The organism is Roseibium sp. (genome assembly GCF_048261595.1).
In the GTDB taxonomy this organism is placed as follows: Bacteria; Pseudomonadota; Alphaproteobacteria; order Rhizobiales; family Stappiaceae; genus Roseibium.
In genome coordinates, this window is record NZ_JBLXFW010000001.1 from 473,457 (window position 1) to 529,784 (window position 56,328).

At 60.3% G+C, this 56,328-nt stretch carries 53 protein-coding genes and 1 pseudogene (2 of these 54 running past the window's edge); 22 read left to right on the forward strand and 32 right to left on the reverse strand.

The annotated features are described in order from the left end of the window. On the forward strand, positions 1-74 hold the 3' end of the coding sequence (locus tag ACN0SY_RS02060; protein ID WP_417684096.1) for an SDR family NAD(P)-dependent oxidoreductase. 658 nt of this gene lie to the left of the window's left edge; 74 of the gene's 732 nt are visible here — the last part of the coding sequence; its start codon lies off the left edge, out of view; it ends in the stop codon at positions 72-74. Between the two features lie 88 nt (positions 75-162). Here ACN0SY_RS02060 and ACN0SY_RS02065 read toward each other — a convergent pair whose 3' ends face one another. From ACN0SY_RS02065 to ACN0SY_RS02085, 5 genes are all read right to left on the reverse strand, one after another. Further along, positions 163-954 carry an inositol monophosphatase family protein gene (locus ACN0SY_RS02065; protein ID WP_417684097.1) on the reverse strand — a complete coding sequence of 264 codons (792 nt, stop codon included), beginning with the start codon at positions 952-954 and terminating at the stop codon, positions 163-165. A gap of 74 nt (positions 955-1,028) precedes the next feature. Further along, positions 1,029-2,477 carry a ribosome biogenesis GTPase Der gene (gene der / locus ACN0SY_RS02070; protein WP_417684098.1) on the reverse strand — a complete coding sequence of 483 codons (1,449 nt, stop codon included), beginning with the start codon at positions 2,475-2,477 and terminating at the stop codon, positions 1,029-1,031. A 41-nt stretch (positions 2,478-2,518) separates the two neighbouring features. Further along, on the reverse strand, positions 2,519-3,862 hold the full coding sequence (locus ACN0SY_RS02075) for a PQQ-binding-like beta-propeller repeat protein (protein ID WP_417685847.1): 1,344 nt from the start codon (positions 3,860-3,862) through the stop codon (positions 2,519-2,521). 5 nt (positions 3,863-3,867) lie between these two features. After that, positions 3,868-4,542: a tetratricopeptide repeat protein gene (locus ACN0SY_RS02080; RefSeq protein WP_417684099.1), complete on the reverse strand. Its 675-nt coding sequence runs from the start codon at positions 4,540-4,542 to the stop codon at positions 3,868-3,870. Between the two features lie 201 nt (positions 4,543-4,743). After that, complete coding sequence (locus ACN0SY_RS02085) at positions 4,744-5,325, reverse strand: NnrU family protein (protein WP_417684100.1); 582 nt, start codon at positions 5,323-5,325, stop codon at positions 4,744-4,746. A 315-nt stretch (positions 5,326-5,640) separates the two neighbouring features. Between ACN0SY_RS02085 and ACN0SY_RS02090 the strand changes: the two genes are divergently transcribed. Next, a complete protein-coding gene (locus ACN0SY_RS02090; RefSeq protein ID WP_417684101.1) occupies positions 5,641-5,940 on the forward strand; it encodes a PilZ domain-containing protein in 300 nt (99 codons plus the stop codon). A gap of 73 nt (positions 5,941-6,013) precedes the next feature. Here ACN0SY_RS02090 and ACN0SY_RS02095 read toward each other — a convergent pair whose 3' ends face one another. The 8 genes from ACN0SY_RS02095 to ACN0SY_RS02130 all read right to left on the reverse strand — a co-directional run bounded on the left by ACN0SY_RS02095 (position 6,014) and on the right by ACN0SY_RS02130 (position 15,052). Further along, on the reverse strand, positions 6,014-7,147 hold the full coding sequence (locus tag ACN0SY_RS02095; protein ID WP_417684102.1) for a Gfo/Idh/MocA family protein: 1,134 nt from the start codon (positions 7,145-7,147) through the stop codon (positions 6,014-6,016). A gap of 12 nt (positions 7,148-7,159) precedes the next feature. After that, positions 7,160-7,906, reverse strand: coding sequence for a sugar phosphate isomerase/epimerase family protein (locus ACN0SY_RS02100; RefSeq protein ID WP_417684103.1), 747 nt, complete (start codon positions 7,904-7,906; stop codon positions 7,160-7,162). A 45-nt stretch (positions 7,907-7,951) separates the two neighbouring features. Continuing rightward, positions 7,952-10,423, reverse strand: coding sequence for a beta-mannosidase (locus ACN0SY_RS02105; protein ID WP_417684104.1), 2,472 nt, complete (start codon positions 10,421-10,423; stop codon positions 7,952-7,954). Then, the gene (locus tag ACN0SY_RS02110; protein ID WP_417684105.1) at positions 10,420-10,542 is read right to left on the reverse strand and encodes a hypothetical protein; all 123 of its coding nucleotides are present in this window, start codon (positions 10,540-10,542) and stop codon (positions 10,420-10,422) included. Before ACN0SY_RS02110 ends, ACN0SY_RS02105 begins: the two co-directional genes overlap by 4 nt. Positions 10,543-10,690: 148 nt before the next feature. Next, the gene (locus ACN0SY_RS02115; protein WP_417684106.1) at positions 10,691-11,779 is read right to left on the reverse strand and encodes an ABC transporter ATP-binding protein; all 1,089 of its coding nucleotides are present in this window, start codon (positions 11,777-11,779) and stop codon (positions 10,691-10,693) included. A 5-nt stretch (positions 11,780-11,784) separates the two neighbouring features. Continuing rightward, positions 11,785-12,789: a carbohydrate ABC transporter permease gene (locus ACN0SY_RS02120; protein WP_417684107.1), complete on the reverse strand. Its 1,005-nt coding sequence runs from the start codon at positions 12,787-12,789 to the stop codon at positions 11,785-11,787. Then, a complete protein-coding gene (locus tag ACN0SY_RS02125; RefSeq protein ID WP_417684108.1) occupies positions 12,782-13,699 on the reverse strand; it encodes a carbohydrate ABC transporter permease in 918 nt (305 codons plus the stop codon). Before ACN0SY_RS02125 ends, ACN0SY_RS02120 begins: the two co-directional genes overlap by 8 nt. 114 nt (positions 13,700-13,813) lie before the next feature. Next, positions 13,814-15,052 (reverse strand): ABC transporter substrate-binding protein, encoded by a 1,239-nt coding sequence (locus tag ACN0SY_RS02130; RefSeq protein ID WP_417684109.1) that lies wholly within the window; start codon positions 15,050-15,052, stop codon positions 13,814-13,816. A gap of 509 nt (positions 15,053-15,561) precedes the next feature. Here ACN0SY_RS02130 and ACN0SY_RS02135 point away from each other — a divergent pair. The 5 genes from ACN0SY_RS02135 (at position 15,562) to ACN0SY_RS02155 (ending at position 20,048) form a co-directional block, all read left to right on the forward strand. After that, the gene (locus tag ACN0SY_RS02135) at positions 15,562-16,617 is read left to right on the forward strand and encodes a LacI family transcriptional regulator (RefSeq protein ID WP_417684110.1); all 1,056 of its coding nucleotides are present in this window, start codon (positions 15,562-15,564) and stop codon (positions 16,615-16,617) included. Between the two features lie 47 nt (positions 16,618-16,664). Then, positions 16,665-17,720 carry a sugar phosphate isomerase/epimerase family protein gene (locus tag ACN0SY_RS02140; protein ID WP_417684111.1) on the forward strand — a complete coding sequence of 352 codons (1,056 nt, stop codon included), beginning with the start codon at positions 16,665-16,667 and terminating at the stop codon, positions 17,718-17,720. Positions 17,721-17,734: 14 nt separating this feature from the next. Beyond that, positions 17,735-18,889 (forward strand): Gfo/Idh/MocA family protein, encoded by a 1,155-nt coding sequence (locus ACN0SY_RS02145; protein WP_417684112.1) that lies wholly within the window; start codon positions 17,735-17,737, stop codon positions 18,887-18,889. 96 nt (positions 18,890-18,985) lie between these two features. Then, positions 18,986-19,606 (forward strand): glutathione peroxidase, encoded by a 621-nt coding sequence (locus ACN0SY_RS02150; protein WP_417684113.1) that lies wholly within the window; start codon positions 18,986-18,988, stop codon positions 19,604-19,606. Continuing rightward, the gene (locus ACN0SY_RS02155; RefSeq protein ID WP_417684114.1) at positions 19,596-20,048 is read left to right on the forward strand and encodes a DUF3429 domain-containing protein; all 453 of its coding nucleotides are present in this window, start codon (positions 19,596-19,598) and stop codon (positions 20,046-20,048) included. Before ACN0SY_RS02150 ends, ACN0SY_RS02155 begins: the two co-directional genes overlap by 11 nt. A gap of 7 nt (positions 20,049-20,055) precedes the next feature. On the opposite strand, the gene ACN0SY_RS02160 is transcribed toward ACN0SY_RS02155, so the two are convergent. The 10 genes from ACN0SY_RS02160 to pcaQ form a co-directional block, all read right to left on the reverse strand. Beyond that, the gene (locus ACN0SY_RS02160) at positions 20,056-20,475 is read right to left on the reverse strand and encodes a Fur family transcriptional regulator (protein ID WP_417684115.1); all 420 of its coding nucleotides are present in this window, start codon (positions 20,473-20,475) and stop codon (positions 20,056-20,058) included. Continuing rightward, a complete protein-coding gene (locus ACN0SY_RS02165; RefSeq protein WP_417684116.1) occupies positions 20,472-21,296 on the reverse strand; it encodes a metal ABC transporter permease in 825 nt (274 codons plus the stop codon). The genes ACN0SY_RS02160 and ACN0SY_RS02165 overlap by 4 nt, the downstream gene beginning before the upstream one ends. Next, positions 21,289-22,218 (reverse strand): ATP-binding cassette domain-containing protein, encoded by a 930-nt coding sequence (locus ACN0SY_RS02170; RefSeq protein WP_417684117.1) that lies wholly within the window; start codon positions 22,216-22,218, stop codon positions 21,289-21,291. Before ACN0SY_RS02170 ends, ACN0SY_RS02165 begins: the two co-directional genes overlap by 8 nt. Before the next feature lie 163 nt (positions 22,219-22,381). Beyond that, positions 22,382-24,331, reverse strand: a complete 1,950-nt coding sequence (cysN, locus tag ACN0SY_RS02175; protein WP_417684118.1) for a sulfate adenylyltransferase subunit CysN — start codon at positions 24,329-24,331, stop codon at positions 22,382-22,384. Then, entirely contained in the window at positions 24,331-25,260 is a 930-nt protein-coding gene (gene cysD, locus ACN0SY_RS02180; protein ID WP_417684119.1) for a sulfate adenylyltransferase subunit CysD, read from the reverse strand. Before cysD ends, cysN begins: the two co-directional genes overlap by 1 nt. Positions 25,261-25,371: 111 nt before the next feature. Continuing rightward, positions 25,372-26,265 carry a 3'(2'),5'-bisphosphate nucleotidase CysQ gene (gene cysQ / locus ACN0SY_RS02185; RefSeq protein WP_417684120.1) on the reverse strand — a complete coding sequence of 298 codons (894 nt, stop codon included), beginning with the start codon at positions 26,263-26,265 and terminating at the stop codon, positions 25,372-25,374. A gap of 243 nt (positions 26,266-26,508) precedes the next feature. Continuing rightward, complete coding sequence (locus tag ACN0SY_RS02190; RefSeq protein WP_417684121.1) at positions 26,509-27,897, reverse strand: TRAP transporter large permease; 1,389 nt, start codon at positions 27,895-27,897, stop codon at positions 26,509-26,511. Then, a complete protein-coding gene (locus tag ACN0SY_RS02195) occupies positions 27,890-28,387 on the reverse strand; it encodes a TRAP transporter small permease (protein WP_417684122.1) in 498 nt (165 codons plus the stop codon). Before ACN0SY_RS02195 ends, ACN0SY_RS02190 begins: the two co-directional genes overlap by 8 nt. Positions 28,388-28,460: 73 nt before the next feature. Beyond that, the gene (locus ACN0SY_RS02200; protein ID WP_417684123.1) at positions 28,461-29,489 is read right to left on the reverse strand and encodes a TRAP transporter substrate-binding protein; all 1,029 of its coding nucleotides are present in this window, start codon (positions 29,487-29,489) and stop codon (positions 28,461-28,463) included. Between the two features lie 199 nt (positions 29,490-29,688). Further along, the gene (gene pcaQ / locus ACN0SY_RS02205) at positions 29,689-30,615 is read right to left on the reverse strand and encodes a pca operon transcription factor PcaQ (protein WP_417684124.1); all 927 of its coding nucleotides are present in this window, start codon (positions 30,613-30,615) and stop codon (positions 29,689-29,691) included. 149 nt (positions 30,616-30,764) lie between these two features. On the opposite strand from pcaQ, the gene pcaD reads away from it, so the two are divergent. The 9 genes from pcaD (at position 30,765) to pobA (ending at position 39,307) form a co-directional block, all read left to right on the forward strand. Continuing rightward, positions 30,765-31,559 (forward strand): 3-oxoadipate enol-lactonase, encoded by a 795-nt coding sequence (gene pcaD / locus ACN0SY_RS02210; protein WP_417684125.1) that lies wholly within the window; start codon positions 30,765-30,767, stop codon positions 31,557-31,559. Beyond that, the gene (gene pcaC, locus ACN0SY_RS02215; RefSeq protein WP_417684126.1) at positions 31,552-31,941 is read left to right on the forward strand and encodes a 4-carboxymuconolactone decarboxylase; all 390 of its coding nucleotides are present in this window, start codon (positions 31,552-31,554) and stop codon (positions 31,939-31,941) included. Before pcaD ends, pcaC begins: the two co-directional genes overlap by 8 nt. A gap of 67 nt (positions 31,942-32,008) precedes the next feature. Then, the gene (gene pcaH, locus ACN0SY_RS02220) at positions 32,009-32,767 is read left to right on the forward strand and encodes a protocatechuate 3,4-dioxygenase subunit beta (RefSeq protein ID WP_417684127.1); all 759 of its coding nucleotides are present in this window, start codon (positions 32,009-32,011) and stop codon (positions 32,765-32,767) included. A 4-nt stretch (positions 32,768-32,771) separates the two neighbouring features. After that, complete coding sequence (gene pcaG / locus ACN0SY_RS02225) at positions 32,772-33,398, forward strand: protocatechuate 3,4-dioxygenase subunit alpha (protein WP_417684128.1); 627 nt, start codon at positions 32,772-32,774, stop codon at positions 33,396-33,398. A 79-nt stretch (positions 33,399-33,477) separates the two neighbouring features. Beyond that, positions 33,478-34,335: a CoA transferase subunit A gene (locus tag ACN0SY_RS02230; RefSeq protein WP_417684129.1), complete on the forward strand. Its 858-nt coding sequence runs from the start codon at positions 33,478-33,480 to the stop codon at positions 34,333-34,335. An 11-nt stretch (positions 34,336-34,346) separates the two neighbouring features. After that, on the forward strand, positions 34,347-35,117 hold the full coding sequence (locus tag ACN0SY_RS02235; protein WP_417684130.1) for a CoA-transferase subunit beta: 771 nt from the start codon (positions 34,347-34,349) through the stop codon (positions 35,115-35,117). A gap of 9 nt (positions 35,118-35,126) precedes the next feature. After that, complete coding sequence (gene pcaF / locus ACN0SY_RS02240; protein WP_417684131.1) at positions 35,127-36,332, forward strand: 3-oxoadipyl-CoA thiolase; 1,206 nt, start codon at positions 35,127-35,129, stop codon at positions 36,330-36,332. A gap of 264 nt (positions 36,333-36,596) precedes the next feature. Beyond that, on the forward strand, positions 36,597-37,937 hold the full coding sequence (gene pcaB / locus ACN0SY_RS02245) for a 3-carboxy-cis,cis-muconate cycloisomerase (RefSeq protein ID WP_417684132.1): 1,341 nt from the start codon (positions 36,597-36,599) through the stop codon (positions 37,935-37,937). Positions 37,938-38,134: 197 nt separating this feature from the next. Then, positions 38,135-39,307, forward strand: coding sequence for a 4-hydroxybenzoate 3-monooxygenase (gene pobA / locus ACN0SY_RS02250; RefSeq protein WP_417684133.1), 1,173 nt, complete (start codon positions 38,135-38,137; stop codon positions 39,305-39,307). A gap of 105 nt (positions 39,308-39,412) precedes the next feature. Here pobA and ACN0SY_RS02255 read toward each other — a convergent pair whose 3' ends face one another. The 3 genes and pseudogenes from ACN0SY_RS02255 to puuE form a co-directional block, all read right to left on the reverse strand. Beyond that, positions 39,413-39,697 (reverse strand): hypothetical protein, encoded by a 285-nt coding sequence (locus ACN0SY_RS02255; RefSeq protein ID WP_417684134.1) that lies wholly within the window; start codon positions 39,695-39,697, stop codon positions 39,413-39,415. A 173-nt stretch (positions 39,698-39,870) separates the two neighbouring features. Further along, entirely contained in the window at positions 39,871-40,746 is an 876-nt protein-coding gene (locus tag ACN0SY_RS02260) for a helix-turn-helix domain-containing protein (protein WP_417684135.1), read from the reverse strand. A gap of 256 nt (positions 40,747-41,002) precedes the next feature. Next, a pseudogene (puuE, locus tag ACN0SY_RS02265) lies at positions 41,003-41,902 on the reverse strand (allantoinase PuuE); the annotation flags it as partial. A gap of 229 nt (positions 41,903-42,131) precedes the next feature. On the opposite strand from puuE, the gene ACN0SY_RS02270 reads away from it, so the two are divergent. After that, positions 42,132-42,257 (forward strand): hypothetical protein, encoded by a 126-nt coding sequence (locus ACN0SY_RS02270; RefSeq protein ID WP_417684136.1) that lies wholly within the window; start codon positions 42,132-42,134, stop codon positions 42,255-42,257. On the opposite strand, the gene ACN0SY_RS02275 is transcribed toward ACN0SY_RS02270, so the two are convergent. Next, on the reverse strand, positions 42,247-42,645 hold the full coding sequence (locus tag ACN0SY_RS02275) for a hypothetical protein (RefSeq protein ID WP_417684137.1): 399 nt from the start codon (positions 42,643-42,645) through the stop codon (positions 42,247-42,249). The two genes, ACN0SY_RS02270 and ACN0SY_RS02275, sit on opposite strands and share 11 nt — an antisense overlap. A gap of 360 nt (positions 42,646-43,005) precedes the next feature. Between ACN0SY_RS02275 and ACN0SY_RS02280 the strand changes: the two genes are divergently transcribed. The 4 genes from ACN0SY_RS02280 (at position 43,006) to ACN0SY_RS02295 (ending at position 49,318) form a co-directional block, all read left to right on the forward strand. Continuing rightward, positions 43,006-43,566 carry a helix-turn-helix transcriptional regulator gene (locus ACN0SY_RS02280; protein ID WP_417684138.1) on the forward strand — a complete coding sequence of 187 codons (561 nt, stop codon included), beginning with the start codon at positions 43,006-43,008 and terminating at the stop codon, positions 43,564-43,566. A 25-nt stretch (positions 43,567-43,591) separates the two neighbouring features. After that, entirely contained in the window at positions 43,592-44,695 is a 1,104-nt protein-coding gene (locus ACN0SY_RS02285) for an efflux RND transporter periplasmic adaptor subunit (protein WP_417684139.1), read from the forward strand. Continuing rightward, positions 44,692-48,216 (forward strand): efflux RND transporter permease subunit, encoded by a 3,525-nt coding sequence (locus ACN0SY_RS02290; protein ID WP_417684140.1) that lies wholly within the window; start codon positions 44,692-44,694, stop codon positions 48,214-48,216. The genes ACN0SY_RS02285 and ACN0SY_RS02290 overlap by 4 nt, the downstream gene beginning before the upstream one ends. Before the next feature lie 115 nt (positions 48,217-48,331). Next, positions 48,332-49,318 (forward strand): helix-turn-helix domain-containing GNAT family N-acetyltransferase, encoded by a 987-nt coding sequence (locus ACN0SY_RS02295; RefSeq protein WP_417684141.1) that lies wholly within the window; start codon positions 48,332-48,334, stop codon positions 49,316-49,318. A gap of 6 nt (positions 49,319-49,324) precedes the next feature. On the opposite strand, the gene ACN0SY_RS02300 is transcribed toward ACN0SY_RS02295, so the two are convergent. From ACN0SY_RS02300 to ACN0SY_RS02320, 5 genes are all read right to left on the reverse strand, one after another. Then, complete coding sequence (locus ACN0SY_RS02300; protein WP_417685849.1) at positions 49,325-50,131, reverse strand: CDP-alcohol phosphatidyltransferase family protein; 807 nt, start codon at positions 50,129-50,131, stop codon at positions 49,325-49,327. Between the two features lie 98 nt (positions 50,132-50,229). Next, complete coding sequence (locus ACN0SY_RS02305; protein WP_417684142.1) at positions 50,230-50,976, reverse strand: phosphatidylserine decarboxylase; 747 nt, start codon at positions 50,974-50,976, stop codon at positions 50,230-50,232. 179 nt (positions 50,977-51,155) lie between these two features. Then, positions 51,156-53,102: an ABCB family ABC transporter ATP-binding protein/permease gene (locus ACN0SY_RS02310; protein ID WP_417684143.1), complete on the reverse strand. Its 1,947-nt coding sequence runs from the start codon at positions 53,100-53,102 to the stop codon at positions 51,156-51,158. Beyond that, the gene (locus ACN0SY_RS02315) at positions 53,099-53,539 is read right to left on the reverse strand and encodes an ArsR/SmtB family transcription factor (RefSeq protein ID WP_417684144.1); all 441 of its coding nucleotides are present in this window, start codon (positions 53,537-53,539) and stop codon (positions 53,099-53,101) included. The genes ACN0SY_RS02310 and ACN0SY_RS02315 overlap by 4 nt, the downstream gene beginning before the upstream one ends. 209 nt (positions 53,540-53,748) lie before the next feature. Further along, complete coding sequence (locus tag ACN0SY_RS02320; RefSeq protein ID WP_417684145.1) at positions 53,749-55,500, reverse strand: LysM peptidoglycan-binding domain-containing protein; 1,752 nt, start codon at positions 55,498-55,500, stop codon at positions 53,749-53,751. 240 nt (positions 55,501-55,740) lie between these two features. Between ACN0SY_RS02320 and ACN0SY_RS02325 the strand changes: the two genes are divergently transcribed. Further along, positions 55,741-56,328, forward strand: the 5' portion of a protein-coding gene (locus ACN0SY_RS02325; RefSeq protein WP_417684146.1) for a TIGR00730 family Rossman fold protein. Its footprint extends 24 nt past the window's final position; 588 of the gene's 612 nt are visible here — the first part of the coding sequence; it begins with the start codon at positions 55,741-55,743; the stop codon falls past the right edge of the window.

Sequence of the window (56,328 nt, forward strand, 5' to 3'; positions counted from 1 at the left end):
AGCTGCTCGGCGCCGATGTGACGGAAACCGGCAAGCTTTATGACCGGAGCTCAGGGAGCTTCATCGCTCTGTGACGGTCAGCGTAACAGGCTCAGCAAAAAAGCGCGAACCGCAAGGTCCGCGCTTTTTTAATGCCTTCATACTGAACCTGATCCAGGTCGGTCAGCTCAGCGGTGAAAATGAGCGTTCCGTGATCTCAAGAATCTCGTCGAATATATCCGGACCACTGACAATCACTCTTGCACCGTTGTCGAGTGCTGCGACTGCGTCATAGGCTGCGACCCGTCCGCCGGCTTCCGCGGCAATCAGCATGCCCGCCAGACAATCCCAGGCATTCATGTGCGCCTCGACATAGCCGAGCAGACGGCCGGACGCGGCATAAGCCAGCATCAATCCACCGGAAGCATTCCGGAAGAAGACGCCGCCCCTTGCGACCAGCGCCTCGATGCAATTGACCGCGTCAGAAGTTGCCGTCCGGCCATTGAAGCCGACGCCAAGAGAACCCTCTGACAGGCTGGTGCTGTCACTGACCTTGATCGGGCGGTCGTTGACGAAAGCACCCCTTCCCTTGCCGGCGCGGAACGTTTCGTCGGCATTCGGGTCGTGAATGACGCCAAGGACGGTCTCGCTCTCATGGACGCAAGCGAGGATGACGCACCACTGGGGAATACCGGAAACGAAATTCGCGGTCCCGTCGATCGGGTCGATGACCCAGGTGAACCCGGAGGTTCCTTCGACACGGCCATGCTCTTCGCCAACAATGCCGTCACTGGGAAACGTTGCCGCAATCTCATCGCGGACAAGGGTCTCGACGTCCCGGTCCGCCTCGGAGACGAGATCCTGATGCCCTTTCTTGGAGACGGTGAGTTCATCGAGGCGCCGGAAGTAGTCCATGCCCAGTTTTCCAGCCTTGCGGGAAAGGGCAACGGCGAAATCTAGCCGGTCAGGCGTCATCGAAAACCTCCAATACAAGAAAGGCCGGGATGCCCGGACGGGCATCCCGCTATCAAAATGCTAGGGAGCGAAGATTATTGAATCTTTCGCTTCTTTTTCACTGCGTAGGGATTGTCGCCCTTGCGGTAGGAGAACCGGATTGGCGTACCCTGAATATCAAAAGTTGCCCGCAAATTATTGACAAGATAGCGGGTATAGCTTTCCGGCAACTGCTCTGGCCGGGAGGCAAAGGCAACAAAGTGCGGCGGGCGTGTCTTGGCCTGCGTCATGTAGCGCAGTCGAACGCGGCGTCCGGCTACCGCGGGGGGCGGATGGTTGGCCAGGACCTTCTCGAGCCAGCGGTTGAGCCTTGACGTCGATACGCGAGCGTTCCAGGCGTCGTAGGCGGTGAAGACGCTCTCGATCAGGCGATCGATGCCCTGGCCCTGGATGCCGGAAAGCGTCACGATCTGAACGCCGCGGATCTGGTTGAAGTAGCGATCGTTCGCATCGCGGATCTTCTTCCAGGCTTCCTCGCGATCCTCGACCAGGTCCCACTTGTTGATCGCGATGACCAGCGCACGTCCTTCGCGCGCCACCAGATCGATGATCTGCAGGTCCTGCTTTTCGAATGAGATCGTGGCATCGAGGGTCACGACAACGACTTCGGCGAACTTGATCGCGCGCAACGCATCAGCGACGGAAAGCTTCTCGAGCTTCTCCTGAACGCGCGCCTTGCGGCGAATGCCTGCAGTGTCGAACAGCTTGATATGGCGGTCGCGCCAGGTCCAGTCGACGGAAATGGAATCGCGCGTGATGCCGGCTTCCGGGCCGGTGAGCATGCGGTCTTCGCCGAGCATCGTGTTGATCAGCGTCGACTTGCCGGCATTCGGGCGCCCGACGATCGCAACCCGCAGAGGACGCTCGACGGTTCCAACCGGTTCGTCCTCCTCGATCATCTCGCCGTCTTCATCGACGTCGAAATCGGTGCGGGCCACTTCAGCGGCCTGCGCGTCGTCGGCAGCCCGGGCCTCCTCCTCTTCCTCGACCCGGTCCACATGGGGCTTCAGGGCGTCATAGAGATCGGCTAGGCCTTCGCCATGCTCCGCGGAAATGGCAATCGGCTCGCCAAGGCCAAGCGAATAGCTCTCGTAAAGGCCGTCCGCCCCTGCCCGTCCCTCGGCCTTGTTCGCCAGAAGGATCACCGGCCGGGTGGTCTTGCGCGCCACATCTGCGAAATGCGCGTCGAGAGGCGTCACGCCCGCGCGCGCGTCAATGACAAACAGGACCGCGTCCGCCTCGCTGATGGCTTCCTCTGTCTGACGCCGCATGCGACCCTCGAGGGTCGCATTGTCGGCTTCCTCGAGGCCCGCCGTATCGATGATGGTGAACCGCAGGTCGCCAAGACGCGCGTCGCCGGGACGACGATCGCGGGTCACGCCCGGAGTGTCGTCAACCAGCGCCAGCCGCTTGCCGACCAGTCGATTGAACAAGGTGGACTTGCCGACATTCGGCCGTCCGATAATGGCGACTTTTGCGCCCACTTCATTTACTCCTGATAAGCCGCGCTGACCCGGCGTCCGGGTCAGTTGAATGCGGCGACGGCGTCATCGCCGTCCAACACGATCATGCGCCCACCGGCGATGATCGGGGTCACGTAGACCTTGGTCTTCACGTCATAAGTGGCCATGATCTTGCCCGATGCGGCATCGACCATTGCCATGCGTCCGTCGCTGGATACAGCCACTAGGGCTCCATTAGCAAGCACCGGGCCTGCCCAATTGCGTCTTTGCTTCTTTTTTTCCGGACGCGGCAGGGCTGTCGACCAGAGCGTTTCGCCGCTCTTGCGGTCCAGCGCGACCATCCGGTCATCAAGATCGACCATGAACAACGCGCTGCCGGAGACGACCGGAGTGTGAACGGAACCGAGATCCTGTTCCCACTGACGCGTTCCCGTCTTCAGGGATGACGCGATCGTACGGCCTGCCACACCCGTGGTGTAGACGGTATCGCCGGAAACGATCGGGCTGGCCGATACATCGGACAGGCCAGACACTGCAAGTGTGCGGAAACCGCGCGCCACGCCGTCGATCCAGGCCGGTTCGCCGGTCTTCATGTCGAGGGCCATGATTTCACCGGACGAGAACGGAACGATGACCCTGTTGCCGGAAATCGCTGGGCTTGCCGAGGACAGCACGCCAGCCGTTTCCTCGATGCCGACGTAGTTCCAGGCCTCGGTCCCATCGGACTGGTTGAGGGCGTAGACCTCGTTTGACTGGCTGACCACGACCACGAGGCCATTGCCTGCAACAGGTGCACCGCGGGCCGGCGTCGCCAGTTCGGCGGTCCAAAGGAGCTGCCCGGAACCCGCATCGAGTGCCGAAAGCGAACGATAGCCTGTAGCGGCGTAGACAACGTTGCCGGAAACGGCAACGCCACCACCCGGCGCAACGTCCTTTTCACCTTCGGGCCGCAGCGAACGCGTCCACACACGAGCGCCGCCTGTCGTCAGCGCAACGACTTCGCCGTTGGGCTTGTAGACATAGACACGGCCACCTGCGCTGACCGGACGTGCGGAGGCACGCAGTGCGTCGGAAGTCAGGCTGCCGCCGGCCGACCCGATCTGGGCCCTCCAGGCGCGATTGCCGGAAATACTGACGGCGACATTGCCCGGGTCGTTGGTAAGGCCGCCACCGGCTGTGGGCCAGTCTTGCCCGCCGGTTGCGTTGCCGATGGAGGCGGCACGCGCAGCAGCGACTGCAGCAGGGTCGGCACCTTCGAACACGGGCTGACGCTCGCCGGGAAGGATCTTTTCCTTCGAGAACGGATTAAGGCTTTCGGAGAACTCCGAGACGCTACCGCAACCGCCCAGCGCGAGGGAAAGGACCGCGACGCTGCAGAACGAGCGCAGGCCTGACTTCAGGTTCATGAATGTCACTGGCCGTTCTCCGTCTTGGCGGTACCGGTTGTTCCGTCGATGACCTGCGTCAGGATCGAGACACGCTGAGCAACGTCTGTCGGCGTCGCCGGGTCATCGTTGAGCGCGGCGATCCATGTCCTGGCAGTTTCGATATCGCCCGCCTTCCAGGCGGCTACTGCGAGGATCTCACGAGCTGCGCTGCGGAAGGGTGCATTTTCGCCAGTCAGACCTTCTGCCCGGTCGGCAACTGCGGCGTAATCCTCGGTATCAACCGCAATATAGGCGGCGCGCAGGCTGGCAATGTCGCGCAGGCCAGCATCGACACTGCTGTCTCGGGAGATGTCGTCGAAAGCGGCAAGGGCCTCGGTCGTGCGCTCGTCACGAACCAGATCGGCGGCCTTTCGCAGGTGAGCGATTGCCGGATATCCGCCGGTCGCATCCGCCAATTCCGCAAAGCGCGCCTCTGCCGCCGCACTGTCCCCTGCCTCTGACAGCCGCACGGCATCAAAGAAGGTATCGCCAGCTGCCTGCGACTTGGTTTCCTGCCAATGAAGCCAACCGCGATATCCGCCGGTGCCGACAACGATCAGTACCGCCACGGCGATGAGCCAAGGGCCGAAGCGATCCCAAAGCCGACGGTACTTCTCCTGGCGGATGTCTTCATCGACTTCACGAAAAATATCGGACATGCGTGTCTTGTTCCTGCATTGATTGGCTTACTCGCATCCGCTCCGGCACCCACCGTTGCGGGTGGAAACGAAAGGCGCGCCACATTATCCCCTCGCCCCCTGAGAGGCAAACGCCGGTTAGGCTCTCTTTTCAACGGTTTGATGGCGCAAGTGAGGCATTCGCAACATAAATGCCGGTCGCCCGCGCCCGATCAGATGTGATTACGTCAAGGGATAGCCAATGACAAGCTCGTGTCCCTTCCAAACGAAGAGACCGTACAACACCAATCCGGCCAAAATGACGAGGACCTCCAGGTATGGCCGGCTTTCGTCCAGATGCATCGCGACCGCACCGCTTTCTGCGGGTCGACGCTTCAGCGAGATCCGGTCGATGACGGCCCAGGCCAGAAAACTGCCGAACAGAACCACCGACGCAAGGTCTCCGCGCACCAGCAAATGCGAAAAAGCCCATAGTTTCACCGCCACAAGCATAGGATGCCTGAAGGTGCGCTTGATGCGACCTTGAATATAGGCCGCGATCAACAGAATGAAGACCGGGATCATGAACAGCATGACCACGTGACGGGTCCATTCGGGCGGATCGTAGAGAACCGGCAGATCTTCGAGGCGGGCTTCTCCGTAGCCAACAACGATGAAGTAGAGTCCGATCGCGGAGATCAACGAGAAGGCAACACGGTACAAGGCTGACCCGAGCAATCCGATCAGCCGCTTCCGGGCAAGCGTGAACATGGGCAGCACATGAATGCCGAGAAAGATGATCAGGCCAAGTACCAGCGTATTCATTCAGATCCTCCCCAAGCTGCTTTCGAGACGACAGTCCGCAAACATGAGGGGAAGGTCAAGCCGCCTGCCACGCCAACGTTTCGCAGCGCCATGCCCGCTTCTCCGCTTTCGCCGCAACCGTGAAGCGGATCGATCTATTCAGCTACCCCAACCAAGCAAAGTTGAAATATTATGTTCATACTTCATTAATCATCAAATATAACATTTTAAAAAAATATGTTTTTACCTCTTCTACGCACTACAGGCTTTGCGCAATACTTTATTCAGAATTGAAGGCTAGTATTTGTAACAATTGCAAATCTCAGGATGAATGGAATGTCGGAAGTTCTGGCCATGACCGAGGAACGACGAAACAACAATCGGAAACGGACCCTGAAAGCAGGCCGGATCGTTTTTGGCGGTCTGTCACAGGTGTTCAACTGCACCATCCGCAACACCAACGAGACCGGAGCACTGCTGACGCTGCCGTCAACGCTCGGCGTACCGGGCTCCTTCCTCCTCTACATCGACAACGAGTCGACCCGCCGCCCTGTGGAAGTGGTCTGGCGCAGCGAGGACAAGATGGGCGTTCGATTTACCGGACCGGCAGAAAGCACCATTCGGCGGGCCTCCTGACGCTCCGCGCTACGATCTTGCCATCTCGAACGAAAAACGGCAGCGGTCTCCGCTGCCGTTTTTTTTGTGGCACTCAGCGCAGCATTGCCGCTGCTTCGTCCCGGCCAAGCGCAGCCGGCCGTTCGCAAGGTGTCGAGATGTCGATGAAGTTTCCGGTCTCACCGGACTTCAGGATTGACGTCATGACATCGACGGCGTGCAATGCCCGGTCGAGGGAGCAGCGGTAGTCACGACCTTCCGTGATCGCCTGAGCCATATCGGCCAGCCCCGCAGCCCGGTAGTTCGCCATCTTGCCCTGGGCGTGATCCTGGTTCGGAATGCCGAAAGGATGCCCGTCATCGGCCAGAGTCTCTGCCGTTCCCGTCCGGTCGGTCAGGATGACATCACCGCCGAAGAAGTTCGGATCCGGCACGTAAAGCGAACCCTCAGTTCCATAAAGCTCCATGTTCTTGTGGCGATGAGCCCAGACGTCCCAGCTTGCCGACAGGGTGATCGTCGCACCGTTCTCGAACTCCAACAACGCATGGATGTTCGTCGGCGTCTTGACCGGGACCTCCTCGCCGGCACGAGGCTGGCTCGAGATCTTGCGCGTCGGCGTCGCCATGGAGGTGAGTGCTGCGACCCGTTTCACGGGCCCCACCAGATTCACCAGGTTGGCGATGTAATAAGGTCCAAGGTCGAGGATCGGACCGCCCCCAGGCAGAAAGAAGAAGTCCGGGTTCGGATGCCAGTGCTCCATGCCATGGCTCATCACATGACAGGTTCCGGCGGTGATCTTGCCGACACGGCCATCGTCGATGGCCTTGCGGGCCCTTTGATGAGCGCCGCCCAGGAAGGTATCCGGAGCTGACCCGGCCTTGAGCCCCTTCTCGGCCGCGAGCTTCTGCATTGCACGGCCGTCTTCCAGCGTCAGCACCAGCGGCTTTTCCGAATAGACGTGCTTGCCGGCAGAAAGGATTTCCTTGGAGACCGGCCAATGGGCATCCGGTATCGTCAGATTGACGATGATATCGATGTCATCGGCCTTCAACAGGTCGTGAACGGTCATCGCCCGCACGCCGAATTCCTGACCACGGGCCTCCGCAGCACCGCGGTTCAGGTCTGCGCAGCCCCGGATTTCCATCCCCTTGAAGAGCGGAATGAACTTGAAATAGGTAGTCGAGATGTTGCCGCATCCGATGATGCCGACACCAAGTGTGTCACTCATGATCTTCCAACCTTAATAGTTCTTGGCCGAAGCGATCGACCGTTTCGCAAATCTGGTCGCATCGTTGGGCTTGTCGTGTTCCATGACGAAAAGACGGGCCGGTGTGGACTTGAGAGCATCCATGATGCCGTTCCAGTCCATCGTACCGTGGCCGACATCCGCCCAGCCATCCTCGTCGGCGCATTCGCCGTCACTGGCGATATCCTTGACGTGGGCTGCCGTGATCCGGCTGCCGTACTCCTTGATCCATGCGATCGGATCGGCTCCCCCGCGCACGATCCAGGCAATGTCTGCTTCCCAGCTGATGCTCGGAGCATTGTCCAGAATGAGCTTCATCGGAATGGAGCCGTCCGGAAGAGCCTCGAACTCGAAAGCGTGGTTGTGCCAGCCGAATTCATAGCCCAGCGCCGAATAGCGTTCATGCAAGGCCTCGAGACGCTTGGCGAAGGCGATCCAGCCCGCAGCGTCTGTGGGGCGTTCCTCGACCACGATATGCGGGCAGTAGATCGTCTTGATGCCCAAAGCCTCTGCGATCCGGACTACCTGGTCCTGATCCTCTTCGAGCATTTGCAGAGAGAAGTGGCCGGACGGCATGGAAAGACCGGCCGCATTCAGCGCAGCCTTCGTCGCATCGAGGTCCTGATAAACGCCGCCATATCCCTCAACCTGGGCATAGCCGGCCTCGGAGAGCATCTTCAAGGTGCCATCAAGCGGCGGAAACTCGCGTGCGCTGTAGAGCTGGAAGGAAAAAGCAGTCATTTCAAAAAGCTCCTGTTTGATGTTGACCAGATCCCTTTCGCGCCGTCAGGCCCGGGAACTGGAATAAAGGTTGCGTATCGTAAGGCTTCGGAGGATCTCCCCCGGTGGTCGTTTCCCCATGTCTTCGAGATCGAGGGACACGGGCCTCCCAGGCAGCAAAGTGAGAACATTGTCTGAGAACCGCACCGGAAGGTCGGTTTCCAGGGTCACGAACAAGGCTGGCCTGTCGGTTGCGAGCGTCACGACAGATCGCCCATCAACCTCTTCAACAGTCGTGGTGATGTCCGGTTTGTGCAGGTCCAGGCCCTTGTAGGCGGCCGGCATGACGTGATCCCAACCCGACAGACCGCATGAGCTCTGCCACCTGTAGACAGTCAGTCCGGTGGCGTCCGGGTAAGCGGCAGTCTCCACCGGAAGATCAATGGCACGGTCAGCAGGGACGCTGGCACGACCCTCGCAGAAGATCTCGTGGCTCCCCTCGAAGCTCCAGCGTTCAACCTGGTAGGTTACCTCGACAGGATCGGCGCCATCGTTGACCGCTGACAACCGCAATCCACCGTCCTCACTTGGCAAAGCGAAGACCTGGACGGGCGAAAAGAAACGGCGAGCCATGTAATGCAAGGCCTTCCAGCCGCCGCCATAATCAAGACTGGACCATGATGCGACCGGCCAGGTGTCGTTCAACTGCCAGTATAGAGCGCCCATGCAATGGGGTTTGAGGGAACGCCAATACTCAACGGCCGTGCGGATCGCCAATCCCTGCTGGACTTGCGAGAGATAGACGAAATTCCCGAAGTCGGACGGAAAGCGGAAATAGCGGAACATGGTTTCGGCAATCCGAGCATTGCCACCGGCGTTTTTCTGATGCGACTCCATCACCGGCGAGGCGATGTTCATGTCGTCATCAGAGGCAAAGGTCCGGATCACCGACATGGATGGAAACGACTGGAACCCGAATTCGGAGCAGAACCGCGGCGAGACGTCCCGGTAGTGGGCGAAGTCCCTGCCCTCGTGCCAGACCGACCAGAAATGCATGTCGCCAGAGGTATCGTCATGCCAGGCATCGCCGAACGACATCGGTCCCGGCGACGGACTTGATGGCCACCAGACCGCTTCAGGCAGAACGGACTTCAGGGCATTCTCGATGGTACGGTTGAGGCGATCATAGGCAACGAGATATCGATCCCGGTTCTCGACCGATTCCTTGAACCAGGTCAGCGCACCGATCAGTTCGTTGTCGCCGCAGAAAAGAGCGACCGAGGGATGCGAGGAAAGGCGGACCGACTGCTCGCGCACCTCCTGCTCGACGTTCGCGAGAAACTCGGGCGTGGCCGGATATAGATTGCAGGCGAACATAAAGTCCTGCCACACCAGCAGCCCGTGCTCGTCGCAATAGTCGTAGAACCACTCCGACTCGTACTGCCCGCCACCCCAAACGCGGATCATGTTCATATTTGCCGCAAGCGCCGACGCCAAAAGATGTTCGGTCTTTTCCCGCGTGATACGGCCAGGCAATGCATCTGCCGGGATCCAGTTGGCTCCGCGGCAGAAGATCTCGCGGCCATTGACCGACAGACAGAACCGATGTCCGACCTCATCCGCATCGGTGATCAAGCGCAGATCCCGGAAGCCGATCCTGCGCGTCTGGCACGCAGATCCGACGCTGACAGACAATTCATGAAGCGTTTGCCGTCCGTGCCCTGCGGGCCACCAGAGGTCCGGCGCATTGACCATCAAACGCCGCTCGAACGTGTTTTCGCCAGCAGACAGCCAGATCCGTTCCTGAAGCCGAGCGCCCGCCACGGAAATAGAGAGATCCGTTTCGCCTGCCTCGATTGCCGCGGCAGTCAGCCGCAGCACGAGCTCGACATTGCCGTCGGAGTGACTCTGGGCTGTCGACAGGCTGGCGATCCGATAGTCGGCATTGGGAGCAATGGCGATATCGCCGTAGAGCCCGAACGGAGCGAGCGCGATGTTCCAGTCCCAGCCGAAATGGCACTGGCTCTTGCGCAGCATATTGCCGTTGCGAATGGGGCAGTTACCCGCATGGTAGGGAACATAGAACGGCTGCGCGTCCTGCAGGTTTTTGGCTTCAGCGATATTTGAGCTGAACCGGATCTCGATGCGGTTGCTCCCTGCCCGCAGAGCACCGCTCACATCAGCACGGAAAGACCTGAAAGCATTGGCGGCAGACAGCACACTGTGACCGTTGACACGGATCTCGGCGACCGTGTCGAGACCATCGACCTCGAGTGACCAGCCGTTGGCACAGAGCGACGGATCGGGCACGGAGAAGTCCCGGGACAGAATCCAGTCCCGCTCGGCAATCCAGCGCAAGTCATACTCGGCCCGCCCCTGATAGGGATCGCCGATCACACCTGCAGCTTCCAGCGCGCTGATCACATCGCCGGGCAGGTTCATCAAGACCACATGTTCACCGGTCTCGTCGGACAGTTGCCATTGTCCGTGCAGGCCGACCGGCTGCGGCATGTCGATATGGAGCGGATTGATGGTCATGATCGGGATCTGTTCCGCTCGTCGGTCTCGGCCGCCACCAGTACCCCATGTGCAGGCACAATGCCGGCTGCCATCACAGCAAGGCCTTGAACGTGAAACTGGGTGAGACGCTCTGCCATTCTTGTTGTCCGGTGCCCGCAAAGAAGTTGAAATCGGAAGGGAAAGCCTGCCGGACGGATGCTGGAGGATCGTAGACCCGTTCGGCAGGCTCTTGGGACCCGCCGCACTTGCAGGCCCATGACGTGACAGCTTGGACGGCAAGCTGCCTCAGATGCGCTCCTCCGTCGCTGCATCAAAGACTGATGCGTGCTGGAGATCGAAGGTGACGAAGACATTGTCACCGGGAATGAAGCGGGAGGTGCTTTCCGTGCGCACCGACAAGGTCTTCTTGCCCAAGCGCAGCCAGACCAGACTGTCGGCACCCATGGGTTCTTCCAGTTCCACGGTGGCGGAAAGGTATGGCCCTGAGGTCGGCTCGCGCGTCACCGTCAGATGCTCCGGGCGAACGCCGAAGACGACCTTCTGGCTGTCCCGCATCTGCCCCTCGGATTCGTAACCCTCGAGCGGAACCTTGAGGCCGTCTCCCAGGTTGACCGAGTAGACACCGCCCTGCCCTTCGACCACGGCATCAAGGAAGTTCATCGACGGCGAGCCGATGAAGCCTGCAACGAACAGGTTGACCGGCTTGTTGTAGATGGTCAGCGGATCGTCCAGCTGCTGTATGATGCCGCCCTTCATGACAGCGATACGGTCAGCCAGCGTCAGTGCCTCGATCTGATCATGGGTCACGTAGATCATGGTGTTGGTCAGGTTCTGGTGCAGGCGCTTCAACTCGACGCGCAGCTCCGCACGCAACTTCGCATCGAGGTTGGAAAGCGGTTCATCGAACAGGAAGACATCCACATCGCGAACCAGGGCCCGACCGATGGCAACGCGTTGTCGCTGGCCACCGGAGAGCTGGGCCGGCTTGCGCTTGAGCAACGGCTCGATCTGCAGGATTTCCGCCGCCCGCTGAATGCGGGCAGCGATCTCGGCCTTCGGCAAGCCGGCGATCTGCAGGCCGAAGGACAGGTTTTTCTCGACTGTCATCTGCGGGTAAAGCGCGTAGGACTGGAACACCATGCCGATGCCGCGGTCCTTGGGCTCTTCCCAGGTGACGTTCTTGCCCTTGATGAAGATCTGACCATCAGAGACGTCCAGCAGTCCGGCTATGCAGTTCAACAGGGTCGACTTGCCACAGCCGGACGGCCCGAGCAGCACGAGGAACTCACCGTCGTTGATATCGAGATTGAGGTTTTCCAGAACGCGGATCGAACCGAAGTTGAGGGACACGTCCCGAATGTTGACACTTTCCATGGAATTCACCCTTTCACCGCGCCAGCGGCGATACCGCGTACAAACAGCTTTCCGGAGATGAAGTAGATGGCCAGGGGCACCAGGCCTGTGAGGAGCGTGGCCGCCATGTTGACGTTGTATTCCTTCACGCCCTGAACCGAGTTGACGATGTTGTTGAGCTGAACGGTCATCGGGTAGAGATCCGGCTTGGTGTAGATCACACCGAAGAGGAAGTCGTTCCAGATGCCTGTCACCTGCAGGATGACCGCGACCACAAAGATCGGCAGCGACATCGGCAGCATGATCCTGAGGTAGATCTGCCAGAAGCCCGCCCCGTCCACGCGCGCTGCCTTGAACAGTTCTTCAGGCAGCGAGGTGAAGTAGTTGCGGAACAGCAATGTCAGGATCGGCATGCCGAAGATCGTGTGCACGAGCACCAGGCCACCGAGTGACCCATAAAGGCCCATTTCGCGCAGGATGATCACGATCGGATAGAGCATGACCTGGTAGGGAATGAACGCCCCGAAGATCAGGATCGTGAAGAAGACGTCGGCTCCCTTGAAGCGCCAGTTTGCCAGCGCGTAGCCGTTCACAGACGCCACGGCGATGGAGAAGATCACCGATGGAATGGTGATCTGCACCGAGTTCCAGAACCCGCGCGACAGGCCCTCGCAGTTCAGACCGGTACAGGCCTCGGCCCAGGCCTTGACCCAGGGCTGGAAGGTGACTTCGACGGGCGGCGCGAAGATGTTGCCAAGGCGGATCTCCGGCATGCCCTTCAATGACGTTACGACCATCACGTAGAGCGGCAGGAGATAATAGAGCGCGACGACGAACAGCGTGCCGTAGATGAAGATGTTGCGCCGGGAAAACCTTTGGCGCGGCTTGGTGCCGCTGGGTCCATCGAGCAATCCGCGAGCGGTTGCGGACGAAGCACCGCCCGACTTCACCTTGCTGGCAACTGTGCCGTTTTTCTTGCCCTTGCCGGCCACATCGTCGGAGATGGAGCGCATTTGAATTGTCTCAGACACGTTTCTTGCCTCCGAATTCCAGATAGGCCCAGGGGATGAGGACGACGAGCACGGAGAGCAGCATCATTGTCGAGCCTGCAAAGCCCTGCGCCAGGTTCTGCCCCAGGAACATCTTGTCGTAGACGTATTTCGCCGGGACTTCGGAGGCGATGCCGGGACCACCACTGGTCTGGGCGACCACGAGATCGTAGACGCGGACGATGCCGGAGGCGATCAGCACCAGGGTGGTGATGAAGACCGGACGCATCATCGGGATGATGATGAAGACATAGGTCTTCCACACCGGAATGCCGTCGACGCGTGCTGCCTTCCAGATGTCCTCGTCGATGCCGCGCAGGCCCGCCAGCATCAGGCACATGATCAGGCCGGTTCCCTGCCACAGACCAGCAATCAGGATGCCATAGATCACGATGTCTTCGTTGTAGAGCGGATCAAAGGTGAAGCTCTCGAAGCCGAGCGAGCGTATGACGGCCTGAACCCCGAAGTCGGGATTCAGGATCCATTGCCAGACAAGGCCCGTCACGATGAAACTGAGGGCGAAAGGATAGAGAAATATCGTTCTGAAGGTGTTCTCGAACCGGATCTTCTGGTCCAGAAGCGCAGCGAGAACGAAACCGATAAGGAGCGAGAAGATCAGGCTGCAGACGCCGTAGATCATCAGGTTTTCGATCGAGACAATCCAGCGGTTTGCCGACCACAGGCGCTCATATTGATCGAAGCCTACCCATTTCAGTTTGGGCAGCAGGTTTGATTTGGTGAAAGAATAGACCACCGTCCAGGCCGTACCGCCAACGAAGATCACCAATGCCGTCAGGATCATCGGGATCGCCGCCACCTTGGCGTTCAAGTTCCGGAACAGCTGAATGGGCCGCGCGTTATGCGCCATAGCCACCCCCGTCGCTGAAGTCATGTCGCAGAAGTCTTGCAATCATTGCCCGACCAGGCAAGGAACCGGCACTCCCGCCGGATCCCTCTCGTGAGATCCGGCGGGCACCTGCCCTTTCGATCAGGTCGCTATCGAAAATCAGTCGGCGTCTGCGATGATTTCCGCGTAGCGCTTCTGGGCGTCTTCAGCGCTGATCTCGGTGCTCGACCAGAATTCGGTCATGAGATCCTCGATCTGCCCCTGGGTGTCGGGGGAGAAGGCCTGGTTGGTGTCAGGCAGGATGTTGCCCTTGGCCAGGATATCCAGACCCTTCTTCATGCAGTCGTTGGCCGCTGCAAGATCAACGTCGCCGCGAACCGGCAAGGAGCCCTTCTTGAGATTGAAGGCGACCTGCACTTCCTTGCTCATCATGAGCGAGGCAAGGCGCATCTGGGCAGCTGTCTTTTCCGGGTCATTCAGCTTCGGGAAATAGAATGCGTCACCGCCGGTGGAGATGACTTCGGTCACTCCAAGGCCCGGCAGACACTCATAGTCCGTTCCGGCAACCTGGTTTGCGACCTGGAACTCACCCTGTGCCCAGTCACCCATGATCTGACCACCAGCCTTGCCGGTGATGACCAGGTTCGTTGCCTGGTTCCAGTCCTGAACGTTTGAGCCTTCGCGCATCTTGCGCGCATCAGCCGCTGCCTTGAAGACCTTTGCATATTCCGGACCGGCCGCAACATCGGCGTTCTTTTCGATGTTGACCGCCTTCCAGGCATCAAGGCCGGCGACTGCGATCGACATTACGTTGAAGGCGCCCGAGGACTGCCAAGGCTGATTGCCCATGGCCAGCGGGATCTTGCCTGCCTTTTCAAGCGCCGGAGCGGCGGCAACAAACTCATCCCAGTTGGTCGGAACGGCAACGCCGGCTTCCTCGTAGGCCTTGCGGCTCAGCCAGAGCCACTGCCAGGAGTGAATGTTAACCGGAACGCAATAGATCTTGCCGTCAAGCGTACAGCTGTCCAGCAGTGAAGACGGGTGGACGAGGTCCTTCCAGCCTTCTTTTTCAGCCAGCTCGGTCAGGTCCTGCATCAGGCCGGCTTCGACCAGCTCTTCTGCCTGACGGCCATGGTTGAACTGGGTTGCGCCCATCGGATCACCACCGGTGATGCGCGAAATCATGATCGGCCGGGCCGTACCGCCAGAACCGGCAATTGCGCCGTCGACCCACTTGTCTCCGGTCGCGTCGAATGCCTTGGCGAATTCTGCAACGGCGGCAGCCTCTCCTCCAGACGTCCACCAATGCGTCACTTCAAGGTCAGTAGCGTGTGCGCTGAAACCCAGTGGCATAGCCACGGCGGCCAAGCATACCGCCATCCGGCTTTTGAATGTCATCGAACTTCCTCCCATAACTGTAACGTTATAGGAGAAGGATATTTAGATTTTTTTAGGATTTCAATCTCCGATTTCAAAGTGACTGTGCGCATGCGAAACACGCTTGAGTAACGCTCGTCAAAAATCATTTATTTCCAGAAACAACGGCACAAAAAATAAATATATCTCTTTGTTTTTTCTAATTTTATACAGCCTTGAAAAATTTTCGCCTTCCTGCAACTTTTAGTTTTTGCACTTGCGAAAAATAATCGGAAAATCCGACCTCAAGAACGGGTCTCTCGCAAATTATTTGCAAATCTACTGTAACGTTGTAGTATTTTGGTTCCGGCCCTCGACACCCCCTGCGGCTCCCTCCGCATCACCAAAGGCCGCACCAGCTCCGCCAGAACGGAGCAGATGTTTTTCCGAGGTATCGGAGCGCCCGGCCGTGTTCGGCCTTTAAAGGCGGTCCGCACCCCAATAATAGAAGACGCCCGAACAGATTTTCGACCGACCAAGGATCAGATGATTTGAGCGAGATTGACGCTCCAACAAAACCAGCCCCGCAACGCCCGCCCGAAGGTCGACCAACGCTCAAGACGATCGCGTTCATGACCGGACTTGGCGTGACGACGGTCTCGCGCGCCCTGAAGGATGCGCCCGACATCGGCGAGGCGACAAAGAAGCGCGTTCGGCTTGTCGCTGATCAGATCGGCTACCGGCCGAACCGCGCCGGTGTGCGCCTTCGCACCGGGAAGACCAACGTCATCAGTCTCGTTCTGAACACCGAGGAACAGATCATGGGGCTGACCAGCAGCATGATCCAGGGTATCTCTGACGAGTTGGCCGGCACGCCTTACCACCTTGTCGTGACGCCATACACCCATGCCGGGGATCCGATGGATCCCGTCCGCTATGTGGTTGAAACCGGATCCGCCGACGGAATCGTCCTGTCACGCACGGAACCAGAAGACCCGCGCGTCCGCTACCTGCACGAAAAGAACATGCCGTTCGTCACCCATGGGCGGACGGAAATGGGGATCGAGCACGCCTATCATGACTATGACAATGCGGCCTTCGCACGCGATGCCGTGGCGATGCTGGCGCGTCTCGGACGCAGCCGCATTCTGCTGCTCGGACCGCCGACGAACCTGACCTACGCCCGTCACATGATGGAAGGCTTCGAGGAAGGCATCCTCGAGAATGACCTCCGCCCCTTCCCGACGCCCTCTTTTACGATCGATGACGACATTCAGGCGATCGCAGACGGGGTCAGGAAGCTGATGCAAAGCGAAAGACGTCCGGACGGTATCGTCTGCGGCGCGGGGAGTGCCGGGATTGCGGCGGCAATTGGAGCCGAACAGGCTGGCCTCACCCTCGGCAACGAAGTCGATATCGTCACCAAGCAGTCGTCCTTCGACATGCTGACCTGGTTCCGGCCGGGAATTCTGGTCATCAGCGAGGATTTCAAGCTCGCAGGCCGTGACCTTGCCCGCAAGGTTCTTTCACGGATCGAGGGAACGCCGGCGACAGACCTTCAGACGCTCGCCTATACACCTCCGGCAAGAGAACCGGAGACAGCGTAAAATCATGCCAAGCCTTTGACGGGCTATGTTTTTCTGGGAGGGAAATCATGAAGACGATGAAAGGGCCGGGTCTGTTCCTGGCCCAGTTTGCGGGCGATGCTGCCCCCTTCAACTCGCTTGAGGCCATCGCGACCTGGGCAGCAGGCCTTGGCTATAGGGGCCTGCAGATCCCGACCTTCGACGGCCGGATGTTCGATCTCGAGAAAGCCGCCTCCTCACGCGGCTATTGCGACGACCTGAAGGGCATGCTGGCCGACAAGGGACTGGAAGTCACCGAACTTTCGACCCATCTCCAGGGCCAGCTCGTTGCGGTCCATCCCGCATTCAACGAGGCATTCGATGCCTTTGCTCCCGAGGCCGTTCATGGCAATGCCGCGGCGAGGACAGAATGGGCGATCGACCAGATGAAGAAGGCGGCGGTCGCCAGCAAGCATCTCGGACTGACCGCAAGCGTCAGCTTTCCCGGCGCCCTCGCCTGGCCCTATGTCTACCCTTGGCCCCAGCGCCCCGCCGGTCTGGTCGAGACCGCGTTCGAAGAACTGGCCAAACGCTGGAAGCCGATCCTCGATGTCTACGAAGACAATGGCGTCGACGTCTGCTTCGAAATTCACCCCGGCGAAGATGTCTTCGACGGCGCTACCTTCGAGATGTTCCTGGACGCGCTCGGCGGCCATTCCCGTTGCTGCATCAATTACGACCCGTCGCATTTCGTCCTGCAGCAGCTCGACTACCTGGCCTTCATCGACATCTACCACGAGCGGATCAAGGCCTTTCACGTCAAGGATGCCGAGTTCAACCCTGACGGCCGCCAGGGCGTCTACTCGGGCTACCAGCCCTGGGTAAACCGGGCTGGCCGCTTCCGCTCGCTGGGCGACGGACAGGTCGATTTCGCCGGGATCTTTTCCAAGCTGGCAGCTTACGACTATGACAGTTGGGCAGTCCTTGAGTGGGAATGCGCGCTCAAGCATCCGGAAGACGGCGCGGCGGAAGGCGCACCCTTCATCGCAGATCACATCATCCGCGTCACCGAACATGCCTTCGACGACTTTGCCGGCGCCGAAACCGATGCCGCAAAAAACCGTCGCATGCTTGGCCTGAGCTAAGGGAGAGAGTGACCATGAGCGTTGCTGAAAAGGGTCCGATCCGCCTCGGCATGGTCGGCGGAGGCCAGGGCGCCTTTATCGGGGCCGTGCACCGTATCGCTGCGCGGATTGATGGCGACTTTACCCTGGTTGCAGGAGCGCTGTCGTCAGATCCGGAGCGTGCGCGCGCCTCGGGCCTCGACCTGGGACTTGATCCCGAGCGCTGCTATGAAAGCTTCGACGAGATGGCAAAAGCCGAAGCCGATCGGGATGACGGCATCGAGGCGGTTGCGATCGTCACGCCGAACCACATGCACTACCCGGCCGCAAAGGCCTTTCTGGAATCCGGGATCCACGTGATCTGCGACAAGCCGCTGACCTCGACACTGGAGGACGCGGAAGCACTCGCCGCTCTCGCCAATGCCTCGGGCAAGCTCTTCGTGCTGACGCATAACTATTCCGGCTATCCAATGATCCGGCAAGCGCGGGAGATGGTTGCAAACGGGGCTCTCGGAACGATCCGTCTTGTCCAGATGGAGTATGTGCAGGATTGGCTGACCGAGGACCTGGAGTCTTCCGGCCAGAAACAAGCGGCATGGCGAACCGATCCCGCAAGGTCCGGTGCCGGTGGCTGCATCGGTGACATCGGCACCCATGCCTACCAGCTCGGATGCTTCGTATCAGGCCTGACGAGCGAACGGGTGCTGGCCGATCTGACCAGTTTCGTTCCGGGCCGGCGGGTCGACGACAATGTCAGCGTGCTGCTCCGGTTCGAGGGTGGCGCGAAAGGCATGCTTTGGGCCAGTCAGGTCGCCCCGGGCAATGAGAACGCTCTCACCTTGCGCGTATATGGCGACAAGGGTGGCCTCGAATGGCACCAGGAGAACCCGAACCAGCTCTGGTTCACTCCCTTCGGCGAGCCCAAGCGCCTTCTCACCCGTGGCGGCGCCGGATCCACACCGGCGGCGGAGCGCGTCACCCGCATCCCCGCAGGGCACCCGGAAGGGTATCTGGAGGGCTTTGCCACCATTTACAGTGAAGCTGCGCGCGCGATCCGCGCAACGCGCAGCCAGGGAAAGGCGCCAGACAGCGTCATTTTTCCGGGCATTGCCGACGGCCTTTCAGGCATGCGTTTCATCAACGCGTGCATCCGCTCGTCCAGTTCCGGAGGAACATGGGTCGAACCCTGAGGACACAATGAGGGATGTCAGGCGGGCTGAACCGAAACAGGCCTTCGGACGTAGAGGTTCAGGAACAACCCTGTTGAACCTGTGCGGGACAACCAAATGCAATCGAGACTTGCCTGTCTGACCTTCCTGGTTTCATTCCTGCTCGGCGGCAGTTCCCTTTCGGGTGCTGCAGCCGACCAAAAAGCGGAAACGGCGCTCACCGCCCACAGTTTCAGCTTCGAAACGGCCTATGGAGATCCTCTGCCTCTATCGCAGTTCAAGGGCCAGCCAATCCTGATCGTAAACACCGCAACGGAGTGCGGTTTCAAGGACCAACTTTCCGACCTCCAGGAACTGCATGAGCGGTTTGAAACTCTCGGCCTCGTCATTCTGGGCGTCCCCTCGAACGATTTCGGCGGTCAGGAACCGGTTTCCAACAAGGACATGAAGGGCATCTGCGAGGCACGCTTCGGCGCCAAGTTCACGCTGACAGCGAAAACCCAGGTCAAGGGCTCCGGTGCTCATCCCTTCTATGCCTGGGCGTCGGAAACGCTTGGCATGGCAGCGCGCCCCTATTGGAATTTCCATAAATATCTTGTCGGCCCGGACGGGCAAATAGCGGAATGGTTTTCCACGCCGACACGCCCGACCGCTCCCAAGGTGATCGCGGCGATCGAACAACAGTTGGCACGCGCCGAGAATAGCGCGACAAGACGTTCAGATCTCAATGAGAAATAGATCGATAGACGATGGCCGTGTCCGGGTGCCCCGGCCGGCCCTGGTCCTGGGGGCGGCCGGATATCTCCCGTTCCTCGCCTTGTCGCTTCATGCCGCCTTCGCGACCGCTCCACAGGGCGAGCTATCTCATGAAATGCTGCTCGGTTATGGCGCGGTCATACTGTCTTTTCTAGGTGGCATTCACTGGGGCCGGGCGATAGCACAGGACACTCCGAACTGGCCGGTACTGACCTTCGGCGTCATTCCCTCGCTGATCGGCTGGCTGGGACTTGCAGTTCCCTTCAACCCGGGTGCCATGCTGCTGGTATCGGGGTTTGTATTCGCGCTTGCCTACGATCTGCTCGCCACCAGAAACAGGGACATGCCCGAGTGGTATCCACGCCTGCGCATTCCGCTCACCCTGGCGGTCTGCGCAGCATTGCTACTGCCCGTGGCCGTCTGAGCCGGACCTATGCTGCGCTCTGGCAAGCTTCACAAAGACCGCGCAACTCGACCGTTGTTTTGGACAGCTTGAATTTTTGATCCTTTGCCCATTGCCGCAGCTGGCCAATCGCCTCGTCCGGCGCGAATTCCTCGACATGGCCGCAATCCTCGCAGATCGCGAAGGCTGCTGTCTCGTGCGACGAACAGCCCGGATGCCGACAGGCCACGAAAGCATTCAGACTCTCGAGCCGGTGAACCATTCCGAAGTCGACCAGCTTGTCGAGCGCACGGTAGACCTGCAGCGGAGCCCGGAAGCCGTCATCGCGCAGAAGGTCCAGGATCGAATAGGCGGTCAGGGGGCTGTCCGAACGCGACAGCGCGCCAAAGACCAGCGCCTGGTTCTTGGTGAGGGTCGGCTGGTCATCCGGATGATGATGCCTTGTCATGTCAGATCTCCCGAACCGCTTGAAGATTGCCGGCTGCGCCAGCTCGGCACACCGACACTGAGCAAAAAGAACACCAGCGCCGCGACGACAATGGATGGTCCCGACGGTGTATCCCATTCGAGGGAACCATAGAGCCCTCCAAAGACGGATATAACGCCGATAATGGCCGCCAGGATGGCCATCTGCTCCGGGCTTTTTGCGAACCGCCGGGCCGTTGCGGCCGGAATGATCAGCAGCGCAGTGATCAAAAGAACGCCAACGACCTTCATGGCAATCGCAATGACCCCTGCCATGAGAAGCATGAAGAGCAGGTTGGCGCGCTCGGGGCGCAAGCCTTCGGCCGCCGCGAGGTCCGCGTTCACCGTTCCGGCGAAGAGAGGCCGCCAGATCAGCCAGAGTACCGCCATGACCAGTGCACCGCCGGCATAGATGACCGCAATGTCCATCCGATTTACTGCGAGAATATCGCCGAACAGCAAACCGAGGAGATCCATACGCACCCAGGTCATGAAGGCCAGGCAGACGAGACCGACAGCGAGCGCGGAATGCGAAAGCAGTCCGAGCAATGCGTCCGTCGAAAGTGTATCGCGCTTGCGGAGCGCAATGAGCACGAGCGACAGGGCAGCCGAAACCGCAAAGACTGCAAGTGTCGTGTTGACCTCAAGAAGCAGTGACAGGGCAACGCCGAGAAGAGCAGCGTGAGACAAGGTATCGCCGAAATAGGCCATGCGCCGCCAGACGATGAAACAGCCAAGCGGACCTGCGACCAGGGCAACACCTGCGCCTGCGACCAATGCCCGAATGAAGAAATCATCAAGCACGGCCAGCCTCCACCGGTTCCGGACCATCAGCATGGACATGGTGGTGGTGATGTCCGTGCCCTGCCGAGTGCGTATGGGCATGTTCATCGGCGTGGCCATGCTCATGGCCGTGATGGTGGTGCTCGCCGTCGCAATGCTCCCCGGCGCAGTCATCCGTAATCGTGCCGTCTGAATGCCGGACACGGCCGTCAGGCAGATGGACGTGATCGTGGTGATGTTCGTAGACGGCAAGCGCACTTCCCGCCCGATGGCCGAAAAGCTCGCGGAATGCCGAGCTCTGGGACACGGCCGTCGGCGTACCACGACAACAGACATGACCATTGAGGCAGACAACCTGATCGGTCGCCGCCATGACGACGTGCAGGTCGTGTGAGATCATCAGGATCCCGCATTCCAGTTCGTGACGAAGCTTTGAAATCAGGTCGTAGATCGCGATCTCGCCCGAATAGTCGACACCCTGCACCGGCTCATCGAGAACGAGAACATCCGGCCGGCGCGCGATTGCCCTCGCGATCAGCACCCGCTGCAGCTCGCCCCCCGAAAGATGCCTCACCTGGGCTTCGATCAGATGCTCAACACCGGTGCGCTGAAGAGCGGCCCTGCACTCCTCACGGTTCAACCGATGGGTCAGCGTCATCAGGCGCCGAACGGTCAATGGCAGGGTCCAGTCGATGCCGAGCTTCTGAGGAACATAGCCGACCGTGAGGCCCTTCTTACGCGATGCCACACCTTCGTCCGGCCGCAAGATGCCAAGCGCCATCTTCGCAGTGGTCGACTTGCCCGATCCGTTGGGGCCGATCAGGGTGACGATTTCACCCGGCGAAACTGATAGATCGACGCCGCGAACGAGCCATGTTCCCTCGCGGCGCACGCCGGCACCTTTCAGCTCGAGCAGTGTTTCCCGCGCAGGGTTTGCGCTCATTTCCCGGGACTCCGTGACATGAAGTCTGGCGTCAATTCGCCAGCATAAACGTTATACAGTTACGTTATATGCATTCCTTCTGCCACATGCAATTGACGCATGGAGGCAGACATCAAAAAGGCCGGGTTCAAGAACCCGGCCTTTGTGGAGGATTGCCGTTCGATCAGATGCCGCCACCTGCCGAAACGATTGACGGTGACAGTAGATATCCCCGCTCCCTGAGGAAGCTGATGACCTCTTCTGCGACGTCTTCCGGGTCGCGCCCGACGTTATTGAGGACGAGTTCCGGGTTTTGCGGGGCCTCATAGGGGCTGTCGATGCCGGTGAAGTTCTTGATCTCCCCGGCTTCCGCCTTGGCATAAAGGCCCTTGGGATCGCGCTTCTTGCACTCCTCGATCGGGGTGTCGACGAAGATCTCGATGAACTCGCCCTCGCCCACCATTTCGCGGGCAAGCTGACGCTCTGCCTGGAACGGAGAGATGAAGGAGACCAGCGTGATCAGGCCGCTGTCAACGAAGAGCCGGGCCACCTCGCCGACACGGCGGATGTTCTCGACACGGTCCGCCTCGGTGAAGCCGAGATCCCTGTTGAGGCCGTGGCGCACGTTGTCGCCGTCCAGCGTGTAGGTGTGGCGGCCTTCCAGATGCAGCTTCTTCTCGACGATCGAGGCGATGGTCGACTTGCCCGATCCCGACAGACCGGTGAACCAGAGAACCGCCGGCTTTTGGCCGAGGCTATCGGAACGGGCCTGTTTGTCGACGTGAAGGGCCTGCCAATGAATGTTGGTGGCTCGGCGAAGCGCAAACCAGACCATGCCCGCGCCAACGGTAGCGTTGGTCACCCGGTCAACCAGAATGAAGGAGCCGGTGGTCCGGTTGGCCTCGTAAGGATCGAAGGCGACGGGCGAGGACATGGCGAGGTTGCAGAACGCGATCTCGTTCAGTTCCAGCTGCTTGCCGGCCACGTGCTCGAAAGTGTTGACGTTGATCTTGTGCTTGATCTCCGTCACCTGCGCCGTCACCGTTCTTGTCCCGATCTTCATCAGGTAGGAGCGGCCCGGCATCAAGGCGTCTTCCGCCATCCAGATCACGTGGGCCGCCATCTGGTCGGCCACGTCCGGGCGCGAGCCCGACGCGGCAAGCAGGTCACCGCGGGAGATGTCGATCTCGTCTTCCAGCGTGATGGTCACGGCTTCACCAGCGCGTGCCAGCGGCTTCTCGCCTTCCGGCGTCAGCAGCTTTTCCACCTTCGAGGTCTTGCCGGAGTTGGAGACGACGAGCTCATCGCCGACCTGGACGGTGCCGGCGGCAATCGTTCCCGAATAGCCGCGGAAGTCCAGATTCGGACGGTTCACCCATTGCACGGGGAAGCGGAACGGCTGGTTCAGCTCGTGCTCGCCGATCTGAACCCCTTCCAGATGTTCCAGAAGCGTCGGACCGGCGTACCAGCCCATCTTCTCGCTCCTGATCGTGACGTTGTCGCCAAAGCGCGCCGACATCGGGATCGCCTGCAAGGTCTCGAAGTCGAAGCCGTTGGCGAACTGTGCGAAATCTTCCCGAATCTCGTTGAAGCGTTCTTCCGAGAAGTCGACCAGGTCGATCTTGTTGACCGCCAGCACCACATGGCGAATGCCGAGCAGCGAGGCGATAAAGGCATGGCGGCGGGTCTGCACCATCAGGCCGTTGCGGGCATCGACCAGAAGCACGGCAAGATCGGCGGTCGAGGCACCGGTCGCCATGTTGCGGGTATATTGCTCGTGCCCCGGCGTATCGGCGACGATGAACTTGCGCTTGTCGGTCGCAAAGAAGCGATAGGCCACATCAATGGTGATGCCCTGCTCGCGCTCTGCTTCAAGGCCGTCCACCAGCAGCGCCAGGTCGATCTCCTCGCCCACGGTGCCGTGGCGCTTGCTATCCTTCTCCAGAGCTGCCAGCTGGTCTTCGAAGATCAGCTTGGTGTCATAGAGCAGACGACCGATGAGGGTCGACTTGCCGTCGTCCACCGAGCCACAGGTCAGGAACCGTAGCTGGTCCTTTTCTTCCTGGGCCAGAATGTATTCGGTGACGGCCTCCTCGGAAGCCGTGCTCAGCGCATTGGTCTCAAGAACAGACATCAGAAGTATCCCTCGCGCTTCTTCTTCTCCATGGAGGCGCTGTCGTCGTGGTCGATCAGGCGGCCGGAGCGTTCGGAGGTGCGCGCAATCAGCATTTCCTTGACGATGGCAGGAAGCGTGTCGGCGTCGGATTCAATCGCCCCGGTCAGCGGGTAGCAGCCGAGGGTGCGGAAGCGGACCATTTTCTCCTCGACGACTTCGCCCGGCTGGATCTCCATGCGCTCGTCATCGACCATGATCAGCATGCCGTCGCGGTCGACAACCGGACGCTTGGCCGCAAAATAGAGCGGCACCATCGGAATGTTTTCCGTCAGGATGTATTGCCAGATGTCGAGCTCGGTCCAGTTGGACAGTGGGAAGGCGCGGATGCTCTCGCCCTTTGCGACACGGCCGTTGTAGAGATTCCAAAGTTCCGGGCGCTGGTTCTTCGGGTCCCAGCCATGGTTGGCGTTGCGGAAGGAGAAGACGCGCTCCTTGGCACGGGACTTTTCCTCGTCGCGGCGAGCGCCGCCGAAGGCTGCGTCAAAGCCGTACTTGTTCAGGGCCTGCTTCAGCGCTTCGGTCTTCATGATGTGCGTATGCACCGAAGAGCCATGGGAGAACGGGCCGATGCCCTGCTCCAGGCCATCCGGATTGGTATGGACGAGAAGATCCAGTCCCAGACGCTTGGCGGTCTCGTCCCGGAAGGTGATCATGTCCCGGAACTTCCAGGTCGTGTCCACATGAAGAAGCGGGAACGGCGGCTTGGACGGATAAAAGGCCTTCATCGCGAGATGAAGCATCACCGACGAGTCCTTGCCGATCGAATAGAGCATGACGGGGTTGCGAAACTCGGCCGCCACTTCCCGAATGATGTGAATGCTTTCCGCCTCAAGCCGTCTCAAATTGCTCAGGCGCTCGGCCGTCAGGCCTGTTGCTGTCGTATCCATCAGGATCCGCCTCTTTGTCGAATTCCGTCGAGGGAGCTTCAAAACGCTCCCGTCAGAAAATAAAAATCAGTGTCGATTGCACCGCTCGTCTCCGAAACGGCACAGGTCTTGTCAGGCGGCGCCCACCATCAGGCCGGCCTCCGCCAGAAGCGCCGGTGAACTCAGCGCCACGAAGAAGGGATTGAGAAGATCGGATTTTTCCGCGCCCTTCGGCACCCGGTAGCCCAAAGGCTCATAGCCGTCCGCCACGAGCACGGCGCCACCAGCGGCGCGGAGCACCGCATCGCCTGCAGCAATATCCCACTGCATAGTCGGCGCCAGGCGCGGATAGAGATCCGCCTTGCCTTCCGCCAGCAGACAGAGCTTCAGCGACGAGCCGGCAGAGACCCGCTCCGCGACGTTGAACTTCTCGATAAAGGCAGCCGTCTCTTCCGACAGGTGCGAGCGGCTTGCCAGGACCGACAGGCCCGATACCGGCGCGCTACGCACCGCAATCGGCGTCACGTCGACAATCTCGCCGTCCACCACCTTGCCCTTGTAGGCACCGGAACTGTTGGCAGAAGCCCCCTCGCCCACAAGATCGGCCGACAGCGCTCCGCCCCAGAAGATCTCGCCAAGGGCCGGTGCGTAGACGACGCCGAAGACCGGAACGCCCTCTTCCACCAAAGCAATATTGACCGTGAACTCGCCGTTGCGGCTGACGAATTCCTTCGTTCCATCCAGCGGATCAACCAGGAAATACCGGTTCGAGGCCTCAGGCAGATTGCCCGCCTCCACCGCTTCTTCAGCCACCACGGGAACCGACGGAAAGACGTCAGCCAGACCAGCAAGGATCACAGCCTCTGCCCGCTCGTCAGCAACCGTCACAGGCGAACCATCCGCCTTCCGCTCAGCCGAAAAGGATGATCCGTAAACGGACATGATCTCAGAACCGGCGGAGACAGCCAGCGTCAAAAGTCGTTCCGATGCATCAGGTACTATGTCGGCCAGCCGGGTATCACTCACGTGCGCGTCTCAGGTTTTGCGGTGTGGTCATCGTGCGGCCTCTCAACCGCCACGATGACTCCAGTTGGCCGTGACAATACCCCTAAAGCCGGGGGACAGAAACGAATGTGGTTTCTCGCAAGTCGGCGCAGTGAAGTTTTTTCATCTCAAATCTCGCGCCAATGGCGAAATGGGCATGTTGCCGAACAAAAAACCCCGCCGGACAACCGGCGGGGTTCAAAACGGCGCAGATTGCGATTCCCGCTAACTCAACAATGCCGGCAGGAAGAGCACGATCCCCGGGAAGATCATGATGATCGCCACGCGTACGATCTCGACTGCAAAGAACGGTGCAACACCCTTGAAGGTCTCGCCCATTGGAATGTCCTTGGCCAGCGCGTTGATGATGAAGACGTTCAGACCGACCGGCGGCGTGATCAGTCCCAACTCCACCACGACGAGCGCGAGGATGCCGAACCAGATCTTCAGATCCTCGGTGCCCATGCCGAAAGTCGAGGACGCTGCAGTCGCATAGTCGCCGCCATTCAGATCCACCATCACCGGCCAGAAGAACGGAACGACCACCAGGATCATCGCAAGGGAGTCCATGAAACAACCGAGGAGGACGAAGATGATCAGCATGATCACCAGCACCAGCATCGGATCAAGGCCGCTGTTGCCCGCCCACTCCGCCATGGTCGAGGGCAGGTTCGCACGGGTGAAGAACCCTTTCAGAACCTCGGCGCCGAACAGGATGAAGTAGATCATGCCGCTGGTCTTGGCGGTTTCAAGAAGCGCCGTCTTGGTTCCCGGAAGGGTCAGACCCTCACGCCCGAACAGACGCTGTCCGAACCCGTAGACGAGGATGGCGAACACGCCCACGCCCGCAGCCGGGGTCGGCGTGAACAGGCCGATCCCAAGTCCCAGGATGATCGAGCCGAAGATCACCAACACCGGGATCAGATTGATCAGTGCTTCCTTGCGCTCGGCCTTGTCCATGGTCTGGGTGGTTGGCGCGAGGCTTGGATTGACGCGCACCAGGATCGCGATGACCGTAATGAAGAACAGAACGGCAATCATGCCCGGAATGATCGCTGCGCGGAACATCTCGATGATCGAGGCTTCCACGATGACGGCGTAGATGACGAGCGCGACAGACGGCGGGATGAGAATCCCGAGCGTACCGCCCGCAGCCAGCGCGCCGGTGGCCAAACGGGGCGAATAGTTCATCTTCTGGAGTTCAGGCAGCGCGACACGGCCCATGGTCGAGGCCGTTGCCAGCGACGATCCGCAAACGGCACCGAAGCCGGCGCAAGCGCCGATTGCCGACATCGCCACGCCACCGCGGAACCGGCCCATGAGGGCACTCATGCCGCGGAACAGATCGCGACTGAGGTTTGCCTGGCTGGCCAGATAGCCCATCAGAACGAACAGGGGCACGACCGACAGGTCGTAGTTGGCCATGTTGCCCCAAAGCAGCGTCTTGAACTGCTTCATGTAGGGGCCGAACCGAATGTAGGAGGCAAATTGCGACAGCACGAAAGTGCCGCCGACGCCGACCACAAGCATGGCCAGACCGACCGGCATGCGAAGGATCAGCAGAATGAAGAGGATGGCGAGGCCAGCGACGCCGATGAGTTCCATCTCACCCATGAGACTTGCCCCCGAAGAATTGCATGAGAGCCGTCAAGGCCCAAAGACCCATGGAAATGATTCCCGGAACGTACCAGGGCCACTCGTACCAACCCAGAACCGCCGTCATCGCCCCGTCGGAGCGGGTTTCCAGCATGCCTTCGTACATCCAGTAGCCCAGGAAGATTGCCAGAACGACAGTCAGCAGCAGCCACAGGTGATCCAGGATCATCCGCAAGCGCTCGGGCAGAGCCTGGACGAACAGATCGACGGCCACGTGACCGCGCTTCATCTGGCAGTAGGGAAAGAAGCTCAAGCCAGCGGCGCTGACCGCAAGACGGACGAAGTCCTCGTAGCCGGGCAGGCCAGGCACGTAATAGCCGAACGGTTTGAGTGAGAAGTCGAGAGTGAACGCACCGACGTTCACCGCTGTAACCAGCACGATGGCGATAACCAGAACGCCGCCCAGCAGCGCCCACAAGGTTATCACCCGCTGTAACAGTGAGTACATTTCCCTGTCCCTTTAAAAAATAGCGAACGCCGCGTCTGCGCCGTCCGCCATCTTGTTTTACTTCGGCAACCTGTTATTGGCCAGAAGCCTTGGCAACCGCAGCGCGTGCAGTCTCGACCATGCCTGCGCCGTCCATGCCATTGCCGGTAGCTTCGGCAATCCACTTGTCGACAACCGGAGCCATGGCAGCTTCGAACGCACCATACTCTTCATCAGACAGGGTGATCAGTTCGCCGTTGTCGCTGATCAGCTTCTTGCCGCCCTCTTCGATCTGGTCCCAGACAGCGCCGTAGGTTTCAGCGATGTTTGCCATGGAGTGATCGTCGATGACCTTCTTCAGGTCGTCCGGCAGGCTGTTGTAACGGTCCATGTTCATGCCAATCATGAAAGTGGACGTGCCAAAACGCAGGCTGTTCGGACCCTGGGTCGAGTGAGCGGTCAGCTCCTGGAGCTTCAGCGGAGCAACGATTTCAAACGGAACCAGGGCACCGGCCACAACGCCCTTGGAGAGGGCCTGCGGCAGATCCGGAACCGGCATGCCGACCGGCTCAGCGCCGAGGGCTTCGATGATCCAGCCGCCGGTACGCGACGGGGTGCGGATCTTCATGCCTTCCAGGTCGGCCGGCGAACGCACGGCCTTGTCGACCATGTGGAACACCTGGCCACCGTGAACGTGAATGAGGATCGGCTTGATGTCCTTGAAATCGTCCTTGATCAGATCCCAGGAGTTGGAGATCGCGACCGTGGTGTCCTTCGCGGAACCGCCATGGATGGTCGGGAGTTCAAAGACTTCGGTGCGCGGGAAAACGCCCGGCGTGTAGCCCAGAACGGTCCAGACGATGTCAACGACGCCGTCACGTGCCTGACGGTACAACTCCGGCGGCTTGCCTCCGAGCGACATGGACGGGAAGATCTCGACCTTGATACGGCCGCCCGATGCTTCCTCGACGCTCTTGGCCCAGGGCTCAAGCATCATGCGCTGAGCCGGTGCCTTCGGACCAAGCAGGTGATGCAGGGTCAGGGTAACTTCCTGAGCCTGTGCAGTCGCCGCCAGCATGGTGGCGGTGGCAAGGCCTGCCACTGCGGAAATAATGCGTTTCATTTCAAACCTCCCGTTAGGTTGGACACAAATTGGACGGATCGGAACTCGATCGGGCGCGGACCACTCCTCCCAGAACCGTCGCAACTGTGGGCAAACGCTATTCGATATCGTTCGTTATGTAAAATAAGCTCTTTTCAGCAGAAGATAATTTTTGGTTATATGTCAGCTTAGTTTCTTCGGCATATCGGCGACCATCGCCCTAGAGAGAAACCGACATCTGATCCGCCGCGGACCTCAATGCACTCTGGAACATGAGCAAAGCCGGTGTTGGCGCTGCGTCAGCTCTCGTGGTCAGTCCGACGGGTCCCGTGGTCTCCGACGTTTCAAGCGGCAACTCCACCAGCTCTCCTGCTGCGATGTCCCGCGACACAACACCGCTGGATATAATCCAGACGGCATCTGTATCGAGCGTGTATGTGCGGCCAAAGGAATTCGAAATGGTTTCAATCCGTTTCGGCAAGCGGGTGACGCCATGAGTGATCAGTAGCCGCTCGACGTACGGCCGGATGATGGCCTCCTTCGTGGGATAAAGAACGGGAAAATCCACCAGTCGCCCGAGGTCATTGCTGTTTTCCTGAAGCAGCGGATGGCCGCGTCGCACGACGAAAGACACGCTTTCAGAATACAGATGCGCAAAGGACAGACCCGCCATCTGTTCGGGATCTGCCAGACGCCCAACCACAAGGTCCAGTTCGCCGACGCGAAGGCGGCTCAGCAGGAAGGTGTTCGGGCCAGTGATCAGGGTCAGCGTGGTTTCATGACTGTCGCGCTGGAACATCTGTACCGCACCCGGGACAATCCGCGCCGCCACACTCGGCAGAACGCCCACGTTCAGATAGGAGTCTCCGGACATGCGCGCCTGCGCGACACTGTCGAGCCCCTGCTTCAACGCGGCGAGGCTCGCGCCCGCATAATGCAGGAAAACCTCGCCGAACTGGGTCAGGACAACGCCCTTGCGACTGCGTTCGAACAAGCGAACCTCGAGAATCTCCTCAAGCTCTTTAAGTGTCTTCGACACGGCAGGCTGGGTAATGGACAGCGCATCTGCCGCCTTGACCAGGCTACGTCTGCGCGCAACTTCAAGGAAGCACTGTACGTGCCGGTACTTGACGCGAGGATCAATCATCTAAAAAACATTCCCGCCAGTTATTTTAAACTCTCAATTTCTCATTTTACATAACCGAACCGAGAGGCATAGATATAAAAAACGGATAAGGTCAATTGACAGACCAATCACAACGCTCGTCATCGTGCGTTTGCGGAGGAACTCAAGGGATGGACATGATCGGGGTCAACGGCCTCTCTCTGCATTATTCCGACACGGGCGAACGAGACCTTCCGGTTATCGTTTTCGCCAACAGTTTGGGGACGGACTTCCGGTCCTGGGACCGCGTCGTGGAACGCCTGTCCGGATCTTTCCGCATGATCCGCTACGACAAGCGCGGCCACGGTCTCAGCCAGGCAACGCCCGCCCCTTACAAGATGTCCGATCACGTCGGCGACCTTGCCGGGCTTCTCGACCAGCTTGAGGTAACGGCGGCACTTGTCGTCGGTCTTTCTGTTGGCGGCCAGATTGCCCAGGGTCTTGCGCTCAGCCGTCCCGACCTCGTCAAGGCTTTGGTCCTCTGCGATACGGCTGCCAAGATCGGCTCCGCGGAGATGTGGCAGACGCGCATGGATGCCATTGAGAATGGCGGCATCGAGGTCCTCGCCGAACCAATTCTGGAGCGCTGGTTCTCGGAAGAGTTCCGCGCCACCCGTGCCGAAGAGCTGGCCGGCTGGCGCTCCATGCTGACCAGAACACCGCTCGACGGCTACCTCGGTACATGCGCTGCCATTCGCGATACCGACTTCAGCGAGGAAGTGCAGAGCCTGTCGATACCGGTCCTGTGCGTCTGCGGGACTGACGACGGAGCGACGACACCGGAACTGGTGCGAGCCACCGCCGGCCTCATTCCGGGCGCACGCTACGTAGACATTGACGGGGCAGGTCACCTGCCCTGCATCGAGAAGCCGGACGCCCTCGTCCTGGCCATCAAGGAATTTATTCAGGAGAACAAACTTGGCTGATCGTGCACCAGGGTCGCGCTACGAATCCGGAATGGCGACACGACGCTCCGTTCTGGGAGACGCCCATGTCGACCGCGCCAGCGGCAACATGACCGAATTCGACAGGGACTTTCAGACCCTCATCACAGAGAGTGCCTGGAGCACCGTCTGGTCCGACGACACGCTGACGAAGCGCGAGCGATCAATGATCACCATCGCACTTCTGGCAGCGCTCGGCCACCACGAGGAACTGGCGATGCACATCAGGGCAACCGCAAACACCGGCGCGAGCGCGGAAGATATCCGCGAGGTGTTGATGCATGTTGCCATCTACGGCGGCGTTCCGGCTGCCAATACCGCCATCAAGATTGCCAAGGAAACCTTGGCAGGAATGAAGGACTGATCTTTCCGCTTCTTAAGGAGGGGCGCGAAGGAATGCCCAAAAGGCATTCAGCTACTGGGAGAAACCCATGACAATCGAACGACCGAACATGGACCGGCGAGCTCCGACGCCTGGAGAATATTTCCAGCGCGATCGTGACATGCATCCGCCGGCCTATACGCCGATCTACAAGACCTCGGTAACGCGCTCGCCGCAGAAGGCGCTGCTCTCGCTCGAGCAGTCCCTTTCGGAAATGACCGGCCCGGTGTTCAATCACAACGACATCGGCGCGCTGGATCATGACATGATCCTGAACTACGCCAAGGATGGCGAGCCGATCGGTCAGCGCATCATCGTGCACGGACGCGTGATCGATGAAAGCGGCAAGGGCATTCCGCACACCCTGGTCGAGGCGTGGCAGGCCAATGCCGGTGGGCGCTACAGGCACAAGAAGGACGCATACCTGGCGCCGATCGATCCGAACTTCGGTGGTTGCGGCCGTTGCCTGACCGACGAGAACGGCTACTACTTCTTCCGCACGATCAAGCCGGGCCCCTACCCGTGGCGCAACTACGTCAACAGCTGGCGGCCGGCCCATATCCACCTGTCGATCTTCGGACCGTCCTTCACGCAGCGCCTGATCACCCAGATGTATTTCGAAGGCGACCCGCTCATCGACATCTGTCCGATCATCAAGACAATCCCGGACGAAGAAGCGATCAAGCGCCTCGTTGCGCCGCTGGACCTCAATGCCAGCGTCCCGCTCGATTCCCGCGCCTACAAGTTCGACATCGTCGTTCGCGGCCGCCGCTCCACGCTGTTCGAAAACCGTCTGGAAGGAAACTGATCCAATGGTACAGCCGCTGAACTACTTCAAGGAAACGGCCAGCCAGACCGCAGGGCCATACGTCCATATCGGCCTCGCACCGGCCTATGCGGGCTTCGACATCTTCGAGAAGAACTTCTCCAACGTTGTTGCCGGTCCGAACACAAAGGGCGAGCGCATCAAGATCGAGGGCCGTGTCTTCGACGGTACCGGTACGCCCGTGCGTGATGTCCTTCTGGAAAGCTGGCAGGCAAATTCGGAAGGCAAGTACAACCATCCGGAAGATACGCAGCAGAAGCCGGTTGAGGAAGACTTCCGCGGCTGGGGCCGCATCTGCTCCGATTTCGACAGCGGGATCTACACGATCGAAACGATCAAGCCGGGCCAGGTTCCGGGCCGCAACGGCAAGATCCAGGCACCGCACATCAGTCTCTGGATCGTCGCCCGCGGTATCAACATCGGTCTTCAGACGCGGCTTTATTTCTCCGATGAGACAGCAGCCAATGCTTCCGATCCGGTCCTGAACCTGGTTGAGCAGGAAAGCCGGCGCAAGACGCTCATCGCCGAGCGGTCCGAGCGCGACGGCGAGATCGTCTACACGTTCGACATCTACCTCCAGGGCGAGAACGAGACAGTCTTCTTCGACGTGTGATGTTCCCCTGAGAATTTCTGACCCTGCGGCCCGCACCCTCCAGTGCGGGCCGTTTCTTGAGCACCAACGAGTAGGAACCATGGCGAAATTTCAGTCTTTGGCCGATGCGGTCGCCGACAACGTGAAGGACGGCGACACGGTCGCGTTCGAAGGGTTCACCCACCTGATCCCCCATGCCGCCGCGCATGAGGTCATCCGTCAGGGCCGCAAGGACCTGACCGTGATGCGCATGACGCCGGACATGATCTACGACCAGCTGATCGGCATGGGCTGCGTCAAGAAGATGATCTTTTCCTTCGCCGGCAATCCGGGCGTCGGCCTCCTGCGACGCTTCCGCGATGCCCTCGAAAACGGCTGGCCACATCAGCTGGAGATCGAGGAACACAGCCACGCAGCCATGGCCAATGCCTATGAGGCTGGCGCTGCCGGCCTGCCCTGCGCGATCTTCCGCGGCTATCGCGGCGCAGAACTGACCCGCGTCAATCCGAACATCAAGTTCATCGAATGCCCCTTCACCGGCGAGCGGCTTGCGGCCGTTCCGGCTCTGCGCCCGGACGTGGCCGTCATCCATGCTCTGAAGGCGAGCCGCAAGGGCGACATTTTCATGGAGGGCATCACCGGCGTTCAAAAGGAAGCTGTTCTGGCAGCCAAGCGCTCCATCGTGACCGTCGAGGAAATCGTCGACGACCTCGATGACGTTTCACCGAACGCGACCGTACTGCCGAGCTGGACCGTGACCTCCATCGCCGTCGTCCCCGGCGGTGCGCATCCCTCCTACACGCAAGGTTACTACGGCCGCGACAACGCCGCTTACCTGGAATGGGACAAAGTCGCGTCCGACCGAGATACCTTCAAGGCCTGGATGGAAGAGCACGTCCTCAATGTTGGACCGGAAGTCTTCGAGACCCGTGTTGCGCATCTGAAGAACGAAGGCTGAGGAGACCGGACATGAGCGATTTTACTCCCTCCGAAATGATGACCGTTGCCGCAGCCCGGGCCCTGACCAATGACGACGTCTGCTTCGTCGGGATCGGTGCCCCCTCTGCTGCCTGCAACCTGGCGCGTCTCACCCATGCGCCGGACATCACCCTGATCTATGAAAGCGGCACCATCGGCACGGCGCCGAACGTTCTGCCACTTTCCATCGGCGACGGCGAGCTGTGTGACACCGCGCTGACCACCGTCTCCGTGCCGGAGATGTTCCGCTACTGGCTTCAGGGCGGCCGCATTACCGTCGGCTTCCTCGGCGGCGCACAGCTGGACAAGTTCGGCAATATCAACACCACCGTTGTTGGCGACTACGACAAGCCGAAGGTCCGTCTTCCGGGTGGCGGCGGCGCACCCGAGATCGCCATTTCATGCGGAGAGATCTTCATCACCATGAAGCAGTCCCTGCGCGGGTTCGTCGAGAAGCTGGACTTCATCACATCGCTCGGCCACGGCAAGGGCGGCAATGACCGCGCAGATCATGGCGTGACCACAAAGGGCCCGACCCGCCTGATCACCGACCTGGCACTTTGGGAGCCGGATCCGGAGACCAAGGAATTCACCGTTGTTTCCATGCACCCGGGCGTAACCCGTGAACAGGTTGCAGAAACGGTCGGCTGGAAGGCAAAATTTGCGGACACCGTCCTTGAAACGCCGGTACCGACCGCCGAAGAACTGCAGATCCTGCGCGAGCTTCACGCCCGCACCAAGGCCGCCCACGAAGGCAAGTAAGGAAGACCCATGCAGAACGCCTATATCTGCGATTACGTCCGCACACCGATCGGACGCTTCGCCGGTTCACTCGCCTCGGTCCGCGCCGACGATCTCGGAGCGATTCCGCTCGAGGCCCTGATGGAACGCAATCCGGACATCGACTGGACTGCTGTCGATGAGGTCATCTACGGCTGCGCCAACCAGGCCGGGGAAGACAACCGCAACGTTGCTCGTATGTCGGCCCTTCTGGCCGGCCTGCCGGATGTGGTTCCTGGAACGACGATGAACCGCCTGTGCGGTTCGGGCATGGATGCGATCATCACCGCATCGCGCGCGATCATTGCCGGTCAGGCCGACCTGATCGTCGCGGGTGGCGTGGAGAGCATGTCCCGCGCACCTTTCGTCATGCCCAAGGCCGAAAGCGCCTTCTCGCGTTCCAACGAGATCCATGACACGACCATCGGCTGGCGTTTCATCAACCCCCTGATGAAGCGGCAATACGGCGTCGACTCCATGCCGGAGACCGGTGAAAACGTTGCCGAGGACTTCAAGATCTCTCGCGAGGACCAGGACGCCTTCGCCTTCCGCTCCCAGCAGAAGGCGGCAAAAGCGCAGGAAAGCGGGCGTCTTGCCGAGGAAATCGTTCCGGTAACGATCCCGCAGCGCAAGGGCGACCCCGTGATCTTCGACAAGGACGAGCACCTGCGCCCCAAGACCACCCTTGAGGATCTGGCCAAGCTGCGCGCGCCGTTCCGCGAGGGCGGTTCGGTCACTGCGGGCAACGCCTCCGGAGTTAATGACGGTGCAGCCGCGCTCATCATTGCGTCCGAAGCGGCGGTGAAGAAATACGGCCTGACACCGATCGCCCGCATCATCGGCGGCGCGACTGCCGGTGTTCCGCCGCGCATCATGGGCATCGGTCCGGCTCCGGCAACGCGCAAGCTGTGCGAACGTCTCGGGATCGCACCGAAGGACTTCGACGTGATCGAGCTGAACGAAGCCTTTGCCTCCCAGGGCATCGCGGTTCTGCGCGACCTCGGTCTTGACGAGACGGCGGAATACATCAACCCGAACGGCGGCGCGATTGCCCTTGGCCATCCACTCGGCGCATCGGGTGCCCGCATCACCGGCACCGCGGCACTTGAGCTGAAAAAGCGCGGTGGGAAGCTGGCCCTTGCCACCATGTGTATCGGCGTCGGTCAGGGCATCTCGATTGCCCTCGAAGCCGTCTGATACAACCGGCGGGAGAGCTTTTGACAAGCTCTCCCGCTGCTTTCTCCGGTCCTCATCCTGAGGAGCCCGAAGGGCGTCTCGAAGGAAGGGCGGCAGAGCGCCGAGCACGCGGCCCATCCTTCGAGACGGGCTTCAAAGCCCTCCTCAGGATGAGGACGTGGTTTTCAGCGAACGCCTCCCTCATTTCCGCCCGGCGAAGAATCCAGTAAAACCGGTCTCAGCCTTGCGCAGAAAACCGGACTGACAATCACCCAGGACCCTTTCATGAGCCTCACCGCCTACGACAGCCAGATCACCGGCCTGCTTTTCACCGACGAAAAAACGGCGGAGTTGTTTACGGACCGGGCGGTCATCAGAACCATGATCGAAGTGGAAGGCGCACTGGCAGCCGCGGAGGGGCTCTGCGGCGTGATCCCCGGCGACGCCGCCCAGGCAATTGTCGAGGCCTGCAAGACTGCGGAGATCGATCCGGGCCTTCTGGCGGAAGGAACTGCTCGTGACGGCGTACCTGTCCCTGCTCTGGTCAAGGAACTGCGCGCGGTCGTTGACAAGGAACACGCCCGGTTCGTTCATTGGGGCGCAACCAGCCAGGACATTTTCGACACCGGGCTGGTGCTGCGCCTGAAGGCGGCAATCGATCTTCATGAAACCGCCTTGCGCCACCTTGCCCGTACGCTGGCGCTACTTGCCAAAACGCACCGGAACACGCCGATTGCCGCTCGTACACGCAGCCAGCAGGCAACCCCCACCAGTTTCGGCCTGAAATGCGCAGTCTGGCTGACAGCGGTACTGCGTCATATCGAACGGCTTCCGGGTCTTAAGGATCGCCTTCTGCTGCTCTCATTCGGCGGCGCGGCCGGCAATCTCGCAGCTCTTGGCGACAAGGCGATCGAGGTGGAAGCGGAACTGGCCAAGCAACTTGACCTTCAGGTTTGCGCAGCCCCCTGGCACACCATGCGCGATGGTCTCAACGACTATGCCAACTGGCTATCGCTCGTCACTGGCACTCTGGGCAAGATCGGCCAGGACGTCATGCTGATGGCCCAGAACGAAGTCGGCGAACTTCGCCCCGGCTCCGGTGGAGGCTCGTCTACCATGCCGAACAAGGTCAACCCGGTCGGGGCGGAAGTGCTCGTCGCCCTCGCCCGCCAGAACGCGGGCCTTGTCGCCACCATGCATCAGGCCGCCCTTCACGAGCACGAACGGTCAGGATCCAACTGGTCGATCGAGTGGTTGACACTTCCCCAGATGGTGCTGGCGACCGGTGCGGCCTTGAAGGAAGCCAACAAGCTTGCATCGGAGCTGGTGGTGAAGGCCGACCAGATGCGCGCCAACATCGAGGCTTCGAACGGACTGCTGCTCGCGGAGGCTGCAATGTTCGCCCTTGCGGAGCACATGCCGCGCCCCGAGGCGCAGGAGTTGGTCAAGACAGCCTGCAAGACCGTCAATGAAACAGGCACTCATCTGTTCGATGTTCTCGCCCGGACCCACGACCTGCATATCGACTGGCAGACCCTCAAGGATCCGGCTTGCCACATGGGCGCAAGCTCGCAGATGATCGACCGGGTTCTTGAATCCTGTCAGACGGTTATCGGATCGTGTTGAAAGACTGATCCCGCTGCCTCACAATTTGATTCAACCTTGTGGCGGCCCGGCTGCCCCCTCCTATGGGGCGTATCCGGAAAGGACCCAATCCGGTTCGACCAAATAGTCCAAGCGAACGATTGAATGGTCCATTCCGTTCGCCGGCTTCCTCCCTAAACTGGCATCAATATCATCATGCATCCTTGGGAGGATCATTCATGCGCACCCAGGTCGTCATCATTGGCGCCGGCCCTTCCGGGCTCCTTCTGTCGCAGCTGCTGCACCTCTCCGGCGTCGATTGCGTCGTTCTTGAGCGCCGGTCACCGGATTACGTGCTGTCTCGAATTCGCGCAGGCGTTCTCGAGCAGGGGATGGTCGAGATGCTGAAGCGCGCAGGCGTCGCGGATCGCATGCACAAGGAAGGCCTGCCTCATGACGGCTTCGCCATTTCCGTGGGCGAGACCCGGCTGCGCATCGATCTGAAAGGCCTCACCGGCGGCAAGCGGGTGATGGTTTACGGGCAGACGGAAGTCACCAAGGATCTGATGGATGCCCACGTTGCCCGCGATGCACAGGTCGTCTACGAGGCGGAAAACGTAACACCGCTCGATTTCGACGGCGACAGCCCGCGTGTGACTTATGAAAAGGATGGCGTCACCCATGAGATCGCGTGCGATTTCATCTGCGGCTGCGACGGCTTCCACGGTGTATCCCGCGCCGCAGTTCCGGAAGGCGCCATCACCGAATACGAGAAGGTCTATCCTTTCGGCTGGCTTGGTATCCTGTCCTACGTCAAGCCGGTGGATCATGAGCTGATCTACGCAAACCATGCGAACGGCTTCGCCCTGGCGTCCATGCGCTCCCATACGCTGAGCCGGTACTACATCCAGGTTCCCGCCGGAACCGACGTCAACAAGTGGACCGATGACGCGATCTGGGACGAACTCAAGATCCGTCTTGGCGAAGAGGCAGCTGCCAAGATCGAAACCGGCCCGTCGATTGAAAAATCCGTTGCCCCCTTGCGCAGCTTCGTCGCGGAGCCGCTCCGTTTCGGCCGAATGATGCTCGCAGGCGATGCCGGACATATCGTGCCGCCGACGGGTGCGAAGGGCCTGAACCTTGCTGCATCCGACATCCACTACCTGTCCACAGCGTTGATCGAATACTACGGCGAGAAATCATCAGCCGGCATCGACAACTACTCCCAGCATGCGCTCGCCCGCATCTGGAAGGCAGAACGCTTCTCCTGGTGGATGACGACGCTGCTGCACCAGTTCCCGGAACTCGGTGCCTTCAACGCGCGCATGCAGCAGGCGGAGATGGACTATCTGGCAAGTTCCCATGCAGCCCAGGTGAGCCTTGCCGAGAACTACGTCGGGCTGCCGTTCTAGGTCAGCTCCGACACACTCAACACCCCAGGAAGCGCCCCGGAAGCCTGACAGCTCCGGGGCGTTTTCATTTTCACGGTCGCAAAAGGATCAACAGCGCCCTGTTCCTCACATCGCGCGATGTGCTTCGTCGATCCGGTCGGCAATCACCTGAAACATGCGCGAGGGCATGTAGAGATGAGACGCATAGACCTCGATACCAAGCATCGGCAGTTCGACGGCAGAGATGGACCGCGCGGCCGCAGAAGTAAGATCGACCAGCTCCTGTGCGTCCTCATGGAAACGCTCGACAAGGTTCGTCGCCGCTCGGGAGTTGAGCCCTACCATGACGGCGAAGCCGATCGTGAAAACCGCAAAAACCTTGGTTGCGCAATAAACTGAAGGAAACTTCATGTGCTGAAAGCCTCAGACTGGTTAATGAATTATTAAACCACTCAAAGCTGTATCAGGCACCTCGCCACAATTGAAGAACGGTCGCAGGAAACTCCCATGAAAGACCGGACAGGGTTAATGCCGGTCGGAACGACGGGACAGGGAAAGCGTGTGATCGCCACAAGGCCGCGACGTCAGTCCGAGATCTGCGACGACCTGAATTCCTGAGGCGATTCACCGACTTCCTTCCGGAAGACCCGGGAGAAATATGCCGGATCCTCATAGCCGAGATCGTAGCTGATCTGGGAAATGGACAGATCGGAGAAGGCCAGCAGTCGGCGCGCTTCCAACATGACGCGGTCCCGGATCGTCTGCGCGGCCGTGCGCTCGGTGAAAAGGCGGCAGAACCGGTTCAACCTTTGGGTGGTAAGGCCCATCTGCTCTGCGTAGAACTCAGGGCTTCTTTCACCGCGGAAGTTTTCCTCCACAAGACTGCGGAACTGAAACAGGGAAAACCCGGGCGTGCGGTCGAGCTCAGCCCCGTCGGGTTTGCGTGCGAACAGATGCACCAGGACGAGGGCAAGAAGCGGACGGAAAACTTCACGCCGTCGTCGTCCATTGTCGAATTCAACCGCCATTTCCGCAAGATACATGGCAAGCCGGCGGCTCTCGTCAGAATCTGGCTGGAAGACCAGGTTTGAGACCGTCCTTAGCGCGGTTTTCTCGGCGTCGCTGCAGTCCGCACCGTGCCCCCCCAGATAATCATGGGTAAACGAGACCACATAGCCTTCAGTATCGGGCGAAAACGTCCAGCCATGCATCGCCCCCGCCGGATTGAGGGCGACCATGCCGGGCCGCAGTTTGCTTTCTCCCTGGTCACCGACAAGGCGCCCGCCCCCCGCAGTGACCATGAGGACCTGAAACAGATGCACATGGCTATGAGGTTCCAGCGCCCATCCCAGCGGCGCCGAACGCGTTCTGATGGTCTCGATGTGGAAGAAATCGAAATCCTCGGCCGGATCGCCTTCGCCGTACAGATGATAGCGTGGAATACTTGTATTGGTGGCCATCAGGACAAAGGCTCTTGGACTTGAGGTGGCGCATTTGCCTGAACCCGGGAGTTTCAGCGCATGCGGTTCAGTCGTTTTACGGGCGACGGTGCCAGTCGGATTGAACGCCAGCCGGTCTCACGACGCAGCAACTGCACGCCATTCAGCACAGATTATTGTCTACCACAAAAGCCGGACGCGAGGCGCAAACAAATGCCTGCGCCCTTGATCGTCGTGCCCAGCTTCGGCTTGGCAGAAGTGTACTTCAGCCGCGCGCGTGGTGGGCGTGCCAGTGCCAGGCGATATCGATACGCCGGGTGAGCCAGACCTTGTCGTGCGATTGCACGTAGTCCAGGAAACGCGCCAATGCAGCGGCGCGGCCCGGCCGACCGACAAGACGGCAGTGCAGGCCGATATTCAGCATCTTCGGCGAACCTGCCTCTCCCTCAGCATAAAGCGTATCGAAGGCATCCTTCAGGTAGGCGAAGAACTGATCACCGGAATTGAACCCCTGCACGGCAGCAAAGCGCATGTCGTTGCTGTCGAGCGTATAGGGAATGACCAGATGGTCGCCGTCCGGGCCATCGACCCAATAGGGAAGATCGTCTGCGTAGCTATCGCTGTCATACAGGAACCCGCCCTCCTCCATGACCAGCTTCTGGGTCTGCATGGAACAGCGACCAGTGTACCAGCCGAGCGGTCGCGAGCCGGTCACCTCTTCGTGGATGCGGATGGCCTCACGCATGTGCTCGCGCTCTACCTCTTCCGGCACGTCGGCATATTCGATCCACTTGAGGCCGTGAGACGCGATCTCCCAATCAGCCTCCTTCATTGCGGCAACGGCTTCGGGATTGCGCGCCAGAGCCGTTGCAACGCCATAGACGGTCACCGGAATCGAGCGCTGGGTAAACATGCGCCACAAGCGCCAGAAGCCGGCGCGGGAACCATATTCGTAAATGGATTCCATGTTCCAGTGACGCTTGCCCGGCCAGGGCTGCGCACCGACGATCTCCGACAGAAAGGCCTCGGAAGCAGCATCGCCGTGAAGAATGTTGTTCTCGCCGCCTTCCTCGTAATTGACGACGAATTGCACGGCAATGTTGGCGCCTCCTGGCCACTTTGGGTCCGGGATGTTGCGCCCGTAACCGATCATGTCGCGCGGATAGGATGAAGTCATTTACGAGAAATCCCGATCTGAAACTGTTTTGCCGAGAAAAGCCGAAGAGGTCCGGCGTTGCAAGCGCACATTCGCGGCAAGCGCTGCCCTGCGTATGATCACAAGGCGCGATTATACGCAAGTCGCATCGGCAAAACTTACGATTGTCTCAAATTTTATCGGATCAGTTTTCACGGCTTTAGAAACTCGGCGCCTAAAAGCGCGCAGACAGTTTAACGAGGACACCGCCATGAAACTCACATCTGCAGGTCTGCTCCTGATCCTTACCGGAGCCGCAATGACCTTGTTCATCGATTTCGAGCCCGTACCGGCACACGCCGCCGCGACCTATGCCAGCGCGCAGGTCAGCAACTGATTTTGCGGCGCTCGCGATCTCCGGATGCTCTTGCTCCCCTGACGGGCAGTTGCACCGGAATGAGTTGACCATGGCCTCGCCCGACCGATCGCTTGAGCGTTCCGCCGCCGGCTTGGTCCTGATCCTTTAACATCATGATCGCGGTCCCCATCACCACAGACGACATGGTGATGACAAAGCCGACACACAGCATGACTACCGGCACGAGTGGGCTGTCGGCCGAAGCGACGAGCTCCCGAAGATTTCCGATATTCGCCCAGAAGACACCGCCGAGAAAGCCACCGGCAACGAGCGCGCCGATTGCTCCGTTTATCGCCAGAAGCCGCAGAAGCGGATTGTCGGGAAACAGTCGCCGGTCGGCGGCTTGAATGAACGCCATGATACGCATTGCCTGCCTCCAATTCTCCAATTTCGGGAGAAATGATCGAGAGGCAATTATTGAACGCCTCCCGGCTCGACTATGCAACGCGATCCGATGCCTCAGGCGGGCCTAAAATCATGATTTCGGCCCCAAAAATCCTGTCTCTTGCAATATCACACCCGGATATATATTTAACCGATATATATCGAGCGATTATTGCTGCTCGAAAGGGTGCGTATTTCAGACGAGCCTGACCCGATCAGCATGACGTAGCGACCGACATCGGATTTTAGAAAGCGGCTACGAAGGCCTTGTGACAATGCAGGACATGGCAATCAATCACGGTGCGACCGATACCGCACTCGTCACCTTATCGGGAGGCGCAACATGAGCGTTCGCAGCCTGTGCCTTGCGATTTTGAGTTTCGGTGATGCGACCGGCTACGAGATCCGAAAGGAATCGACCGAGGGCCGTTTCAGCTACTTCGAGGATGCCAGCTTCGGCTCGATCTATCCCGCGCTTGCCCGCCTCGAAGCCGACGGCATGGTGACCGTGCGCGAGGAGCAGCAGGACGGGAAGCCGACCCGCAAGGTCTATTCGATTACCGATTCCGGCCGCTCCGAATTCCTCAAGGCCTTGACGGAACCGCAGGCGCCGGACACATTCCGCTCTCCCTTCCTTCTCATCGCTCTTTATGCCGCACAGGTTGGTCCCGAAACCATCAGCAAGGCTCTTGAGCGCCGCCGGCAACAGGTCCAGAACGAACTCGACTCCCTCCTTTCGCACCATGGCGAGTGCGACCACCCGGGATCCCGGTGGACGCGCGAATACGGCATTGCGTGCATGACTTTCACCCTCAATTACCTCGACGCTCACGGCGCCGAACTGATCAGGATTGCTGAAGAAGGCGAAGGTGCTGCGGACATGACCGCCGCCGCTGCCGAGTAAGCCCAGAGACACCCGGAGTTACTCAATGCGTTTCAAGTTTTCATACGTCCTTGCAACAGGACTGGCCGTCGGGATCGGCGTCTGGATGTATTCCGGAACCGTCGTTGTCGGCGGGGTTGGCGACAGTGACAACAGCACGCCTCCTCCGGCCGAGCGGGTGTTGGTGTCTGCGGACAAGCCGTTTCGGGTTGAGGTAAAGCGCCTCGTCGCGGAGGACCGCCAGGCAGTTCTGGAAATTCGCGGCAGGACCGAGGCCGAGGCCAAGGTCGAGGTTCGTGCAGAGACCGCCGACCGGGTCATCGACCGCCCTGCACGCGAGGGCGCCCTGGTGAACGCGGGCGACATTCTCTGCATTCTGGACAAGAGCTCCCGAGAGGCACGGGTTCTGGAGGCAAAGGCGTCCCTGGCTCAGGCCCAGGTCGACTTTGAATCCTCCTCCGCCCTGAAGGCCAAGGGCTTTGCTGCCTCGAACCGGGTCACCGCAAACCAGGCGGCACTGGACGCTGCCAAGGCGCGTCTGGAGGAAGCCGAGCTCGACCTGCGGCGTACAGTCGTTCGCTCGCCGATCAACGGCATCATCCAGAGCCCGATGGCCAATATCGGCGCCCGTCTGAATGTTGGAGATGTCTGCGCTACAGTTGTCGAGACAGACCCGATGATCGCCATCGGCCAGGTCTCCGAACTCGACATTTCCCAGATCTCCGTCGGCATGCCCGCTCGCGTCCGGCTGATCGACGGCACGGAAGTTGACGGCACGGTGCGCTACGTTTCACCGGCAGCCGACCCGGACACCCGCACCTTCCGCATAGAGGTGGAAATGCCGAACCCGGACGGCGTTGCACGTGACGGGACGACCGCACTGACGCTCCTGCCGCTGCCGGTCGAGAAGGCCCACAAGATCACTCCCGCGATCCTCACCCTCAATGACAAGGGTGAAGTCGGCGTGCGCGCCGTGGACGAGAACAACATGACGATGTTCCATCCCGTTCAGGTTCTGGGCGGCGAGACGGACGGGGTCTGGATCGGCGGACTTCCCGACGAAGTGACCGTCATTACCGTCGGTCAGGATTACGTTGCCGATGGTCAATTGGTTGAACCCGTTTTCGATACCGCTGAGGTGTCCCAATGATTTCCATGCTTGAAGGCATTCTTCGCCGCCCCAAAACTGTTTTCGTGCTGATGCTGGCGCTGATTGCCGCCGGCACCGCGGCCTATGTCGCGATTCCGAAGGAAGACAGTCCGGACATCGATGTGCCGGTCTTCTACGTCTCTATCCCGCAGCAGGGCATTTCGCCGGAGGATGCGGAACGCCTTCTCATCCGTCCCATGGAGACGGAGCTTCGCGGGCTCGACGGCCTCAAGGAGATCACTGCGATCGCCTCGGAAGGCCATGCCGGCATCATCCTAGAGTTCGACATCTCGTTCGACAAGGACGAGGCCATGGCGGACGTCCGCGACAAGGTGGATCAGGCCAAGAGCAAGCTTCCGGCGGACGCCGAAGAACCGACAATCTCGGAAACCAACTTCGCTCTCGTTCCCACGATCACCATCGCCCTGTCCGGACCGGTTCCCGAGCGTACGCTCTATCAGCATGCCCGGCGCCTGAAGGACCAGATCGAATCCATCGACACGGTTCGCTCGGCCGACCTTTCGGGCCACCGGGAAGAACTGCTGGAAGTCCTGATCGACAGCCGCAAGCTGGAATCCTATTCGATCACCCAACAGGAGCTGCTCAACTCCCTGTCCCAGAACAATCAGCTGGTTCCGGCAGGCTTCATCGACAGCGGAGCGGGACGTTTCAACGTCAAGGTCCCCGGCCTCGTCGAAACGGTCGAAGACGTCTACTCGTTGCCGATCAAGCAGAGCGGTGAAGGCGTCGTTACCCTCGGCGATGTCGCTGAAATCCGGCGCACGTTCAAGGATGCCACCAGCTACACGCGCGTCAACGGCCAGCCGGCCATTGCCCTGCAGGTCACCAAGCGCATCGGCACCAACATCATCGAGAACAACGAGGCGGTTCGTGCCGTTGTCGGGGAAGCCACCAAGGACTGGCCGGAGACCATCCGCGTCGACTACATGATCGACATGTCCGCCAACATCTTCGAGGTTCTCGGATCGCTCCAGTCCTCGATCATGACGGCTATCTTCCTCGTCATGGTGCTGGTCGTCGCCGCGCTCGGCCTCAGATCAGCCCTGCTCGTCGGCCTCGCCATCCCGACCTCCTTCATGGTCGGCTTCCTGATCCTCTCCGGCCTCGGTTACACGGTGAACATCATGGTGATGTTCGGCCTCGTGCTGACCGTCGGCATGCTGGTGGACAGCGCCATCGTCATGGTGGAATACGCAGACCGCAAGGTGCAGGAAGGCATGGAGGACACGGAGGCCTATATCCGTGCCGCCAAGCTGATGTTCTGGCCGATCGTCTCATCGACGGCAACGACGCTGGTAGCGTTCCTGCCCATGCTGCTTTGGCCGGGTGTCGCCGGCGAGTTCATGAGCTACCTGCCGATCATGGTCATCATCGTCCTGACCGCTTCTCTCGTCACCGCGATGATCTTCTTGCCGGTGACCGGAGGCATCTTCGCCAGTGTGTCCCATTGGATGGGGCGTAACGCGACCGGTATCCTGGCGGTGCTCTTCGGCGCCCTGGCAGCGGTGATCGCCGTTAACCTGCCGGTTCTCGCGGCATCCGAGGCCCTGTCGGGGGCAGTGCCCGCGATCGGCGTGCTGGCGTTTGTGGCCGTCGCGCTGATTGCCTACAAGCTGCTTCGCCCGCTTGTTGCCTGGCAGCAGGCACGCGCTTCAAAACGAGCTGAACAGGACCGGGCGGAGGCTGCGCTCCTGTCCGGCAGCGAGGCCTTTGACGCCAGCAAGGTGAAGGGAGCGACCGGCCTCTATGTTCGCTTCCTGAAACTGCTCGCCGGCAACCCGCTCGGCAACGTGGTCACCCTCGTCGGGATGATCGTTCTGTGTGGTGCAATCTTCGTATCCTTCGGGCAGAACAACGCAGGCGTCGAGTTCTTTGTCGACGAAGAACCTGACCAGGCTGTCGTTCTGGTTTCGGGTCGCGGCAACATGTCGGTCTCTGAATCCCTCGCACTGGTGAAAAAGGTCGAGCGGGAAGTCCTGCAGACCAAGGGCATCAAGAACGTCGTAACCTCGGCCTTCGCACCCGGCGGTGGCAGCGGCCCGGACTTCATCGGCGGGGTTCAGGACAAGCCTGCCGACGTGATCGGCGAGCTGCAGCTTGAGCTTGCCGACTATTGCTGCCGACGCAAGGCGAAGGAAATCTTCGCCGAGATCCGCGACCGGACGGCAAACCTGCCCGGTATCAAGGTCGAGACCCGCAAGATCGAAGGCGGTCCGCCAACAGGCAAGGACATTCAGCTGGAAATCAAGTCGACCGACTATGACACGATGGTTGCCCAGGTCGCTCGCGTCCGCGGCTATCTCGATGGCATGGACGGACTGATCGACCAGGAGGACGGACGTCCCCTGCCCGGCATTGAATGGCAGATCGACATCGACCGCGAACAGGCAGGACGCTACCAGGCCGGCATCGGTTCGGTCGGGGCCATGGTCCAGCTCGTCACCAACGGTGTGCTGATCGGCAATTACCGGCCGACGGACTCCGAGGACGAGGTGGACATCCGTGTCCGCCTGCCTCAGGAGGAACGCACGCTCGACCGCTTCGACCAGCTGCGCCTGCAAACTCCGCTTGGCCTCGTGCCGCTTGCGAACTTCATCGACCGCTATCCGGCACAGAAGGTCTCGTCCATCACCCGTCGCGACGGCCTCTATTCCATGATGGTCAAGGCCACGGTGGACAAGACTTCCGGCGCAACGGTCGATGAGAAGGTCAAGGAACTCCAGACCTGGATCGATGGACAGACGTTCCCGGACAATGTCTTCCTGCAATTCCGCGGTGCCGATGAAGACCAGAAGGAATCGGGAGAGTTCCTCATGAAGGCGATGATTGCATCGCTGTTCCTGATGTTCCTGATCCTGCTGACCCAGTTCAACTCGTTCTACCAGACCTTCCTGACCCTCTCGACGGTGGTCATGTCGGTCATGGGCGTGCTGCTCGGAATGATGATCACGGGACAGAAGTTCTCGATCATCATGACTGGTACGGGCGTCGTGGCGCTGGCCGGCATCGTGGTGAACAACGCCATCGTCCTGATCGACACCTACAACCGGTTCAGGGAAGACGGGCTCGAGCCACTGGAAGCGATCCTGAAGACATCGGCGCAGCGTATCCGCCCGATCCTTCTGACCACGATCACGACCATCGCCGGCCTGATCCCGATGGCGACGCAGGTGAACTTCGACTTCTTCAACCAGGTCACCTCGGTGGGGGGCGTTACGGCCATCTGGTGGATCCAATTGTCCACGGCAGTCATCTCCGGCCTCGCCTTCTCCACCATCCTGACGCTAATCATGATCCCGGTCATGATCGCGATGCCGAGCGTTTGGGTCGGCAGCTGGCAGTCGCTTCGGACCCGTTTCCGCAAATCGGACGAGGCCTGGCCGGCAACCGGTGCAGCGACCATGGAGACCGAGGCACCGCGTTCGGCGTCGGTAGTGCCCTTGAACAAGACCAAGAGCGATCCGATCGACCTGCAGGAATTGCCGCACGCGGCAGAATAACCCGCAGCCAGAAAGCCCCTGGGAAAAGCGCCGGACAACCTCCGGCGCTTTTTTGTTGCCACCCAGGATCGAAGGTATCAATATAGTTGCTATATACAACTATTTGAGTCGATCCATGACCTATGCGCCCGACCTGATCGAAGCCATCCGCAACGCCTCTCGCACCTTCGTTCGCGAGCACGGCTTTCTGGACAGCACGCTTGCCGGCACCGAGTTTTCCCCTTCCGCGGTTCACGCGATCATCGAGATCGGCCGCGAACCGGGGCTCACCGCAAAAGACCTGTCCGAGCGTCTCAATCTGGAAAAATCCTCGATCAGCCGTCTGCTCAAGGGCCTCGAAAGGAAGGGACAGATCAGGTTTTCCCCGAACGAGAACGACAGGCGTTCGGTCTTCCTGGCGCTGACGGAGCGTGGCCGGGAGACGCTGGCCGTCGCAACGGCCTTCGGCAAGGATATTGTCACCGGCGCCCTGCCGAACATGGGTGATGTCGGTCCGGAGGATCTAGCCCGCGTCCTCTCGTCATACTCTCAGGCCCTAACCCAAGCGCGCACCGACGCAGCCGAAGCACCCGAAGCGGGCGGTCCGATGGCACCTGCCGCAACTGAGCGTTTCGAGATCGTCGAGGGTTATCAGACCGGCATGATCGGCGACATCGCCGCAATGCATGCCCGTACACACGGCTTCATCGTCGGGATGGGTCCCGCCTTCGAGAGCGTGGTTTCCGCGGCAATGACGGAGTTCGTTACCCGCATCGACCGGCCCGTCAACAACACTTGGAGCGTTATCCGGAACGGCTCCGTCGTCGCCACCATTTCCATCGACGGCGAAGACCTGGGGAACAACCATGCTCATCTGCGCTGGTTTATCCTGTCGGAGGATCTGCGCGGTCATGGGCTCGGCCGCCGTTTGCTGGACAAGGCCCTCGACCATTGCGACCGCCACGGCTTCGACGAGATCCATCTGTGGACGCTCAAGGGCCTCGATGCGGCGCGCGCACTCTATGAGCGCAATGGCTTCACCCTGGCGAGCGAGTATGCCGGGGACCAATGGGGCAAGCTGGTGACCGAGCAGACCTTTGTCCGAAAGCGTCCGCAACAATAGTCAGGGTCAGCCTGCGTCGTGCTTGTCCCGGTCGCCCAGGTGATCGAGGTCGGTGTCGGCACAGTCGCCATCGTCATCCGTGGCAGTGCCCTGGTCGGAAACCAGGTATCGGCGATGGGCGCGCCAGGAGAACGGGATGGAGACCAGATACAGGGCAGATCCGAGCGCCAGCATCCGGAACGGGTAGCTTACGGTCAGTGCCACGATCAGCACTGCCAGAACGAAGAGCGGGAGCACGTAGTCTCGACGAATGCGAGTTCCGACGCGCTTGCCGGAAAACGTCGGCAGGCGGCTGATCATCAAGAAGCCGATGGCGATCGTGTACAGCGCAACGCCTGGCGCGAACTCCGGCCAGTGCGGCAACACACCCAGGAATTCCCAATAGATCGGGATCAGGACCACCAGCGCCCCGGCAGGAGCTGGAACGCCTGTGAAGAAGTTCGCGGCCCAGTCCGGCTTGTTCGGATCATCGAGCGCGACATTGAAGCGGGCAAGCCGCAAGGCGGCGGAAATGGCGAAGACGAGCGATGCGATCCATCCCAGCGATCCGGCGGTGTTGAGGATCCAGACGTAGAGCATCAGAGCCGGAGTGACTCCGAAATTCACGAAGTCGGCCAGCGAATCCAGCTCAGCCCCGAAACGGGACGTCCCCTTCAGCATGCGCGCCAGACGGCCATCGAGAGCATCGAGGACGGCTGCGACCAGCACGGCGCCGATGGCAAACTCCCACCGGCCTTCGAATGCCATGCGAATGGCTGTCAGGCCGGAACACAGCGCCAGCAAGGTGACCATGTTGGGCAGGATCAGACGCATGGGCACACGGCGGAACCGCGGTGTGCGCTTTGATCCCACGGCCTTTGCGGCTGGTTCGCCTGCTCCGGATTTCGCTGCTTCGCTCACCCTCTTCGACCTCAGCTAACGCGGGTCAGGGGCTGGGCCTTGCCGCCCGTCTGGGAAAGGTCCGCGAGAACCGTCTCACCGGCGATCATCGTCTGACCGAGCGCAACGCGCGGAACCGTTCCTTCCGGGAAATAGACATCGAGACGCGAGCCGAAGCGGATCAGGCCAAAGCGCTCGCCGGCACCGATGCTCTCGCCTTCCCGCACGAAACAGACGATACGGCGGGCAACGAGGCCGGCGATCTGGACGACGCCGATGCGGGTTTCGCCGCGTTCGATGACAAGGCCATTGCGCTCGTTGTGCTCGCTCGCCTTGTCCAGTTCGGCATTCAGGAACTTGCCCGCACGGTAGGCAACCCGAGTGATCCTGCCGCCCATCGGAGCGCGGTTCACGTGACAGTTGAAGACGTTCATGAAGATCGATACGCGCAACATGGGTTCGCTGCCGAGCTCCAGCTCTTCGGGAGGGCGCACCGGACCGACATGGCTGACGACACCATCTGCAGGCGAGACGATCAGGTTCTCGTCGACGGGTGTCACGCGCGCGGGATCGCGGAAGAAATAGCACACCCAGCCGGTAAGGATCAGGCCGATCCAGAACAACGGATCGACGAACCAGCCAACCACGATGGTCGCGACAGCGGCAATGGCGATGAACGGCCAGCCTTCGCGATGGATCGGAACGAAGGCCTTGGTGACGGAATCGACAAGCGACATGAATGACTTCCTGACTGATCTCGGCGGCCGTCTTCCGGTCATGAGACAGGGGGCGCCGTTGCACGCGAACACTAACCTGCAGTCCGCGCAATGAAACTTACCGCGTTCGGTTCTAGTGGCTTTTGTAGCGTAAATGAACAGAAAACGACACACCCGCGAGAGCGCGCCGCTTCAGTTTACAGGGACCGGGGCCCGAAGCGGCCCATGCACCGCCGTTCCGGCTATTTCGCAGGAATATAGTCGGCCCTTGGCCCACGGGTGACGATGCCCTTGTCATCGGCTTCTGTTGCTGCCCGCAGCCGCTCCTCAGCCTCGGATGCTTCGCGCTGACGCGCCCACATGGAGGCATAGAGCCCGTCCATCGCAAGCAGGTCTGCATGGGTGCCCCGCTCGACGATCTCGCCAGCTTCCAGAACGATGATCTGGTCGGCATTGACCACAGTCGAGAGCCGGTGGGCGATGACCAGCGTCGTGCGGTTCTTCGAAACCTGGTCGAGCGCGCCCTGGATTTCGCGTTCCGTGTGGGTATCCAGTGCGGACGTTGCTTCATCGAGGATCAGGATCGGCGGCGCCTTCAGGATCGTCCGGGCGATCGCGACACGCTGCTTCTCGCCGCCGGACAGCTTGAGACCTCGTTCACCGACTTCGGAAGCGTAGCCCTCGGGCAAGCGTTCGATGAAATCGTGGATCTGCGCCATTCGGGCGGCTTCCCGGATTTCCTCGTCCGTGGCATCCGGGCGGCCGTAACGGATGTTGTAGGCAATCGTGTCGTTGAACAGGACCGTGTCCTGCGGCACCATCCCGATGGCATCGCGGACACTCTTCTGGGTGACGTCACGCACGTCCTGCCCGTCGATGCGGACCGCTCCTCCGGTTACGTCATAAAAGCGGAACAGGAGGCGCGATATCGTTGACTTGCCGGCACCTGACGGCCCGACGATGGCGACGGTCTTTCCCGCAGGGACCTTGAAGTCGATCCCCTTCAGGATCGGACGGCTTTCATCATAGTGGAAGCGGACGTTCTCGAAGGCGATCTCTCCCTCAACCGCGTTCAGGCTCGCCGCGCTGTCCTTGTCCTTGATCTCCGCCGGTACACCCAACAGGTCGAACATGCTCTCGATATCGGCCAGCCCCTGGCGGATCTCGCGATAGATGAAGCCGATGAAGTTCAGCGGGATCGAGATCTGCATCAACAGCGCATTGATCAGGACGAAGTCGCCGATCGTCTGCTCCCCGGACATGACAGACCGCGCGGACAGGATCATGCAGGCGGCCATGCCGATGCCGAGAATGACGGTCTGGCCGAAGTTCAGCCAGGCCAGCGAGGTCCATGTCCGGGTGGCAGCCTTCTCGTACTTCGCCATGGAGACATCGAAGCGCTCGGCCTCCATGTTCTCGTTGCCAAAGTATTTGACCGTCTCGAAGTTCAGCAGGCTGTCGATCGCCTTGGAATTGGCGTCCGTATCGCTGTCGTTCATCTCCCGGCGGATCGCGATGCGCCAGTTGGAGGCCTTGATGGTGAACCAGACATAGGCAACGATCATGACCGCGACGATGACAAGGTAATCGAAGCCGAACTGGTACCAGATGACAATCGCCATGATGGCGAATTCCAACAGTGTCGGGATGCCGTTCAAGATGGTGAAACGGACAATGGCTTCAATGCCCTTCACCCCGCGCTCGATGACCCGGCTCAGCCCCCCGGTGCGGCGGGCAAGGTGGAAGCGCAGCGACAACTGGTGCAGGTGCCGGAAGGTTATATTCGCCAATTGCCTTACGGCATGCTGCCCGACCCTTGCAAAGAGCGCATCGCGGATCTGGTTGAACGCGACGGCGAGAACACGCGCTGCGTTATAGGCCAGGACCAACATCACCGGCGCGAGCAGAAACGCAGGCAGATGCGAGGTTTCGCCGCTAAGGGCATCGGTCGCCCAGGCAAAGAAATAAGGCGAGAACACGGTGACAACCTTGGCAATCACCAGTGCAACGACCGCCAGAAGTACGCGCCCCTTCAGATCAGGGCGGTGGGCAGGCCAGATATAGGGCCAGAGATTCACCAGGGTCTGGAATGTGGTGCCTTCGTCAGCGCTTACGGTCTTGGCAGCGCTTGGCGCCTGTCCTTTCGTTACGTCCCCGTCGGTAGGCGCGGCCCTTTTGAGGGTTCTCAATTATCTTCTCCTGACGTTCCGGCATTGCAGACGGAACGCTTGTCATCATCATTGGTTGCAGACAGGTGAGCCAAGGGCAATTCACCACTGCCTGTCGACCTGTCGGCGAGGGAAAGCAAAAAGTCATGTGACGCCTTGGCCGCGATCTCGAGCACCGCAGGATCAAGCCCGTAGTGACAGCAGCGGCCACGGGTGCAGCAGGTAAGCAATCCCGCTTCCTTCAGAACCTGTAAATGCTGAGAAACGGTAGACTGGGCCAGCGGCAGCGTCTCCACGATGTCGCCACAGCAGGCGTCCGGTTTTTCAGCGAGCGCCTTCAATATCGTCAGACGCGCCGGATGCCCCAGTGCCCGATAGATCTTGGCAAGCCTTTCCGTTGCCTCGCTGCAGGCAGAATGCTCCGTTGGTCCGGCGCACTCCGATCGTTTGCTCTGCATGAATTTTCCTGCTGTGGTCGGCCAATGGGCGGCTGGCCATGGCACTTACTTGTCTTATCGTAGATATGCGATGAATTACCAGGAAAACAAGGCGCAGGTCGGGGTTTATCGATAGAAACTCACCAACACCCTTGAATTAGCGTAAAAATGCAAAACCAGCCCCGGCTCACGCCGCGGCTGGCTTTCCTGATTTCTTCTTGGCCGGGCCGTCAGTTCTGGGCAGGCTGCCAGCTCAGATCGCCCTCGGGCGTGAGAAACACCTGACCGGGATAGATCAGGTCCGGGTTCCTGATCTGGCCCTTGTTGGCCTGATAAATGGTGGTGTATCGGAAACCGTCGCCGTAAAGCCGACGGGAAATCCGCCAGAGATTGTCGCCCTTGCGGATAATAACATTCGGAAGGGGTTTCTCGACACTTGCGCCGGTCGCTCCGTCAGTAGAGGTTCCCTTGGCAGAGGCAGTCACCTTCGTCAGGACGATGGCTTCCTCCTCCTTCTCGAAGGTCACAGCGGCGCGAGATGCAACTTCGCCGCCGGCCGCAACCATGTCGGCCCGCACTTCCACGGAACCAGCTGCAAGGGCCATTTCACCGTCGATCAGCCAACGGCCATTGCCTCCGACTTCCGTCGTGCCCAGAAGCTTGTCGCCAACGTAGATGTTGACCCGGGTTCCAGGAGCGCCGGTACCGGCCGCATAGACCTTGCCGGCCTCGGCCTCAACGGCCTCCACCGTGATCTGCGGCAACTCGACCACAGGTTCAACTGCTGACTCGCCTGCCTGGGCAGTCTCTGTATCCGCGCTGGTGGCTTCTGCCGCCGGAGCCTGTGTTGAAGCCTCAGCCGTCGTGGTTTCCGCAGCTGCAGCTGTGCTTGCCGGCTGTTCGGAGGTGGTCGCAGGTTCCGATGCCGCGGCCGCCGCGGTCTCCTGCCCTGACGCATCTGCGTCTGCCTCGCCGGACACTGGTGCGGCACCAACGGAAGTGCCGGCATCTGATGCTGATGCCGACTCAGAGGAAGCGGGGGTTGAAGAGGCAGGCGTTCCGCTTGTAGCGTCCTCGGCGGCAGCGACAGTGGTTTCGGTCGCCTTGCCATCGCCGGCAAGCGCCTGTGCCGTTTTCGACACGGCATCAGCTGCCGCGTCCGCTGCCGAAGCTGCAGCATCCTCAGCACTGGAAGCCGCTTCCGCGGCACTTTTCAGACTATCCTCGAGAGACTTTCGTGCGGTCGCCTCGGCTTCCGTTGCCGCATTTGCAACTGCCTCGGCTGTGGCAGCAACTTCCTCGCTCGCGGCCGCAGGTGCATCACCGGACTGCTGGTCGGCAGCGGCGACCTGCGTCTCACCTTCGGAAACGCTTCCGGCAAGATCAGGCTTCTGCAAGAGGGTTGAGGCCGCATCCGGCGTATTCAGCACGACAAGTGGCTGCTCCTTGCCGCCCTCTGGAATGGAAACCGCAAGCCGCTGGCGCGATTCCTGTTTTACCGAGCCGTCTTCGTCCTGGACCTGGAGCGCGACGTCATAATCGCCGGCAGAAAGAGGCTGGTCGAGGATGATCGTCCACTCGCCCTTCTCGTTTGCAATGGTCTTGCCGACCACCTTGCCATTCGCAGTCAGAGCCACGATGGAACCTGCATCGGCTCGGCCCGCCACGACCGTATCTCCCGTGGGTTCGACGCCAACAACGTCGAAGCTCGGGCCACCGTCTTCGGGCGCAACATCCGCCTGGGCGGTTTCCTGCTGCGTTTCTGATGCTGTTTCGGTCCTGGTTACAGTCGCGGCGCTCTCTTCGGAAGTGCCGGCATCAGCCGGAGCAGACTGTTCTCCGGGTGCTGGCTGCTGCTGACCACCTGCCGTTTCGACCGGAGGCAGCTCTTCGCCGCTCTTGTAAAGATAGCCGGTGACCAATGCGGCCACGCCGACCACGACGGCAACTGCGGTTGCCCGGATCACAGCAAGCTTCGTCATTACTCTTCCCATCCACAGCGCCGGAGCCCTGCTCCTCCTGGCACCGTCAAGATCCACCCCGCTCAGCCGAAGCATCAGGTTCGCTTCAGCAATCGGAAAATCAAACTAAATCAATGAATATACGTCTTTTTGTGCCGCGGCAAGAAAACCGCCCGAGATCCGGGGCCGACAGCAACAAGCCCTTCGAGCCGGCAAGTTCCGGCGCTTGACGTCCAAACGATCCGGTGCAACACCTGTGATATGAAAAAATTCGAAAGCGTATGTGTTTACTGCGGCTCCAGCTTCGGTACGGACCCGATCTACGAGTCTGCTGCCACACGACTTGGCCAGCTCATCGCCGAGGCAGGATTACGTCTTGTGTATGGCGGCGGCGACGTCGGCCTGATGGGAACGGTTGCGCGTTCGGTTCTCGATCAAGGCGGCAAGGTCACGGGAATCATCCCGCGTTTTCTCGAAAGCCGGGAAAAGATGCTCGACGACGTCGATGACCTGATCGTCACGCAAGACATGCATGAACGCAAACAGCTCATGTTCCAGAGGGCCGATGCCTTCATTGCCCTGCCAGGCGGGATCGGAACGCTTGAAGAAGCTGTCGAGATGATGACGTGGGCCCAGCTCGGGCAGCACCGCAAGCCGGTGCTCCTGGCCGACATCAACGGCTTCTGGGCACCGCTCCTGGAATTGCTCGACCACATGCGCCATCAGGGGTTCATCCGTCCGGAAACGGAAGTGCCCTATCTGGTTGCCCGGCGGGTCGACGAAGCGATTCCGATGCTTCGCGAAGCCGTCTGCGGCTCGGACGAAGGTCCGTGCGTGCCCGCAGACGAA

What these genes read in the sequence shown, in the direction of transcription:
- ACN0SY_RS02065 (WP_417684097.1), bottom strand. Translation starts at nt 954, where the DNA reads ATGACGCCTGACCGGCTAGATTTCGCCGTTGCCCTTTCCCGCAAGGCT.
- ACN0SY_RS02075 (WP_417685847.1), bottom strand. Translation starts at nt 3,862, where the DNA reads ATGAACCTGAAGTCAGGCCTGCGCTCGTTCTGCAGCGTCGCGGTCCTT.
- ACN0SY_RS02080 (WP_417684099.1), bottom strand. Translation starts at nt 4,542, where the DNA reads ATGTCCGATATTTTTCGTGAAGTCGATGAAGACATCCGCCAGGAGAAG.
- ACN0SY_RS02085 (WP_417684100.1), bottom strand. Translation starts at nt 5,325, where the DNA reads ATGAATACGCTGGTACTTGGCCTGATCATCTTTCTCGGCATTCATGTG.
- ACN0SY_RS02090 (WP_417684101.1), top strand. Translation starts at nt 5,641, where the DNA reads ATGTCGGAAGTTCTGGCCATGACCGAGGAACGACGAAACAACAATCGG.
- ACN0SY_RS02095 (WP_417684102.1), bottom strand. Translation starts at nt 7,147, where the DNA reads ATGAGTGACACACTTGGTGTCGGCATCATCGGATGCGGCAACATCTCG.
- ACN0SY_RS02100 (WP_417684103.1), bottom strand. Translation starts at nt 7,906, where the DNA reads ATGACTGCTTTTTCCTTCCAGCTCTACAGCGCACGCGAGTTTCCGCCG.
- ACN0SY_RS02105 (WP_417684104.1), bottom strand. Translation starts at nt 10,423, where the DNA reads ATGACCATCAATCCGCTCCATATCGACATGCCGCAGCCGGTCGGCCTG.
- ACN0SY_RS02110 (WP_417684105.1), bottom strand. Translation starts at nt 10,542, where the DNA reads ATGGCAGAGCGTCTCACCCAGTTTCACGTTCAAGGCCTTGCTGTGATG.
- ACN0SY_RS02115 (WP_417684106.1), bottom strand. Translation starts at nt 11,779, where the DNA reads ATGGAAAGTGTCAACATTCGGGACGTGTCCCTCAACTTCGGTTCGATC.
- ACN0SY_RS02125 (WP_417684108.1), bottom strand. Translation starts at nt 13,699, where the DNA reads ATGACTTCAGCGACGGGGGTGGCTATGGCGCATAACGCGCGGCCCATT.
- ACN0SY_RS02130 (WP_417684109.1), bottom strand. Translation starts at nt 15,052, where the DNA reads ATGACATTCAAAAGCCGGATGGCGGTATGCTTGGCCGCCGTGGCTATG.
- ACN0SY_RS02140 (WP_417684111.1), top strand. Translation starts at nt 16,665, where the DNA reads ATGAAGACGATGAAAGGGCCGGGTCTGTTCCTGGCCCAGTTTGCGGGC.
- ACN0SY_RS02145 (WP_417684112.1), top strand. Translation starts at nt 17,735, where the DNA reads ATGAGCGTTGCTGAAAAGGGTCCGATCCGCCTCGGCATGGTCGGCGGA.
- ACN0SY_RS02150 (WP_417684113.1), top strand. Translation starts at nt 18,986, where the DNA reads ATGCAATCGAGACTTGCCTGTCTGACCTTCCTGGTTTCATTCCTGCTC.
- ACN0SY_RS02155 (WP_417684114.1), top strand. Translation starts at nt 19,596, where the DNA reads ATGAGAAATAGATCGATAGACGATGGCCGTGTCCGGGTGCCCCGGCCG.
- ACN0SY_RS02160 (WP_417684115.1), bottom strand. Translation starts at nt 20,475, where the DNA reads ATGACAAGGCATCATCATCCGGATGACCAGCCGACCCTCACCAAGAAC.
- ACN0SY_RS02170 (WP_417684117.1), bottom strand. Translation starts at nt 22,218, where the DNA reads ATGAGCGCAAACCCTGCGCGGGAAACACTGCTCGAGCTGAAAGGTGCC.
- cysN (WP_417684118.1), bottom strand. Translation starts at nt 24,331, where the DNA reads ATGTCTGTTCTTGAGACCAATGCGCTGAGCACGGCTTCCGAGGAGGCC.
- cysD (WP_417684119.1), bottom strand. Translation starts at nt 25,260, where the DNA reads ATGGATACGACAGCAACAGGCCTGACGGCCGAGCGCCTGAGCAATTTG.
- ACN0SY_RS02190 (WP_417684121.1), bottom strand. Translation starts at nt 27,897, where the DNA reads ATGGGTGAGATGGAACTCATCGGCGTCGCTGGCCTCGCCATCCTCTTC.
- ACN0SY_RS02195 (WP_417684122.1), bottom strand. Translation starts at nt 28,387, where the DNA reads ATGTACTCACTGTTACAGCGGGTGATAACCTTGTGGGCGCTGCTGGGC.
- ACN0SY_RS02200 (WP_417684123.1), bottom strand. Translation starts at nt 29,489, where the DNA reads ATGAAACGCATTATTTCCGCAGTGGCAGGCCTTGCCACCGCCACCATG.
- pcaQ (WP_417684124.1), bottom strand. Translation starts at nt 30,615, where the DNA reads ATGATTGATCCTCGCGTCAAGTACCGGCACGTACAGTGCTTCCTTGAA.
- pcaD (WP_417684125.1), top strand. Translation starts at nt 30,765, where the DNA reads ATGGACATGATCGGGGTCAACGGCCTCTCTCTGCATTATTCCGACACG.
- pcaH (WP_417684127.1), top strand. Translation starts at nt 32,009, where the DNA reads ATGACAATCGAACGACCGAACATGGACCGGCGAGCTCCGACGCCTGGA.
- pcaG (WP_417684128.1), top strand. Translation starts at nt 32,772, where the DNA reads ATGGTACAGCCGCTGAACTACTTCAAGGAAACGGCCAGCCAGACCGCA.
- ACN0SY_RS02230 (WP_417684129.1), top strand. Translation starts at nt 33,478, where the DNA reads ATGGCGAAATTTCAGTCTTTGGCCGATGCGGTCGCCGACAACGTGAAG.
- ACN0SY_RS02235 (WP_417684130.1), top strand. Translation starts at nt 34,347, where the DNA reads ATGAGCGATTTTACTCCCTCCGAAATGATGACCGTTGCCGCAGCCCGG.
- pcaF (WP_417684131.1), top strand. Translation starts at nt 35,127, where the DNA reads ATGCAGAACGCCTATATCTGCGATTACGTCCGCACACCGATCGGACGC.
- pcaB (WP_417684132.1), top strand. Translation starts at nt 36,597, where the DNA reads ATGAGCCTCACCGCCTACGACAGCCAGATCACCGGCCTGCTTTTCACC.
- pobA (WP_417684133.1), top strand. Translation starts at nt 38,135, where the DNA reads ATGCGCACCCAGGTCGTCATCATTGGCGCCGGCCCTTCCGGGCTCCTT.
- ACN0SY_RS02255 (WP_417684134.1), bottom strand. Translation starts at nt 39,697, where the DNA reads ATGAAGTTTCCTTCAGTTTATTGCGCAACCAAGGTTTTTGCGGTTTTC.
- ACN0SY_RS02260 (WP_417684135.1), bottom strand. Translation starts at nt 40,746, where the DNA reads ATGGCCACCAATACAAGTATTCCACGCTATCATCTGTACGGCGAAGGC.
- ACN0SY_RS02270 (WP_417684136.1), top strand. Translation starts at nt 42,132, where the DNA reads ATGAAACTCACATCTGCAGGTCTGCTCCTGATCCTTACCGGAGCCGCA.
- ACN0SY_RS02275 (WP_417684137.1), bottom strand. Translation starts at nt 42,645, where the DNA reads ATGCGTATCATGGCGTTCATTCAAGCCGCCGACCGGCGACTGTTTCCC.
- ACN0SY_RS02280 (WP_417684138.1), top strand. Translation starts at nt 43,006, where the DNA reads ATGAGCGTTCGCAGCCTGTGCCTTGCGATTTTGAGTTTCGGTGATGCG.
- ACN0SY_RS02285 (WP_417684139.1), top strand. Translation starts at nt 43,592, where the DNA reads ATGCGTTTCAAGTTTTCATACGTCCTTGCAACAGGACTGGCCGTCGGG.
- ACN0SY_RS02290 (WP_417684140.1), top strand. Translation starts at nt 44,692, where the DNA reads ATGATTTCCATGCTTGAAGGCATTCTTCGCCGCCCCAAAACTGTTTTC.
- ACN0SY_RS02295 (WP_417684141.1), top strand. Translation starts at nt 48,332, where the DNA reads ATGACCTATGCGCCCGACCTGATCGAAGCCATCCGCAACGCCTCTCGC.
- ACN0SY_RS02300 (WP_417685849.1), bottom strand. Translation starts at nt 50,131, where the DNA reads ATGCGTCTGATCCTGCCCAACATGGTCACCTTGCTGGCGCTGTGTTCC.
- ACN0SY_RS02305 (WP_417684142.1), bottom strand. Translation starts at nt 50,976, where the DNA reads ATGACCGGAAGACGGCCGCCGAGATCAGTCAGGAAGTCATTCATGTCG.
- ACN0SY_RS02315 (WP_417684144.1), bottom strand. Translation starts at nt 53,539, where the DNA reads ATGCAGAGCAAACGATCGGAGTGCGCCGGACCAACGGAGCATTCTGCC.
- ACN0SY_RS02320 (WP_417684145.1), bottom strand. Translation starts at nt 55,500, where the DNA reads ATGACGAAGCTTGCTGTGATCCGGGCAACCGCAGTTGCCGTCGTGGTC.